At 72.6% G+C, this 56,971-nt stretch carries 50 protein-coding genes, 2 pseudogenes and 1 riboswitch (1 of these 53 cut by a window edge); of the genes and pseudogenes, 32 read left to right on the plus strand and 20 right to left on the minus strand.

Annotation, left to right across the window (positions count from 1 at the left end):
- Both DN069_RS40815 and DN069_RS01455 read left to right on the plus strand, forming a co-directional pair.
- Positions 1-713, plus strand: a pseudogene (locus DN069_RS40815) (hypothetical protein); the annotation flags it as partial.
- Between the two features lie 36 nt (positions 714-749).
- Positions 750-1,022, plus strand: coding sequence for a hypothetical protein (locus DN069_RS01455; protein WP_111498848.1), 273 nt, complete (start codon positions 750-752; stop codon positions 1,020-1,022).
- Positions 1,023-1,085: 63 nt separating this feature from the next.
- Here DN069_RS01455 and DN069_RS01460 read toward each other — a convergent pair whose 3' ends face one another.
- Complete coding sequence (locus DN069_RS01460; protein ID WP_111498849.1) at positions 1,086-2,564, minus strand: SDR family NAD(P)-dependent oxidoreductase; 1,479 nt, start codon at positions 2,562-2,564, stop codon at positions 1,086-1,088.
- 164 nt (positions 2,565-2,728) lie between these two features.
- On the opposite strand from DN069_RS01460, the gene DN069_RS01465 reads away from it, so the two are divergent.
- Positions 2,729-3,238 (plus strand): hypothetical protein, encoded by a 510-nt coding sequence (locus DN069_RS01465; RefSeq protein WP_111498850.1) that lies wholly within the window; start codon positions 2,729-2,731, stop codon positions 3,236-3,238.
- Between the two features lie 111 nt (positions 3,239-3,349).
- Here DN069_RS01465 and DN069_RS01470 read toward each other — a convergent pair whose 3' ends face one another.
- The 3 genes from DN069_RS01470 to DN069_RS01480 form a co-directional block, all read right to left on the minus strand.
- On the minus strand, positions 3,350-3,970 hold the full coding sequence (locus DN069_RS01470; RefSeq protein ID WP_111498851.1) for a class I SAM-dependent methyltransferase: 621 nt from the start codon (positions 3,968-3,970) through the stop codon (positions 3,350-3,352).
- A gap of 74 nt (positions 3,971-4,044) precedes the next feature.
- Positions 4,045-4,581 (minus strand): MarR family winged helix-turn-helix transcriptional regulator, encoded by a 537-nt coding sequence (locus DN069_RS01475; protein ID WP_111498852.1) that lies wholly within the window; start codon positions 4,579-4,581, stop codon positions 4,045-4,047.
- Positions 4,574-5,716: a beta-ketoacyl-[acyl-carrier-protein] synthase family protein gene (locus DN069_RS01480; protein ID WP_111498853.1), complete on the minus strand. Its 1,143-nt coding sequence runs from the start codon at positions 5,714-5,716 to the stop codon at positions 4,574-4,576. Before DN069_RS01480 ends, DN069_RS01475 begins: the two co-directional genes overlap by 8 nt.
- A 264-nt stretch (positions 5,717-5,980) precedes the next feature.
- Between DN069_RS01480 and DN069_RS01485 the strand changes: the two genes are divergently transcribed.
- The 3 genes from DN069_RS01485 to DN069_RS01495 all read left to right on the plus strand — a co-directional run bounded on the left by DN069_RS01485 (position 5,981) and on the right by DN069_RS01495 (position 10,234).
- Positions 5,981-6,619, plus strand: a complete 639-nt coding sequence (locus DN069_RS01485; RefSeq protein ID WP_111498854.1) for a GTP cyclohydrolase II — start codon at positions 5,981-5,983, stop codon at positions 6,617-6,619.
- Between the two features lie 328 nt (positions 6,620-6,947).
- Positions 6,948-8,357 carry a hypothetical protein gene (locus DN069_RS01490; protein WP_111498855.1) on the plus strand — a complete coding sequence of 470 codons (1,410 nt, stop codon included), beginning with the start codon at positions 6,948-6,950 and terminating at the stop codon, positions 8,355-8,357.
- Between the two features lie 206 nt (positions 8,358-8,563).
- The gene (locus tag DN069_RS01495) at positions 8,564-10,234 is read left to right on the plus strand and encodes a hypothetical protein (protein WP_207892014.1); all 1,671 of its coding nucleotides are present in this window, start codon (positions 8,564-8,566) and stop codon (positions 10,232-10,234) included.
- Between the two features lie 108 nt (positions 10,235-10,342).
- Here the strand turns inward: DN069_RS01495 and DN069_RS01500 are convergent, their stop codons facing one another.
- The 4 genes from DN069_RS01500 to DN069_RS01515 form a co-directional block, all read right to left on the minus strand.
- On the minus strand, positions 10,343-11,185 hold the full coding sequence (locus DN069_RS01500) for a class I SAM-dependent methyltransferase (protein ID WP_207892021.1): 843 nt from the start codon (positions 11,183-11,185) through the stop codon (positions 10,343-10,345).
- Positions 11,186-11,252: 67 nt separating this feature from the next.
- Positions 11,253-12,002 carry a dienelactone hydrolase family protein gene (locus tag DN069_RS01505; protein ID WP_111498856.1) on the minus strand — a complete coding sequence of 250 codons (750 nt, stop codon included), beginning with the start codon at positions 12,000-12,002 and terminating at the stop codon, positions 11,253-11,255.
- Positions 12,003-12,050: 48 nt separating this feature from the next.
- On the minus strand, positions 12,051-14,441 hold the full coding sequence (locus tag DN069_RS01510; protein ID WP_111498857.1) for a glycoside hydrolase family 65 protein: 2,391 nt from the start codon (positions 14,439-14,441) through the stop codon (positions 12,051-12,053).
- Positions 14,438-15,193, minus strand: coding sequence for an HAD family hydrolase (locus DN069_RS01515; protein ID WP_207892015.1), 756 nt, complete (start codon positions 15,191-15,193; stop codon positions 14,438-14,440). Before DN069_RS01515 ends, DN069_RS01510 begins: the two co-directional genes overlap by 4 nt.
- A 317-nt stretch (positions 15,194-15,510) precedes the next feature.
- On the opposite strand from DN069_RS01515, the gene DN069_RS42280 reads away from it, so the two are divergent.
- Both DN069_RS42280 and DN069_RS01525 read left to right on the plus strand, forming a co-directional pair.
- On the plus strand, positions 15,511-15,636 hold the full coding sequence (locus tag DN069_RS42280) for a hypothetical protein (protein ID WP_279387864.1): 126 nt from the start codon (positions 15,511-15,513) through the stop codon (positions 15,634-15,636).
- A gap of 18 nt (positions 15,637-15,654) precedes the next feature.
- Positions 15,655-16,461 (plus strand): DMT family transporter, encoded by an 807-nt coding sequence (locus tag DN069_RS01525; protein WP_279387866.1) that lies wholly within the window; start codon positions 15,655-15,657, stop codon positions 16,459-16,461.
- Here the strand turns inward: DN069_RS01525 and nicT are convergent.
- Entirely contained in the window at positions 16,395-17,534 is a 1,140-nt protein-coding gene (gene nicT / locus DN069_RS01530; RefSeq protein WP_111498858.1) for a Nickel transporter NicT, read from the minus strand. The two genes, DN069_RS01525 and nicT, sit on opposite strands and share 67 nt — an antisense overlap.
- Before the next feature lie 32 nt (positions 17,535-17,566).
- A riboswitch (cobalamin riboswitch) is annotated at positions 17,567-17,771 on the minus strand.
- Positions 17,772-17,853: 82 nt separating this feature from the next.
- Between nicT and DN069_RS01535 the strand changes: the two genes are divergently transcribed.
- The 4 genes from DN069_RS01535 (at position 17,854) to meaB (ending at position 23,429) form a co-directional block, all read left to right on the plus strand.
- The gene (locus tag DN069_RS01535) at positions 17,854-18,219 is read left to right on the plus strand and encodes an ArsR/SmtB family transcription factor (protein ID WP_111498859.1); all 366 of its coding nucleotides are present in this window, start codon (positions 17,854-17,856) and stop codon (positions 18,217-18,219) included.
- Between the two features lie 97 nt (positions 18,220-18,316).
- Positions 18,317-20,194, plus strand: coding sequence for a methylmalonyl-CoA mutase family protein (locus tag DN069_RS01540; protein WP_111498860.1), 1,878 nt, complete (start codon positions 18,317-18,319; stop codon positions 20,192-20,194).
- A complete protein-coding gene (gene scpA, locus DN069_RS01545) occupies positions 20,191-22,428 on the plus strand; it encodes a methylmalonyl-CoA mutase (protein WP_111498861.1) in 2,238 nt (745 codons plus the stop codon). The genes DN069_RS01540 and scpA overlap by 4 nt, the downstream gene beginning before the upstream one ends.
- A 5-nt stretch (positions 22,429-22,433) precedes the next feature.
- Positions 22,434-23,429, plus strand: coding sequence for a methylmalonyl Co-A mutase-associated GTPase MeaB (gene meaB / locus DN069_RS01550; RefSeq protein ID WP_111498862.1), 996 nt, complete (start codon positions 22,434-22,436; stop codon positions 23,427-23,429).
- Here the strand turns inward: meaB and DN069_RS01555 are convergent, their stop codons facing one another.
- Genes DN069_RS01555 through DN069_RS01565 form a run of 3 tightly spaced genes read right to left on the minus strand, consistent with a single transcriptional unit; the run spans position 23,430 to position 26,288 of the window.
- A complete protein-coding gene (locus DN069_RS01555; RefSeq protein ID WP_111498863.1) occupies positions 23,430-24,239 on the minus strand; it encodes an ABC transporter ATP-binding protein in 810 nt (269 codons plus the stop codon).
- Entirely contained in the window at positions 24,236-25,267 is a 1,032-nt protein-coding gene (locus tag DN069_RS01560) for a FecCD family ABC transporter permease (protein ID WP_207892016.1), read from the minus strand. The genes DN069_RS01555 and DN069_RS01560 overlap by 4 nt, the downstream gene beginning before the upstream one ends.
- A 19-nt stretch (positions 25,268-25,286) precedes the next feature.
- Positions 25,287-26,288, minus strand: a complete 1,002-nt coding sequence (locus DN069_RS01565) for an ABC transporter substrate-binding protein (protein ID WP_111498864.1) — start codon at positions 26,286-26,288, stop codon at positions 25,287-25,289.
- A 391-nt stretch (positions 26,289-26,679) separates the two neighbouring features.
- Between DN069_RS01565 and DN069_RS42285 the strand changes: the two genes are divergently transcribed.
- Entirely contained in the window at positions 26,680-26,811 is a 132-nt protein-coding gene (locus DN069_RS42285) for a hypothetical protein (protein ID WP_279387865.1), read from the plus strand.
- 49 nt (positions 26,812-26,860) lie between these two features.
- Here DN069_RS42285 and DN069_RS01570 read toward each other — a convergent pair whose 3' ends face one another.
- The gene (locus DN069_RS01570; RefSeq protein WP_243638830.1) at positions 26,861-29,218 is read right to left on the minus strand and encodes an FUSC family protein; all 2,358 of its coding nucleotides are present in this window, start codon (positions 29,216-29,218) and stop codon (positions 26,861-26,863) included.
- Between the two features lie 13 nt (positions 29,219-29,231).
- Positions 29,232-30,779, minus strand: a complete 1,548-nt coding sequence (locus tag DN069_RS01575) for a long-chain-fatty-acid--CoA ligase (RefSeq protein WP_111498865.1) — start codon at positions 30,777-30,779, stop codon at positions 29,232-29,234.
- A 305-nt stretch (positions 30,780-31,084) separates the two neighbouring features.
- Between DN069_RS01575 and DN069_RS01580 the strand changes: the two genes are divergently transcribed.
- The 11 genes from DN069_RS01580 to DN069_RS01630 all read left to right on the plus strand — a co-directional run bounded on the left by DN069_RS01580 (position 31,085) and on the right by DN069_RS01630 (position 42,627).
- Positions 31,085-31,900 (plus strand): GNAT family N-acetyltransferase, encoded by an 816-nt coding sequence (locus DN069_RS01580; protein WP_111498866.1) that lies wholly within the window; start codon positions 31,085-31,087, stop codon positions 31,898-31,900.
- Positions 31,893-32,117 (plus strand): translation initiation factor IF-1, encoded by a 225-nt coding sequence (gene infA / locus DN069_RS01585; protein WP_111498867.1) that lies wholly within the window; start codon positions 31,893-31,895, stop codon positions 32,115-32,117. Before DN069_RS01580 ends, infA begins: the two co-directional genes overlap by 8 nt.
- A 57-nt stretch (positions 32,118-32,174) precedes the next feature.
- Positions 32,175-32,372 (plus strand): hypothetical protein, encoded by a 198-nt coding sequence (locus DN069_RS01590; RefSeq protein ID WP_111498868.1) that lies wholly within the window; start codon positions 32,175-32,177, stop codon positions 32,370-32,372.
- 141 nt (positions 32,373-32,513) lie between these two features.
- Entirely contained in the window at positions 32,514-34,199 is a 1,686-nt protein-coding gene (locus DN069_RS01595) for a penicillin-binding transpeptidase domain-containing protein (protein WP_111498869.1), read from the plus strand.
- A 166-nt stretch (positions 34,200-34,365) separates the two neighbouring features.
- Positions 34,366-36,510 carry a ricin-type beta-trefoil lectin domain protein gene (locus tag DN069_RS01600; RefSeq protein WP_111498870.1) on the plus strand — a complete coding sequence of 715 codons (2,145 nt, stop codon included), beginning with the start codon at positions 34,366-34,368 and terminating at the stop codon, positions 36,508-36,510.
- Positions 36,511-36,732: 222 nt separating this feature from the next.
- Entirely contained in the window at positions 36,733-37,995 is a 1,263-nt protein-coding gene (locus DN069_RS01605) for a sensor histidine kinase (protein ID WP_133259800.1), read from the plus strand.
- Complete coding sequence (locus DN069_RS01610; RefSeq protein WP_111498872.1) at positions 37,992-38,402, plus strand: roadblock/LC7 domain-containing protein; 411 nt, start codon at positions 37,992-37,994, stop codon at positions 38,400-38,402. Before DN069_RS01605 ends, DN069_RS01610 begins: the two co-directional genes overlap by 4 nt.
- A complete protein-coding gene (locus DN069_RS01615) occupies positions 38,399-38,806 on the plus strand; it encodes a DUF742 domain-containing protein (RefSeq protein WP_243638831.1) in 408 nt (135 codons plus the stop codon). Before DN069_RS01610 ends, DN069_RS01615 begins: the two co-directional genes overlap by 4 nt.
- Positions 38,807-38,837: 31 nt before the next feature.
- On the plus strand, positions 38,838-39,431 hold the full coding sequence (locus DN069_RS01620) for a GTP-binding protein (RefSeq protein WP_243638846.1): 594 nt from the start codon (positions 38,838-38,840) through the stop codon (positions 39,429-39,431).
- A 29-nt stretch (positions 39,432-39,460) separates the two neighbouring features.
- A complete protein-coding gene (locus tag DN069_RS01625) occupies positions 39,461-40,696 on the plus strand; it encodes a styrene monooxygenase/indole monooxygenase family protein (protein WP_111498873.1) in 1,236 nt (411 codons plus the stop codon).
- Between the two features lie 263 nt (positions 40,697-40,959).
- On the plus strand, positions 40,960-42,627 hold the full coding sequence (locus DN069_RS01630; protein ID WP_165845333.1) for an alkaline phosphatase family protein: 1,668 nt from the start codon (positions 40,960-40,962) through the stop codon (positions 42,625-42,627).
- 94 nt (positions 42,628-42,721) lie between these two features.
- Here DN069_RS01630 and DN069_RS01635 read toward each other — a convergent pair whose 3' ends face one another.
- Genes DN069_RS01635 through DN069_RS01645 form a run of 3 tightly spaced genes read right to left on the minus strand, consistent with a single transcriptional unit; the run spans position 42,722 to position 46,167 of the window.
- A complete protein-coding gene (locus DN069_RS01635) occupies positions 42,722-43,753 on the minus strand; it encodes an alpha/beta hydrolase (protein ID WP_111498875.1) in 1,032 nt (343 codons plus the stop codon).
- Positions 43,754-43,783: 30 nt separating this feature from the next.
- Positions 43,784-44,617 (minus strand): SDR family NAD(P)-dependent oxidoreductase, encoded by an 834-nt coding sequence (locus tag DN069_RS01640; RefSeq protein WP_111498876.1) that lies wholly within the window; start codon positions 44,615-44,617, stop codon positions 43,784-43,786.
- On the minus strand, positions 44,617-46,167 hold the full coding sequence (locus DN069_RS01645; protein ID WP_111498877.1) for a flavin-containing monooxygenase: 1,551 nt from the start codon (positions 46,165-46,167) through the stop codon (positions 44,617-44,619). Before DN069_RS01645 ends, DN069_RS01640 begins: the two co-directional genes overlap by 1 nt.
- Positions 46,168-46,304: 137 nt before the next feature.
- Between DN069_RS01645 and DN069_RS01650 the strand changes: the two genes are divergently transcribed.
- The 4 genes and pseudogenes from DN069_RS01650 to rho all read left to right on the plus strand — a co-directional run.
- A complete protein-coding gene (locus DN069_RS01650; RefSeq protein WP_111498878.1) occupies positions 46,305-47,522 on the plus strand; it encodes a PucR family transcriptional regulator in 1,218 nt (405 codons plus the stop codon).
- Between the two features lie 127 nt (positions 47,523-47,649).
- A complete protein-coding gene (locus DN069_RS01655) occupies positions 47,650-49,080 on the plus strand; it encodes an MBL fold metallo-hydrolase RNA specificity domain-containing protein (protein ID WP_111498879.1) in 1,431 nt (476 codons plus the stop codon).
- 28 nt (positions 49,081-49,108) lie between these two features.
- A complete protein-coding gene (locus DN069_RS01660) occupies positions 49,109-49,762 on the plus strand; it encodes a CBS domain-containing protein (RefSeq protein WP_111498880.1) in 654 nt (217 codons plus the stop codon).
- A 193-nt stretch (positions 49,763-49,955) separates the two neighbouring features.
- Positions 49,956-51,215, plus strand: a pseudogene (gene rho, locus DN069_RS01665) (transcription termination factor Rho); the annotation flags it as partial.
- Here rho and DN069_RS01670 read toward each other — a convergent pair.
- Positions 51,190-51,408, minus strand: a complete 219-nt coding sequence (locus tag DN069_RS01670) for a hypothetical protein (protein ID WP_111498881.1) — start codon at positions 51,406-51,408, stop codon at positions 51,190-51,192. The pseudogene rho and the gene DN069_RS01670 sit on opposite strands and share 26 nt — an antisense overlap.
- A 66-nt stretch (positions 51,409-51,474) precedes the next feature.
- The gene (locus DN069_RS01675) at positions 51,475-51,732 is read right to left on the minus strand and encodes a hypothetical protein (RefSeq protein ID WP_111498882.1); all 258 of its coding nucleotides are present in this window, start codon (positions 51,730-51,732) and stop codon (positions 51,475-51,477) included.
- A gap of 190 nt (positions 51,733-51,922) precedes the next feature.
- On the opposite strand from DN069_RS01675, the gene DN069_RS01680 reads away from it, so the two are divergent.
- On the plus strand, positions 51,923-52,210 hold the full coding sequence (locus DN069_RS01680) for a DUF1905 domain-containing protein (protein ID WP_111498883.1): 288 nt from the start codon (positions 51,923-51,925) through the stop codon (positions 52,208-52,210).
- Positions 52,211-52,295: 85 nt separating this feature from the next.
- Positions 52,296-53,714 (plus strand): hypothetical protein, encoded by a 1,419-nt coding sequence (locus DN069_RS01685; RefSeq protein ID WP_111498884.1) that lies wholly within the window; start codon positions 52,296-52,298, stop codon positions 53,712-53,714.
- Here DN069_RS01685 and DN069_RS01690 read toward each other — a convergent pair.
- Positions 53,657-54,922, minus strand: a complete 1,266-nt coding sequence (locus tag DN069_RS01690; protein ID WP_111498885.1) for an arylsulfotransferase family protein — start codon at positions 54,920-54,922, stop codon at positions 53,657-53,659. The two genes, DN069_RS01685 and DN069_RS01690, sit on opposite strands and share 58 nt — an antisense overlap.
- Before the next feature lie 534 nt (positions 54,923-55,456).
- On the opposite strand from DN069_RS01690, the gene DN069_RS01700 reads away from it, so the two are divergent.
- Together DN069_RS01700 and DN069_RS01705 are read left to right on the plus strand one after the other, a co-directional pair.
- Complete coding sequence (locus DN069_RS01700; protein ID WP_111498887.1) at positions 55,457-56,239, plus strand: dioxygenase family protein; 783 nt, start codon at positions 55,457-55,459, stop codon at positions 56,237-56,239.
- 49 nt (positions 56,240-56,288) lie between these two features.
- On the plus strand, positions 56,289-56,971 hold the 5' portion of the coding sequence (locus DN069_RS01705; RefSeq protein ID WP_111498888.1) for an NAD-dependent epimerase/dehydratase family protein. The gene runs 364 nt beyond the window's last position; the window shows 683 of its 1,047 coding nt (coding positions 1-683); the start codon lies at positions 56,289-56,291; its stop codon lies off the right edge, out of view.

The following is a 56,971-nucleotide window of genomic DNA, read 5'->3' on the forward strand; positions in this document are numbered from 1 at the left end:
CCCCGGAGGACACGCCCCCCTCCGACGCCGTCCCGCCGTCAGCCGCCCCGGCCGAACTCCCGCCCGCGGAGACCGCTCCGCGCGCGACCGCAGACCTGGGGGACGCGGCACCTGAGGACGCCACTCCGCAGGACGCGGCCCCCGGGGACGCCGCCCCCGAGGCTGCGGCATCGGCCGACGCTGCGCGCGCGGCCGGGTCTCCCGAAGACGCCGGGCGCGAGGACTCGGCACCCCAGGACACCGAACCTGAGGACGTGTCTTCCGAGGGCGCCGGGCGCGAGGAATCGGCTCCTGAGGACTCGGCGCCGCAGGATGCCGGGGCTGAGGATGTGGCATCGGCGGACGCTGGGAGCGCGGCCGGGACTCCCGAGGACACCGCGCCCGAGGACGCCGCGCCGGAAGGCTCCAAGCCGGTGGATGCCGTGGCGGAGGAGACCGTCCCCGAGGATGCCGCAAGCGAAGGCCCGGTCCCTCAGGACACCGTCCCCGAGGACGCGGCAGGCGAGGGCGCGTCTGTCGATGACGACCCGCTGGAGGACGAGGACCCCGAGGACGCCCTCGCGCGCTCGCTCTCCGCCATGGACCGTCACCTCGCCCGCATACGCGGCGAGGTGTTCCCGGCGGAGGCCGCCGCAGGCGAGCACGACGCGCCTGCGGAGTCGATCAAGCCGGAGCCCGAGGACGGCAACGCCGCGTCCTCCCAACCCTCCTGACGTCCCGCCATATCAGGCGCCCCCAACATCACCGGCATGTGCGCGACAAGCCCGCACGCCGTCAAAGGATTCACACTCCTCGGCACGCTCGCCCTGCTGGTGGTGCAGACGCTCTGCTCGTTCTCGGTGATCGCCTACTTCCGCCGCAACCACCCCGAGTCGCGCCACTGGTTCCGCACGGCGGCCGGGGCCGCGGACAAGGTGCTCTTCTTCCGCTTCATCCCGCCGATCGTCGGCCTGGTCTTCCTGGCCGGGATCGGCCTGGCCCCCTGTACATGCGGGCCAGGCATCCGGAGCGCTACGAGCTGATGGGCCGTCTGGTCGTCGCCGACACGCAGGAGCGCGCCGACGAGACGGGACGATGACGGCACGTCACCACGGGTGCGGGCGGTAGTCCTTGAGGAAGATGCCGAACAGGTCCTCGCCCGCCTCGCCGCGAACGACCGGGTCGTAGACCCGCGCCGCGCCGTCGACCAGGTCCAGCGGGGCGTGGAAGCCGACGTCGTGGAGCCGCATCTTGTCCGGGTGCGGACGCTCGTCGGTGATCCAGCCGGTGTCCACGGCCGTCATCAGGATGCCGTCCTGCTCGAGCATCTCCTGCGCGCTGGTGCGCGTCAGCATGTTGAGGGCGGCCTTGGCCATGTTGGTGTGCGGGTGGCCGGGGCCCTTGTAGCCGCGGCCGAACTGGCCTTCCATCGCGGAGACGTTGACGACGTACTTGCGTCGGGCCGGGGCCGCGGCCATCGCCGCGCGCAAGCGGCTGACCAGGATGAACGGCGCGGTGACGTTGCAGAGCTGGACCTCGAGCAGCTCGATCGGGTCCACCTCCTGCACCTTCTGGCTCCAGCTGTTGGCATCGTCGAGGTCCGGCACCAGGCCGCCCGCGTCGATCGCGGTGCCCGCCTCGATCAGCGCGGGCGCGGCCGAGCCGGAGGTGAGCGCCAGCGCGGTCAGCGCCTCCGCGCTGAGCTTCTCGCGGCGCGGGCCGCCCTGCGCGGGCAGCATCGGCTGACGGCTGAGGTCGAAGCGGCCGAGCGTCGTCGCGGAGGGCAGCTCGCCGGCCGGCAGCGGCGCGTCCTCGGCGTCGATCAGCTCCTTGTAGGCGCCGGGGGAGCGGCGCACCGTCTGCGCGGCGTTGTTGATCAGGATGTCCAGCGGGCCGGCCGCGCTCACCTCCTCCGCGAGCGCGATGACCTGCGACGGGTCGCGCAGGTCGATGCCGACGATGTGCAGGCGGTGCAGCCACTCGTGGCTGTCCGGCATCGCCTTGAAGCGGCGGATCGCGTCGTTCGGGAAACGCGTGGTGATCGTGGTGTGCGCGCCGTCGCGCAGCAGGCGCAGCGCGATGTACATCCCGATCTTCGCGCGGCCGCCGGTGAGCAGTGCCCGGCGGCCGGTCAGGTCCGTGCGGGCGTCGCGGCGGGCGCGGTTCTCGGCGGCGCAGTTCGGGCACAGCTGGTGGTAGAACGCGTCGACCTCGACGTAGCGGCCCTTGCAGACGTAGCAGGCACGCGGGCGCTCGAGTATGCCGGCGAGCGCGCCGGTGGCGCCGCTGGTCAGCTGCAGCCCCTGCGTCTCGTCGTCGATCCGGGACGCCGCGCCGGTCGCGGTGCGTTCGGTGACCGCCTTGTCGTTCGCGGTCTTGGCCGCGCGGCGTTCCTGCCGTCGGCGCTGCTTGACCTCGCGGTAGACGCCGGAGGTGGCCTTGCGCAGCGCGATCGCCTGCGGGTGGTCCAGCGGCAGTTCGTTCAGCTCTGCGAGCGCCTCCAGCACGAGGCGCATGCGCTCGGGGTCGATCCCGGTCCCGGGGTGGGCCTCGGCGGAGTCGGTCACGTCGGGTCCTGCGTTCATCGCCTGCGGGTTCTCTTCTGGGCTCGGGACCGGGAGGTCGGGCGGCGCTGCCGGAGGGCAACCCGATCAACTCTACCGGTCCCGGGTGTGCGCCCACGGGGGTGAACCCATTGGACGGTCCACGCGTAACGTCCGGAGCAGGGTCCTCTCGTCAGGGAGCGGTCATGAATCGTCTCTGGGGCGCGGTGCCGGTGGTGGTGGGGGCGGTGCTCGCCGTGAGCGGATGCGCGGTGGGACTGGGCGCCTCCGCCTCGGTCCCGGCTCCCGCCCCGGCCGCTCGGCCGGCGGCTGCCGCCGCTGCGGCGGCCGCCTATCTGGCGATCGCGACTCCGGCCAACCACCGCCTGGACGCGGACTTCGACCGTTTCGACGGAGCCGACCGGGGTGACCTCGCGGCGGCCCGCGCGGACCTGCGCGACATCGCCGCCACCGAGCACGCCTTCGACCGCGACCTCGCCCGCCTCGCGCTGCCCCAGGCCGCCGCGGCGTGGGTGCGCCCGCTGATCAGCGCCAACGAGACCCGCGCGGACCTGACCGCCCGCGCCGCGACCAGCGGCTCACTGCCGTTGCTCAACGGCCTGCGTCCGAGGCTGACCGCGGCCAACGCCCCCGTCGAGCGCGCCGTGACCGGGATCCGGGCCGACCTCGGCCTGCCGCCGCCGGACACCCACTGAACCCCAGGCGCGACCTCAGACGGAGGAAGCCCAGGCGTTGTAGCCGCCGGCGAGGTCGAGCACGGCGGTGCGGTTGCCTCCGGCGCAGGGAGGCCTCAGCCGCGCTGCCCCTCAAGCCTGGGCGGCGACCGGGCTCACGGCCGTGACGTGCAGGACCGCCACGCCCCTCCCGGGGCGCCACTCCGCATGCGCGTCCGTGAAGCCGGCCGCGTCGAGCGCGGGCAGCAGCGAGGCGTCGTAGTGGGGCCCGGCGCTGCCGCCGTCGTGCAGCACCGCGTGTTCGAGCACCGACAGCGCCAGCCGACCCCCCGGACGCAGCACGCGCCGCACCTCGCTGAGGGAGGCGTCGAGCGGCTGCCAGAGCTGGACGCTGTTGGTCGCGCAGACCCCGTCGAAGGTGTCGTCGGGCCAGGGCAGTCGGTCGGCGGTGGCCCGGCGCAGCTCTATTCGGCCTTGCACGCCTGCTCCGACGCGGCGCGTGCGGCGGCGCGCCGACGCCAGCATGAGCTCGGACGGGTCGACGCCGGCGATCCGCAGCTCCGGTGCCGCGAGCGCGAGCGCGGCGATGCCCAGGCCCGGACCGAAGCCGATCTCGAGCACGTGCTCGCCCGCCGCCGGCGCGAGGTCGGCGACGCAGGCCCGGATCTGCGGCCCGTGCCGACGCGCCATCAGCGCGCCGACGAGCGCGCCGCCGAGGCCGCGGGGGAGGGCGAACTGCCGGTCCAGGTCCATGCGGCCAGCGTGCCCGAGCCGGACGCGCGCCGCAGGCGTTCGGCTCGAACTCGGGGTCGATTCAGGGGCGCCCCTTACGGGCGTCCCGCTCCGGCACCCGACGCAGCCTGCGTGGCCGTGCCGCCCTGCGTGGCGGTCTGCGCGCCGCAGCGCTGCTCGGTGCGCAGGCGGCGGGTGACCTCGCCGAGGCCCTCCGCGAGGTGGGTGAGCTGCTCGGGGGTGAGCACGTCGATCAGCGCGTTCCGGACCGCCTCGACATGGCCGGGCGCGGCGAAACGCAGCACCTCCCGGCCCCGCTCGGTGATCTCGGCGAAGACTCCGCGCACGTCGCTGGGACAGGAGCGGCGTGAGACCAGCCCGGCGCGTTCCAGCTGGGTGATCTGGTAGGTCAGGCCGCTCTTGGAGGTGACCAGGCGGTCGGCGAGCTCGGTCATCCGCAGCGCGCCGTCCGCGGCGGCGTTGAGCTGCACCAGTACCTCGTACTGGGTGTGCGAGAGCCCCGCGTCGTCCTTGAGCTGCTGCTCCAGCTTGCGGTTGACCAGGTTGGTGGCGGTGAGGAAGGCGATCCAGGCGGCCCTCTCGCCCTCGTCCAGCCAGCGGGGTTCAGTCATGCTTCGAGAATACTCCGTTGTTAAAATTTGAACCACCATCGACGGTCGCGGGCGCTTCCACGCACCGCAGCCGGGCGGCCTCGATCGTGACGCCGGGGCCGATCGAGAGCATCAGCCCCTCCTCGCCGGGCTGCGGCCCGGCCGGGTCGTCGAGCGTGCGGGCGAGTACGTCCAGGACGGAGACCGAGCTCATGTTGCCCCACTCGCGCAAGGAGTCCCAGGAGTGCCGCAGCGTCTCGCGGTCGCAGTCCAGCACGCTCGCGGTCCGCTCGAGGATGGCCGGACCGCCGTGGTGGGCGACGACGAAGGCCGGCGGCGTCGGGCGCCGTCCGAGCCAGGGAGAGAGGTGCGGGGCGGCCTTGAGGATCGCGTAGGGGGCCTCGGCGGTGGAGGTGAACCCGATGTGACCGGTCGGCTCGTCGACCGTCAGCCGGTAGTCCTCCGCGGTGTCGGGCACGAGCAGCTCCAGGGGATCGGACAGCTCCACGGCCGGGCCGGGCCGGACGTCGTCCGTGTCCGTGACGACCGCGGCGGCGACGCCGTCCCCGCCCAGGGCCTTGTAGATCATCGCGGGCATGCTGATGTTGCCCGGCTGGAAACTGATGCTGAACGCCTCGGCGGCCACGACCAGGATCCGGGCCCCGGGTTCGACCGCGATCTGCTCGCGCGCCCGGACCAGCCCGAAGAGGCCGCCGGCGCAGCCGATGGTCGCCACCGGCAGGCGCCGCACGGTCGGCCGCAGGCCCAGGCTGTGGATCAGCCGCGCGTCGACGCCCGGCATCACCCAGCCGGTGACGCTGGTGACGACCAGCGCGTCGACGTCCTCCGGTGCCAATTGGGCGGCGGCCAGTGCGGACACCGCCGCGTCGTGCGCCAGGGCCGCCATCAGCTCGACGGTCTCCCGCCACAGGGCCGGGCCGGAGCCGACGGTGAACAGCTCCTTCGCGGGGCGCACGAAGGCGCGGGTCTCGACCCCGGTCGAGCGCATGACGCGCGCCGCGGCCTTCGGCACCAGGCCGGACTCGAACGCGGTGCCCGCGAGTTCGATCACCTCGTCGATGGTCGCGGTGTGCTGGGGCGCGCGGAAGACGGGCCGGTGCACCCGTACGGCGAAGTCTTCGGCTTCACGACGCATGCTGTGTCCTTTCTCCCGCCGCAACCCTCTCCATGGTGACGGATGCTCGCGTTCCGGGTGCCCCGAACGCGGAATCGAGTGATCCGTTTCATCCCAAGTCCGGCTTCGCGGAATACCCCTGCCGCGGCGCGGGTTCCTGTCACCGTCTCGATCCGGGCGGGGACGACGGGGCGGAAAAGCCGTTGTTCAAATTTGAAGCACGGTGTAGTGTCGGGACGTCGCTTGGTTCAAATTGGAACGAAGCCAGAACGAGCGGAGCCCCTCATGACTGTGATCCCCGAGGCGACGGTCCGTACCCGCGTCCGCGTCCCGCTGCGGTTCGGCGACGGATACAGCGTCGACTCCGAGCTGGTCACCTTCCACGGCCTGGTCGACGGCCAGGAGCACCTCGCCGTCGTCCTCGGCGAGCCGCACGCCGCCGAGACCCCGCTGGTCCGGCTGCACTCCGAGTGCCTCACCGGCGACGTCTTCGGCTCCGCCCGCTGCGACTGCGGCCCCCAGCTGCGCGAGGCCGTCGAGCGCATCGCCCACCGCGGCGGCTACCTGCTCTACCTGCGCCAGGAGGGCCGCGGCATCGGCCTGTACAACAAGCTCGACGCCTACGCGCTGCAGGACCAGGGCTACGACACCTACGAGGCGAACGCCGCCCTCGGCCTCCCGGAGGACGGCCGCGACTACACGGCCGCCGCCCAGATGCTCGCCGCCCTCGGCGTCGGCAGCGTCGACCTGCTCTCCAACAACCCGGACAAGGCCGAGCAGCTCCGCGAGCTGGGTGTCCCGATCCGCGACCGCGTCCCGACCGGCGTGCACGCCACCCGGCACAACCTCCGCTACCTCCGTGCCAAGGTCGAGCACACCCAGCACACCATCACCCTGGACTCCCTGACCGGGCTGGCCGGCTGACGCGCAACCGGGTCGGTATCGCGGCCTCGGCGTGGGAGCGCGGCGGTTGTCGACCGTGAGGTCGTGAACGCCCAGGCAGACCGCATGTGTGGCGCCGCCCGGAGCCGGGCATGCTCATCCGCACCTTGCGTCTCTCGCGCCCCGGAAGGCATTACGCATCTCTTACGGCGGCTTGCGCACCGCAGACCGCAACCCCCCTGCGGCAGCAGTCTGTTCCCCACCCGAGCGGAAGGGAGCAGACATGCCTGGCAAACGACTCACAGCCGTCAGGGCTCGATCGGAGCGGCGCAAGCACCGTCTCCTGTTCGGATTACCGCTGGCCCTGGCGGTGGTCGTCGCCGGAGGCCTGGCCTTCGCCGACGTCACCCCGAAGACCCCTCCCGTCACCGGCGTGGCGGCCACGCCCACGAACTGGGGCGCGGTCACCAGCCAGACGGGCACGAACGCGTCGTCGATGATGAACGCCAACGTCATCGCGGCGAACATCTCGGTGTCCACCATCAAACTGAGCAGCGCGTTCAGCTATCTCTCCCCGGACGGCACCGGGATGCCGCAGTGGACGCGCACGGTCACCGCCGTCGCCCCCGGCGGCATGCTGGACGTGGCCTGGCAGGCGGCGAACGGAATCCACGTCACCCACGTCGACCGTCGACTTCGGCGCGTCGGCCCGGACACCGTCCTCACCGGCGTCCGGGAGATCGGTGGCCTGGTGGCCTTCGACAACGGCTTCGCGCTGCTGACCCGTGTGGCGGACCACAACCGCTGGGGGGAGACAGCCGCCGCGCTGATCCGGGTACGCGACGGCCGTGTCGCGTTCGTCGTCAGACTGACCGGCGCCGCCAGCCACGACACCGCCCCCATGCTCGACGGCCAACTCGGCTGGAACGACGGCCGCTACGCCGCCGTCTTCACCGTGCACGGGGCCGGCGGCGCCCAGAACGGCCGCTGGGGCGACAAGATGGTCTACGTCAGCGACACCGGGCGGATCCTCCCCGGCGGGCGCGCGTGGGGGTGTCGGGGCGACACCGGTCGCACCCTCGGCTGGTCGGGCCCGTCGGCGGCGTACAACTGCTACGACGACGGAACCGCCGCCGGTTCGGCGCTGACCAGCGGCGACGACATGGTCCGGACCGGCAACGGGAGTTGGGTGACCGCGCTGTCCTCCCGCGGTCCGGTCTCCCGTCGGAAGAACATCCTTACCTGGGACATCACGCCGCGCTGGCGCACTCACCAGACGGTGCTGTTCTTCGTCGACACCGGCTCGCGCACGGCGCGCTCCGTCGTCCTGACCAGCACGGCGGGAACCGAGAACGTCAACGTCCACCTGGCTCCGTACGGCAGGACGGGGTTGCTGGTCAGTTGGGAGTCCCTCCGGGACGGGGTCTTCACCGGCACCCACTTCCGGCTGGTCGACCTCGGCGGCCGGTTCCTCACCCCGGATCTCGTGCTCACGGTCCACCTCTCCAGCCCCATCGCCGTGCTGGCCAACGGTGACCTGGTCTGGGCGTTCGTGCGGGAGACCCCTGTCCACGGGCGCCGGATGAACCGGTGGCCGACGGTCACCTCGCTGTTCCTGGCACACCTGCACGTGAGTCTCCTCGTGAGCGGCTCGGCCTCCCCCAGCCGGCCCCCCGTCCCCACGCCCACTCCGACGACGACGCCCATGCCCACCACGATGCCGACGTCGGTGCCAAGCCTCCCCGCGGCACCGAGCACGGCGGTGGGCACGCACTTCTGACCGTCCCCCACCCTGGCCCCCGCACCACGGGGGCCAGGCTCTCCTGGAGCGGGGGAACGACCCGCGGTCGATCCCCCGGATCCGCCGCCCGGGCAGTCGCACGTACACGGCACACACGGCACACACGGCCCTGAGCACCTCACCGGCTCAGGAGCCGGGTGGATCGCGGCCCGCCGTCGGTGGGCCGGATTGGAGTTGACTCGCACATGCGCCATTCGGACACGTCCCGACGCTCGCGCCTCACACCCGACCGGCGCCGCCGACGCCGCGGAAGGAAGCTCACCTGGATCGCCCTGCTCGTCGGACTGCCGCTCCTCGGCGGCGGGCTGGCCACCGCCCTGGCCGCGAACAACCAGCAGGCCGCCCCGGCCGCCAACCCCAACTGCACCCTGGTCGTGCCGCCGAACCCGCTCGGCGCGACGGGCCTGGCGACCCCGTACCAACTGGTGGCCACCGACCCGGCCGCGGGCCCGTGCAACGAGGCCAACGCCAACCAGTCCGCTTTCGTGGAGGCCGCGATCCTCGCGCCCGGCGGGCAGCTGACGCTGTACGACCCCCTGGTAATCGACCAGGGCACCCAGCCCGCCGCCCCCACCGCGCCGGCGACGGTGCCGGCCGGATCCACCGTAGGGATCTGGTTCGGCTTCAACGGCACCAACCTGACCCTGCGGAGCACCAACGGCACCAACTCCCTCGGCCAGGGCCGATGCGTGAACGGACTGCAGGGCTCGATCTTCGGTCAGTTCGCCGACTGCAACGCCCCGGCGTTCTTCCGTGGCGCGAACCGGCAGGTGGCGGCCAACCAACTGCAGATCCCCAATGTCGGCACCGCCAAGGACGGCCTGCCCTGCCCGACGACCCGCGACTTCTCCCTGGTGGACCAGGACCAGAGCGACAACGTGGTCACCCACTACCTGGCCACCGCGAACGGCCGGACCGCGCAGAACAACGCCGCGAACAAGGCCGCGTTGCAGAACCAGCAGCTGGTGGACCTGGCCAACGGCAGCGACAACCTCCTGCTGACCCAGTTCATCGACCCGGCCCTGGGCTGCACCCCCTGGACCCGTCCCGACCAGTCCAGCGACGGCGCGGCCGGCGCGGCGCTGCCCCTGGACGAGCTCTCCGCGGCCGCGAACCAGCAGGCACCGATCGCACTGGTCCCGCTGACCGATCCGATGACGCTGAACAACAAGAACGCCAACCGCACCAAGACCAACCTCTACCGCGCCGGCGTCGACATGACCGCGATCGGCGCGGCGGACAACGGCAATGGCACTGCCTACTGCCAGAACCTGTTCGGCAACGCGACGGGCATCCAGCGGATCTTCAAGGACCAGGGCCTCTTCGTCAACAGCCCCTCGGTCGACGCGGCCATGGCGAACAACCTCTTCACCTTCCTGGCGATGCGCGCCAACCAGAGCTTCACCAATCTCAACTGCGGGGGGCTGCTCAATGCCGCCAATCCGATCACGCTGACCACGGACGGCAACGGCGTCGTGATCAACGCGACGTTCACTCCACTGGGCCAGACCCCGCCCGCTCCTACGGCCGGATCGGCGACTCCCAGCGCGACGTGCACCAGCGCCTCCCCGACCCCTACGGCCGGCGCCACCGCCTCCGCCGCGATGAACGGCCCGACCGCGTCGGTCGGGGCCTCGGCCCCCGGAGCCACACCCAGTGGCCAGATCGGGACCGTGACGCCCACGCCCACCGACGCCGCCACGCCGACTACGGCGGGCAGCCCCGCGGCATCCACCTCGGCACCTGGCTGCCCCACCCCGCCGCCCGTCGCGACCGACACGGCCGCCAACGGCTCCGCCATCCCCACGGCGTCCGCCACGACGACCGGCAAGCACCGTCACCACATGAGGTGGTGAGCAGGTGAGGCGGACGTTGGGCGTCCCCCGGCACTCGACGCCTGAAACGACGACCTGGCCGGCCGGCTGAGGTCGTCCGCTTCGCTCAATCGCGTCCGTCCGGCGCGCTCAGGCGGGGCGGGTGGCGCGCAGGGCGAACATCAGGGGGAGTCGTGGCTGGTCGTCAGGAAGCCGCCACCAGCCGCTCCTCGGGTCGCGCTCCATCGCCGCGAAGCGCGGCCAAGGGAGGAGGTCGGTCTCGCGCAGGGTCTCCACCGTGAGGCCGGCTCCCACCAGGGCGGTGACGACCGCGCCGAGACCGTGCCGCCACTCGTAGCTGACGGTGTCGCGGTCCAGCGGGGGGCCGTCGGTGTAGGTGCGGCCCGACTCGTGACGGTCCGGGCCGCGGCCGCCCAAGTAGTCGTTGCGCAGCCGGAGTTCGCCCTCCGTCTCGTCCGGGGCGGGCACCGGTCCGAGCGAGTTGAGCAGCGGGTGGAACTCCACGATGTACAGCAGGCCGCCGGGGGCCAGCAGGTCACGCACCACCGTGGCCCAGCAGGCGAGGTCGGGGAGGTAGCAAAGGGCGCCCTTGCCGGTGTAGACGACGTCGAAGCGCCGTCCACCCAGCGCCGCGACCGCGTCGTACACATCGGCCTGGACGAACTCGGCGTCCAGGCCCGCCCCCGCGGCCAGCTTCCTGGCCTCGGCGACCGAGGCCCCCGACAGGTCCAGCCCGACCACGGGCGCGGCGCCGCGCCCCGCGAACGCCTGTGTCTCGGTGCCCAGATGGCACTGCAGGTGCACCACCGACCGCCCGCGCAGCTCGCCGAGATCCTCCCACTCGAACGGGGCGAACCAGTCGTCGGGCGCGCGACTGCCGTCCAGCCCGTAGAAGGCGCTGGCCGTGTGCACGGGGGTGCGGGCGTCCCAGTTCCGCTGGTTGGCGTCGATCATTTCGGGGATGGTCGGCATCGCGGAGACGGAGAGGTCACTGTCGTCATGGTCCATACCGGCGTTCCTACCCTGTGAGGTGGCGGCTTCAGGGACGTTCGTCCCGCCCCGCGGCCAGCTTCTCCTCGAAGAACGCAAGCACCCGGTCCACGCCCTCCTGCTGCCGGTGCTCGGTCAGCGTCGAGTGCTGCCGGCCGGGGAACTCGACGGCGATGAAGCCGTCGCCCAGTTCGCGGCGCAGGGTGTCGAAGCGGGTGCCGACCGCAGGGTCGCGGTCGTAGCGGAGGCCGAGCACCTGGCAGCCCGCGGCGACCTTGGCCTTCACCGACGTGAGGTCGGCCGGACTGAGCCCGAGGTCGGCGCGGCGCGCGCGGCCCAGGGGAGCGGGCGACGCGGGCTGGGCCAGCACGGGGGCCGCGACGGGCGCGTCGGCGAGCATCGCCAGCGCGAAGCCACCCGTGAAGCACATGCCGACGGCCCCCACGCCCGGCCCGCCGAGCTCGGCGTGCAGCTCCCGGGCCAGGGACCGCAGCCACGGCGCGGCGCCGGTCGTCCGCCCGAGCGCGAACATGCTGAACTCCTTGCTGACGCAGATGCGCGCGATGCTGCGCAGCGACTCGCCGACGCTCGCCGGGCCCTCGGGGCGCCCGAAGAGCGACGGCAGCACCACGGTGAACCCGCGCGCCACGACCTCCTCGGCGAAGCCGATGACCCCGGGCGTGACGCCGGGGATCTCGTGGATGACGATCACCCCGGGCCCGCTGCCCTTGCGGTACGTCGGATGGACAACGCCGTCGGCCGTGTGACGGCCCTCGGTCCAAGAGTCAAGCAAGCCCATGGCCCTGAAGATACGCCGGGTGAGGCGCCGACTCCATGGCGGGTCGCGTCACTCCGCCGGGAGGGGGTCGACGGCGGCCGGGGGGTGGCCGCCCTGGGTGTGGCGGCGGGTGGGTTCACGGCCCGGGGGTTGGACGCAGCGTTCGACCGGTTCGAGACGACGCGTCCTGCGGGTGGCCGGGCGGCCGGCCTCCACCAGAAGGCGCTCGCCGTCGTGCACCACCGGCACGGGATCGCCCTTGCGGACCTCGTAGGTGGTGGTGTCGTGGGTGATCTCCACCGTGAGCAGGCTGTCGCGGACCCGGAGGGCGAAGGCGAGGCGGCTCAGGCCGGAGGGCAGGCGGGGGCGGAAGCTGAGGGCGTCGTCGTGGTCGCGCAGGCCGCCGAACCCGGCCACCAGGGCGATCGAGGCGCCCGCGAGGGAGGCCACGTGGAGGCCCTCGCGACTGTTGCCGCCCAGATCGTGCAGGTCCATCAGGGCGGCCTCGGCCGTGTAGTCGTAGGCGAGGTCCAACTGGCCGACCTCGGCGGCCATCACGGCCTGGGTGCAGGCGGAGAGCGAGGAGTCGCGGACGGTGATCCGCTCGTAGTAGGCGAAGTTGCGGGCCTTCTGCTCGTCGGTGAAGGCGTCCCCGCGGACCTGCATGGCCAGCACCAGATCGGCCTGTTTGACGACCTGTTTGCGGTACAGGTCGAAGTACGGGTAGTGCAGCAGCAGCGGGTAGTTCTCGGGCGGGGTGGCGGCGAAGTCCCAGAACTGGTGGTCGGTGAAGCCGTCGGCCTGCGGGTGGACGCCGAGGCGTTCGTCGTAGGGGATGAACATCGCGGCCGCGGCGTCGCGCCAGGCCGCGGCCTCCTCCGGGTCGACGCCCAGTGCCGTGGCCTCCTGCATGTACCGCGTCGCGGCCTCTGCCGCGTGCCGCAGGTTGGACTGCGCCATCAGGTTGGTGAAGACGTTGTTGTCCACGATGGCGCTGTACTCGTCGGGGCCGGTCACCCCCTCGATCCGGAAGCGACCTGCCGGGTCGTGGTGGCCCAGCGAGCGCCACATCCGGGCGGTCTCCACCAGCAGCTCCAGCCCGATCGTGCGGTCGAACTCGCGGTCCCCGGTGGCGCGGACGTAGCGGACGACGGCGGCGGCGATGCCCGCGCCGATGTGGAAGGCCGCGGTGCCGGCCGGCCAGTAGCTGGAGCACTCCTCGCCGTGGATGGTCCTCCAGGGGAACACCGCTCCGGCCAGGCCGAGTTGGGCGGCCCGCTCGCGGGCGCTCGGCAGGGTGGCGTGCCGCCAGCGCAGCGCCTGGTTGACGGCCCCGGGCAGCGCGTAGGTGAGCACCGGCAGCACGTAGGCCTCGGTGTCCCAGAAGCTGTGCCCGTCGTAGCCGGTGCCGGTGAGCCCCTTGGCGGGGATGGCGCGCTCCTCGCTGCGCGCGCTCGCCTGCAGGACGTGGAAGAGCGCGAAGCGGACGGCCTGTTGCAGCTCCACGTCCCCGTCGACCTGGATGTCGCTGTGCTCCCAGAACTCCGCGAGGTACTCCCGCTGTTCGCGCACCAGGCCGTCCCAGCCGGTGAACCGCGCGGCGGTGAGGGCGGCGAGCACCTGGTCACGGACGGCCGGCAGCGAGCGGACCTCCGACCAGCCGTAGGCGATGAACTTGACCAACCGCAGCCGCTCGCCCGGCTTCAGGGTCAGCGTGACGCTGATCCGCGCGTTGTCCTCGCTGCTCTCCGCGGTGACGTCGTACGGCTCGGGCGCCTCGATGACGTGGTCCATTCCCGCGCCCACCCGCAGCCGGCTGTGGCGGGTGGAGTGCACCAGCGCGGCCTTGGTGCCCACGGCGATGTCGGCCTCCGCCACCAGCGGCGCCTCCAGCATCGCGGCCGCGCGGGGGTCGGCCTCGGCGGTGGGGAGCTGCTCGTTGGCGACGAGCGTGGACTGCAGCACGAGGCGGGCCGGGCCGTCCACCGCCTCCACGACGTACTCGATCGCCGCGATGGCCCGCTGCGTCAGCGAGACCAGCCGGGTCGAGGTGACCTTGACGGTCCGTCCGGCCGGGGAGGTCCACACGGCCTCGCGGCGTAGCAGACCGTCACGGAAGTCCAGGCGGCGCCGGTGGCTGCGGAGTTGGCCGTAGCGCACGTCGAACGGCTCGTCGTCGACGAGCATGCGGATGATCTTGCCGTTGGTGACGTTGATGACGCTCTGGCCGGACTCGGGATAGCCGTAGCCGCTCTCCGCGTAGGGCAGCGGCCGGAGTTCGAAGACGCCGTTGAGGTAGGTGCCGGGCATGCCGTGCGGTTCCCCCTCGTCCAGGTTGCCGCGCATGCCGATGTGGCCGTTGGACAGGGTGAGGACGGACTCGGCCGCGGCCTGTCCGGGCAGGTCCAGCGTGTGCTCGACCACGCCCCACGGGTCGATCGAGAAGGCCTCCGAGGTCACTGCGGCTCCCCTTCGGTTCCGACCAGTTCGGACAGATCGCGGACCACCACGTCGGCGCCGTTCGCCCGTAGCTCGTCCGCCTGGCCCACCCGGTCCACGCCGACGACGGTGCCGAAGCCGCCGGCCCGCCCGGAGGCGACACCCGCCAGCGCGTCCTCGAAGACGGCGGCGTGCTCCGGCGCGGTGCCGAGGGCCCGGGCCGCGGCCAGGTAGGTGTCGGGCGCGGGCTTGCCGGCCAGGTGCTGCTCGGCGGCGACCACGCCGTCCACGACCACGTCGAACAGCTCCGCGATGTCCGCCGCGCGCAGCACGTCGTGCGCGTTGGCGCTCGAGGAGACCACCGCGCGGGGCAGCCCGAGCGCGCGCAGCCGGTGCAGGTAGTCGACCGAGCCGGGGTAGGCGGCGACGCCGCGCTCCTTGATCATGTGCAGCACGATGTCGTTCTTGGCCGCGCTCAGGCCCTCGACGGTTCGCGTCCCCGGCGCGTCCTGCGGACCGCCCTCGGGGAGCTCGATGCCGCGCGAGGCCAGGAACGCCCGGGTGCCGTCGAGCCGGGGGCGGCCGTCGACGTAGCGGTCGTACTCCTCGACCTGGTCGAACGGCACGAACGCCGTTCCGGTCCGGGCGGCCTCCGCCCGCAGGAAGCCGTCGAACATCTCCTTCCAGGCGGCCGCGTGCACCTCGGCGGTCCGGGTCAGCACGCCGTCGAGGTCGAACAGGAAGGCATGGATGTGGTCCGGGAGCCCCAGCATGTCTGCCAGTCTCGCCCGCGAGCCGGCCCGGAACGGACATTGCCTCCCGGTGGGCGCGTCGCCGACCGGGATCAGAGGTCACGCAGGGCGGCGGCGAGCAGGGAGACGCCCTCGTCGATCGCGTGGGCCGGGTCCGCGGCGTAGCCGAGGACGAGGCCGGGCGGACCGCAGGCGCTCCGATAGCCAGGCCGTGCGGCCGCCGCGTGGGGCCTTGCCGATGTCCAGCTGCAGGAAGTCGGAGCCGGATGTTTTGGACCCCTCGAACGATGGCTCTGTGGACCCGCCCATGGGATCCATTGTGCGCGCAGAGTGGACCCATGGACCGACCCTCGTTCACGCAGCTCGTCCCCGGCATGGTCGGCATGATGCTGGTCGGCAGCAGCGTGACCGTCTCGCACTCACTCGTCGACGCCCCCCTCTTCACCACGCAGGCCCTGCGCTAGGCGGCCGCGACCGCGATCCTGCTCCTCTTCGCGCGGCTCGCCGGCGCGCGCGTCGTGCGGCCGCGCGGGCGGGAGTGGCTGTGGCTGGCCGGGCTCGCGGTCAGCGGGCTGGTGCTGTTCAACGTGGCGGTGGTCCGCGGCGTCGCGCACGCCGAGCCCGCGGTGATCGCCGTGGCCGTGGCGTGCGTGCCGCTCGTGCTGGGCCTGGTGGGCCCGCTGCTGGAGCGGCGCCGCCCGAGCCGCCAGGTGCTGCTGGCCGCGCCCGTCGTCATGCTGGGCGCGGTCCTGGTCGAGGGGACGGGCCGCACCGATGCCGTCGGCCTGGCGTGGGCGGCCCTGGCCCTGGGCTGCGAGGCCGCGTTCACCCTCCTCGCGGTCCCGGTGCTGCCCCGGCACACCCCGTGGGGCGTCTCGGTGCACGCGACCTGGATGGGCGGGACGCTGTTCGCCGTCCTCGGCCTGACCCGCGAAGGCCCCACGGCCGCAGGGAGGTTGTCCGGCACCGAGTGGGCGGCCGCGGGCTACCTCGCGCTGATGGTGACGGCGGTCGCCTTCGTCCTCTGGTACTCCACCGTCCGCTCCGCGGGCTCCGGCCGCGCCGGCCTGCTTACCGGCATCGCCCCGCTGACCGCGGCCCTGGTCGCCACCGCCACCGGCACCGGCACGCCGGGCCTCTCCGTCTGGTCGGGTATCGCGGTCGTCGTCCTCGGCCTCGTCGCCGGCCTGCGCAGGCGCCCGGAGCCGGACACAACGGTCCGTCAGGCGGCTTTGGCCTCCTCGGACTTGGACCGTAGCCGGTGCTCGACGCCGGCCAGGCGCCAGTAGCCGATGGCGCAGGCCCAGACGACGACGAAGAGGCCGACGATGACGAAGCCGACGTTGTTGAGGTCGATGCCCGAGATCCAGGCCGTCACCGGGTCGGTGAGGTTCAGCTGGTCGTGCAGGATGCCGACGAGCTCGATGGTGCCGATCAGGAAGGCGACGGCGATCGACAGACCGGTGATGGTGAGGTTGTAGTAGACCTTGCGCACCGGGTTCGAGAAGGCCCAGTGGTAGGCGAAGTTCATGAATGTGCCGTCGAGCGTGTCGAACAGGCTCATGCCGGAGGCGAAGAGCAGCGGCAGGCAGACGATCGCGTACCAGGGCAGGCCTGAGGCCGCGCCGGAGCCCGCCATCACCATCAGGGTGACCTCGGTCGCGGTGTCGAAGCCGATGCCGAAGAGAAGGCCGATCGGGAACATCTGGCCGGGTCGGGTGATGGATTTGGTGAGCCGGCCCAGGATGCGGTTCATGAAACCGCGGCTGTCGAGGTGCTTCTCCAACTCGTGCTCGTCGAACTGGCCGGCGCGCATGGCCGTGAAGACCTTCCAGATTCCCACCAGGGCCACCAGGTTGAGCGCGGCGATGAGGTAGAGGAAGCTGCCGGACGCCAACGTGCTGACGGTGCCGAGGTTGTGACGGGCACTGGAGTTGTCGTTGGTCAGCGTCGTCGCGAGCCGCACGCCGCCGGCGATGCCGGCCGCGAGCAGGATCACGATCGAGGAGTGGCCGAGAGCGAACCAGAAACCGACCGAGATCGGGCGCTTGCCGTCGGCCATCAGCTTGCGGGTGGTGTTGTCGATCGCCGCGATGTGGTCGGCGTCGAAGGCATGGCGCATGCCGAGCGTGTAGGCCGTCACGCCGAGGCCGAGGCCGAACACCTGGGTGCCGACCTTGTAGTGGTGCGGCGCCACCATCACCGCGAGGATCCCGAAGCCGATCACGTGCATCGCCGCGATCACGGCCAGCAGTCCGCCGGTGCGCCACCAGTCCTTGCGTTCCCAGCGGACGGGCGGTGTCGTCGGTATCGCGCCGGGCAGGACGGCGGTCGACGAGGAAGAGTTTTCGGGCAGGGTCATGGAAGGGCAGCCTCTCCAGCACCTCGTGGATAGTCTCGTGCGGTGCCGTGGCCGGTCTCCTGGCTGACGGGGACTGACATCCCGGCCGCTGGCCTTCCCAGGCGCTGACGCGCCCAGTGGCCTCCCCGACCCGAGACGTGGGTCGTGGGAACGCGGCAAGGACTTCCCGATCACAGTGGCGAGGGCCGCTCCGGACTTGAACCGGTCTTCCCGAACACCACGGCAGCAGCCACCCTAGGGGTTCCGAGGAAACACCCACAAGCCTGCATGGATGCGCAGGTGTTGCGAATCACTTGCCGGGACGGGTGAGAATGTCGTCATGCATCTGGTCCCCGCCGAACTCGCCCACCGCAAGGTCATCGACGACCACACCGTGTGCGCCGCCATCGAAGGCATCGGCGACGCCGACCAGCTGCACGAATGGGCCGACTGTTTCGCGCTGCTCGGCGAGCACCACCGGCTGGCCGTCCTGCTGGCCGTCCACCACGCCGGGCCGATCGCCGTCACCGACCTGGCGACCGCCACCGGGATCGCGGACAGCGCGGTCTCACAGATCCTGCGGCTGCTGCGCGCCTCCGGAACGGTAGCCGCCGACAAGGACGGCCGGATCGTCCGTTACCGGCTCGCCGACGGCCGCGTGGCCGCGCTGCTCGACCGGATGCGGGAGCCCGCGGACCAGCGGTGACCGTCGCCGCGTCAGTTCTTCGAGCACCGCTCGAAGAGGGATTCGTCACAGGCGAATGCGCTGCTGAAGGCCTGCCGGGCTGCAATAGCATCCCCTCATGACGGTCCTGCCCGACGACGGGCTATCCCTTGCTGCCGATTTCCCGGAAGCCGACCACGCCCAGTGGCAGCGGCTCGTCGAGGGCGTCCTGCGCAAGTCCGGAAAGGACGTGTCGGGCGCCGAGGCCGAGCGGGCACTGGCGACCGCTCTCGACGACGGGCTGGTCGTCTCGCCCCTCTACACGGCGCCGGAGACCGCCCAGGAGCTCGGCTACCCCGGCCTGGCGCCCTACGTGCGCGGCGCCCGCCCGGCGGCGGGCGGCTGGGACGTGCGCCAGCGCCACGCGTTGCCCGACCCGGAGCGGGCCAACGAGGCGGTGCTCGGCGACCTGGAGAACGGCGTCACCTCCCTGTGGCTGGCCGTCGGCGACTCCGGCATCCCGGTCTCCGGTCTGGCCCGGGCCCTCGACGGCGTCTACCTCGACCTGGCGCCCGTCGCGCTGGACGCCGGCGCGCAGACCGGCGAGGCCGCGCGCGAGCTGCTGCGGATCTACGAGGCCCGTGGCGTCGCCAAGGACGCGGCGCGCGGCGGTCTCGGTGCGGACCCGCTCGGACACGAGGCCCGCACGGGCGCACAGCTCGCGAACGACGACGCCGTGGAGCTGGCCCGCACCTGCGCCGAGCAGTACCCGGGCCTCCGGGCGCTGACCGTCGACGCGCTGCCGTATCACGAGGCCGGTGCCTCGGCGGCGCAGGAGCTCGGCTGCTCGCTCGCCACCGGCGTCGCCTACCTGCGGCTGCTGACCGACGCGGGCCTGCCGGCGGACACGGCCGTGCGGCAGCTGGAGTTCCGCTACGCCGCCACCGCCGACCAGTTCCTGACGGTGGCGAAGCTGCGCGCCGCGCGGCGGCTGTGGTCGCGCGTCGCCGAGGCCTGCGGCGCCACGGCGACCGGCGCGGGAGCGCAGGTGCAGCACGCCGTCACCTCGCCGGTGATGATGACCCGCCGCGACCCCTACGTGAACATGCTCCGCACCACCATCGCGACCCTCGCCGCGGGCGTGGGCGGGGCGGACGCCGTCACCGTGCTGCCGTTCGACCACGAGCTCGGGCAGCCGGACGCGTTCGCGCGCCGGATCGCCCGCAACACCTCCTCGATCCTGCTGGAGGAGTCGCACCTGGGCCGGGTCGCCGACCCGGCGGGCGGCTCCTGGTACGTCGAGCAGCTGACCGACGAACTCGCCCACGCCGCTTGGGCGTTCTTCCAGGAGCTGGAGCGCGCGGGCGGTCAGGCGGAGGCGCTGCGCTCCGGGCTGGTGGGCGAGCGGATCGCCACCACCTGGGCGGCGCGGAGCAAGAAGCTCGCCAAGCGCAGCGAGCCGATCACCGGCGTCAGCGAGTTCCCGAACCTGGCGGAGAAGCCGGTCGTCCGCGAGGACGCGCCCGCTGTCCGCCCGCTGGGCCGCGCCTCCGGCGACTCCGGCGCGGGCCTGCCGCGCGTGCGCCGCGACGAGGCGTACGAGGCGCTGCGCGCCCGCTCGGACGCGCACCTGGACGCCACCGGCGCCCGCCCGCGGATCTTCCTCGCCGCGCTCGGCCCGGCCGCCGCGCACACCGCACGGGCCACCTTCGCCGTCAACCTGTTCCAGGCAGGCGGCGTGGAGGCGGTGCACCAGCCCGCCTCCGTCGCCGCAGACACCGTCGCCGCGGCCTTCGCCGCCAGCGGCGCCACGATCGCCTGCCTCTGCTCCAGCGACGCGCTCTACGAGGAGCAGGCCGAGGCCGTCGCCGCCGCGCTCAAGGCGGCGGGCGCCGCCCAGGTCTACCTCGCGGGCCGCCCCGGCGAGCACCGCGACGTCGACGCGTACGTCTTCGCCGGCTGCGACGCGCCGGCCGTCCTCTCCTCCGTCCTCGACCTCATCGGAGCCCCGGCGTGACGCAGATTCCCGACTTCTCGCAGGTCGACCTCGGGGCAGCCACCTCGGGCGAGGCGACGGCGGAGCAGTGGCGCGCGGCGGTCAAGGAGACCACCGGCGGTGGCGTGGACGAGCTGCTCTGGGAGACCCCGGAGGGCATCGGCGTCAAGCCGCTCTACACCGGGGACGACCTGGAGGGCCTGGACTTCCTCGGCACCTACCCGGGCGTCGCGCCGTACCTGCGCGGGCCCTACCCGACGATGTACGTCAACCAGCCGTGGACGATCCGGCAGTACGCCGGTTTCTCCACCGCCGAGGAGTCCAACGCGTTCTACCGCCGCAACCTGGCGGCCGGTCAGAAGGGCCTCTCGGTCGCCTTCGATCTGCCGACCCACCGCGGCTACGACAGCGACCACCCGCGCGTCACCGGCGACGTCGGCATGGCGGGCGTCGCGATCGACTCGATCTACGACATGCGGCAGCTGTTCGACGGCATCCCGTTGGACAAGATGACCGTCTCGATGACGATGAACGGCGCCGTGCTGCCGGTGCTCGCGCTCTACATCGTGGCGGCGGAGGAGCAGGGCGTTCCGCCCGAGAAGCTCGCGGGGACCATCCAGAACGACATCCTCAAGGAGTTCATGGTCCGCAACACCTACATCTATCCGCCGAAGCCCTCGATGCGGATCATCTCCGACATCTTCGCGTACACCTCGCAGAAGATGCCGCGCTACAACTCCATCTCCATCTCCGGCTACCACATCCAGGAGGCCGGGGCGACGGCCGACCTGGAGCTGGCCTACACCCTCGCCGACGGCGTGGAGTACCTGCGCGCCGGTCAGGCCGTGGGCCTGGACGTGGACACCTTCGCGCCCCGCCTGTCGTTCTTCTGGGCCATCGGCATGAACTTCTTCATGGAGATCGCCAAGATGCGCGCGGGCCGTCTGCTGTGGGCCAAGCTGGTCTCGCAGTTCGACCCGAAGAACACCAAGTCGCTGTCACTGCGCACCCATTCGCAGACCTCCGGCTGGTCGCTGACCGCCCAGGACGTGTTCAACAACGTCACCCGCACCTGCGTCGAGGCGATGGCCGCGACCCAGGGCCACACCCAGTCGCTGCACACCAACGCGCTGGACGAGGCCCTCGCGCTGCCGACCGACTTCTCCGCCCGCATCGCCCGCAACACCCAGCTGCTGCTGCAGCAGGAGTCCGGCACCTGCCGGGTCATCGACCCGTGGGGCGGCAGCGCCTACGTCGAGAAGCTCACCTACGACCTGGCCCGGCGCGCCTGGCAGCACATCCAGGAGGTCGAGGCCGCCGGCGGCATGGCGAAGGCCATCGACGCCGGCATCCCCAAGCTCCGCATCGAGGAGGCCGCGGCCCGCACCCAGGCCCGCATCGACTCCGGCCGCCAGCCGGTGATCGGCGTCAACAAGTACCGGGTGGAGAACGACGAGCAGATCGACGTGCTCCAGGTCGACAACTCCTCGGTGCGCGCCCAGCAGATCGCCAAGCTGAAGCGGCTGCGCGAGGAGCGCGACGAGCAGGCCACCCAGGGCGCGCTGCGCGCGCTGACCGCCGCGGCCGAGCGCGAGCCGGGCACCGGCCTGGAGGGCAACCTGCTCGCGCTGGCCGTGAACGCGGCCCGCGCCAAGGCCACCGTCGGCGAGATCTCCGACGCGCTGGAGAAGGTCTACGGCCGGCACAGCAGCCAGATCCGTACGATCTCCGGCGTGTACCGCAACGAGGCAGGGGAGTCCGGCTCCGTGACCCGCACCCGCGCGCTGGTCGACGCGTTCGAGGAGGCCGAGGGCCGCCGTCCGCGCATCCTGGTCGCCAAGATGGGCCAGGACGGGCACGACCGCGGCCAGAAGGTCATCGCCACGGCCTTCGCCGACCTGGGCTTCACCGTCGACGTCGGCCCGCTGTTCCAGACCCCGGCCGAGGTGGCGCGGCAGGCGGTGGAGGCCGACGTGCACATCGTCGGTGTCTCCTCGCTGGCCGCCGGTCACCTCACCCTGGTGCCCGCGCTCCGCGAGGAGCTGGCCGCCGAGGGCCGCGAGGACATCATGATCGTCGTCGGCGGCGTCATCCCGCCGCAGGACGTGCCGACGCTGCTGGAGATGGGCGCGGCGGCGGTCTTCCCGCCCGGCACGGTCATCCCGGACGCCGCCTACGACCTGGTGCAGCGGCTGGCCGCCGACCTCGGCCACGCGGAGCTGAACCAGGCGGGGCCGAGCCAGGCGGAGCTGTAACCGCGGTGGGCATCGACCTCGACGCCTACGTCAAGGGTGTGCTCGACGGGAAGCGGGCGTTCGTCGCCCGCGCCGTGACCCTCGTCGAGTCCACCCGGCCCGACCACCGGGCGCTCGCCCAGCAGCTGCTGACCGAGCTGCTGCCGCACACCGGACAGGCCCGCAGGATCGGCATCACCGGCGTGCCGGGGGTGGGCAAGTCCACCTTCATCGACGCCTTCGGCAGCATGCTGACGGGGCTCGGCCACCGGGTCGCGGTGCTCGCCGTCGACCCGTCGTCCACCCGGACCGGCGGGTCGATCCTCGGCGACAAGACCCGCATGGAGCGCCTCGCCGTCGATCCGGCCGCGTTCGTGCGCCCCTCGCCGAGCGCCGGCACGCTCGGCGGGGTCGCCAAGGCCACGCGCGAGTCGATGGTCGTGATGGAGGCCGCGGGCTACGACGTGGTGCTGGTGGAGACCGTCGGCGTCGGCCAGTCGGAGACGACGGTCGCCGGCATGGTCGACTCCTTTCTGCTGCTCAGCCTGGCCCGCACCGGCGACCAGCTGCAGGGCATCAAGAAGGGCGTGCTGGAGCTCGCCGACGTCATCGCCGTCAACAAGGCCGACGGCCCGCACGAGCGCGAGGCGCGCGGCGCCGCGCGTGAACTGGCGGGCGCGCTGCGGCTGATGCACCCCGCCGACCCCGCCTGGACCGTCCCCGTCCTCAGCTGCAGCGCCAGGGAGTCCACGGGCCTGGAGCAGGTCTGGGAGCGGCTCGAACAGCACCGCGCCCTGCTCGACGGCACCGGCCGCCTGACGGCCAAGCGCCGCGCCCAGCAGGTGGAGTGGGCCTGGTCCATGGTCACCGACGAGCTGCTCGGCCGGCTGCACGGCGACCCGACGGTCCGCGCGCTCGCCCCCGAGCTCGAAGCCCAGGTCCGTGAGGGCGAGTTGACGGCGACGCTGGCCGCCCAGCGGATTCTGGCGGCGTTCGACCGGACCCGCTCCGCAACGTCCTGATCAGCGTCCTGAGGCGGGCGGTCCGCCGCGCAGCGGGGTGACGACGGGGCGGCCGTCGGGGTCCGACGTCACCGTGACGCGCGCGTCGTAGACGCGGGCGATGACGTCCTGCGTCACCACCTCCGCGGGCGTGCCGCCCGCCTCGACGCGGCCCCGGTGGAGCAGGACCAGCCGGTCCGCGTACTGGGCGGCGGTGGTCAGGTCGTGCAGGGTGGTGACCACGGTCAGCCGCTCGGTGCGGCGCAGCCCGTCCACGAGGTCGAGGACGTGCTGCTGGTGGCCGAGGTCCAGCGCGGAGGTGGGCTCGTCGAGCAGCAGCAGTCGCGGCTCCTGGGCCAGCGCCCGGGCCAGTGCGGCGCGTTGGCGCTCGCCGCCGGAGAGCTGGGAGAGGCGGCGCTCGGCGAGGCGGCCGAGGTCGAGGGCGTCCAGGGTGCGGCGGGTGGCCGCGCGGTCGCGCTCGCCGGGGTTGGCCAGGTAGCCGAGGTGCGGAGTGCGGCCCAGCAGCACGTAGTCCTGGACCGTCATGTCCGGCGGCAGCAGCGGGGCCTGCGGCACGTAGCCGATCAGCCGGGCCCGCTCCCGGGCCCTGAGCCTGCCCACGTCGGTGCCGTCCACGACGACGGAGCCGCGGTGCGGGAGCAGACCGGCGAGGGCGCGCAGCAGCGTCGACTTGCCGGCCCCGTTGGGCCCGATCAGTGCCAGCCAGCCGCCCTGCGCGACGGTGCAGGAGACCTCGCGCACGACGGGCCTCCGTTCCAGGTCCACGTCCACGCCGGAGACCTGCAGACCCGGCGCGGCCACGGCGGTCATGTGCGCACCGACCGGGTGGAGCGCAGGATCCAGACGAAGGCGGGCGAGCCGATCAGTGCGGTGACCACCCCGATGGGCAGCTCGGCGGGCGCGGCGACGGTGCGGGCCACGGTGTCGGCCAGCACCAGGAACCCGGCGCCGAAGAGCAGCGAGAGCGGCAGGACCCGCCGGTAGGACGTCCCGGCCAGCCGGCGCACCGCGTGCGGCACGACGATCCCGACGAACCCGATCAGTCCGCTGACCGCCACGGCGCTCGCCGCGGCCAACGCGCAGCCGGCCACGACCACCAGCCGGATCCGGTGCGGGTGCAGGCCCAGCGAGCGCGCCTCCTCGTCGCCGACCGAGAGCACGTCCAGGTGCCGCCCGTGCAGCAGCACGGCGGTCACGGCGACCGCCAGATACGGCAGGATCTGCGTGGTCTGGTGCCAGGTCGCGGCCGAGAGCGAGCCCAGCAGCCACGAGTAGACCTGCTGGATGTCCTGGGTGGACCGCTGCAGCACGTAGGTCTGAACGGCCGTCAGGAACATCGACACCGCCAGCCCCGCCAGCAGCAGCGTCGAGGTGCCCGGCCCGCCCGCCGCGCCCGCCAGGTAGGCGACGGCCACACCGACCAGCGAGCCCACGAACGCGGCCACCGGCACGGCCGCGGGGGCGGAGGGGCCGAGATAGACGATGGCCAGCGTCGCGCCGAGCCCCGCGCCGGCGGAGGAGCCCAGCAGCGAGGAGTCGACCAGGGGGTTGCGGAACACGCCCTGGTACCCGGCGCCCGCCAGCGACAGCGCCCCGCCGACCAGCGCGCCGAGGACGACCCGCGGCAGCCGGATCTGGAACAGCACCGCCTGGTCCAACGGGCTCAGCCCGGAGGAGAGGTGGACCAGCGGCAGGCGGTTCAGCAGGGCGGTCGCCGTCGCCGACGGATTGAGGTCCGCCGCACCGGCCATGGCGCCCACCAGGACCGCGACGGCCAGGAAGACCGCCGCGATCACGTAGGCCCGTGCCGCCCTGACCCGCGTTCCGGAGCGGCTCACGGCCGCGGCCCCCGGGGGCTCACTTGCCGGAGGCCTTCTCGACCGCCTGCGCGATCTGGGCGACCAGCTCCGGCAGGCGCGGGCCCCAGCGGGAGGCCTCGTCGTCGTTGAGGCCGACGATCTGCCGGGTCTTCACCGCCAGGATCCCGGACCAGCCCGGGCGCGCCGCGACGACCGCCGGGGACTGGCCGCCGTCGGAGGCCTCGTTGTCGGACAGGAAGACCAGCTGCGGCTGCGCCGCGACGATGTACTCCTGCGACAGCTGCGGGTAGCCGCCGTCCGCCGCCTTGTCCGCCTTGTCGGCGATGTTCTTCAGACCGAACAGCGAGGCGATCTGGCCCACGAAGGTGGCCGAGGTCGCCGAGTAGTACGGGTTGGCGCTGATCTCCCAGTAGTAGCTGAGGTCCGCGTGGCTGTTCCCGGCCTGCTTCACGGCGGCCGCGATCTTCGTCTTCATGCCGGAGACGGTCTGCGCAGCCTGGTCGGCGTGGCCGGTGGCCCGGCCGATCTGCTCGATCTGCGCGTAGGCGGCGTCCAGCGTGGCGGCGGCGGGCTCGATCAGCACCGGCACGCCCAGCTTTGTCAGGCCCGCCACCAGGCCGCCGGAGTCCTGGGAGGCGACGACCAGGTCGGGCTGGTACTTGACGATCGCCTCGAGGTTGGGCGTGAGCCCGCTCAGGCTGGTGACGGGCACACCGGACGGGTAGTTCGAGGTCTGGTCGACCGCGACGACCTGCTTGCCCGCGCCGACGGCGTAGAGGTCCTCGGTCGCGGTCGGCGAGAGCGAGACGATGTGCTGCGGCGCGCTCTTGACGGTGACCTTGCCGTTCGAGGCGTTCACCGTGACCGGGAACGACGCGGCGGCGGCCGTCGTGGACGCGGCCACTGAGCTCGACGAAGACGGGCCGGAGGCGGAGGGCGAGGAGCTGCAGCCCGCGACGACCGTCACGGCGGCGAGCACGGCGGTCGCCGCCGAGACGGCACGGACGATCGGCCGGAGCCGGACAGGTGGGTGCGCCATGGGGTTGCTTCCTCCCGAGGGGCGGGAAGAAGCCAATCCGTCGACGGGCGGCGCAGGCGGATCGCGCGCCGACAGAAACGGACCGCCCCTTCCCACGAGGGTCGATGTCGTCAACGCGGCAGGAGGCGACCTGGCTCGGGCCACGCTCGGGTGGGCCCTCACAGTTGCGGGACAGCGCCGGAATGGTCCGCCGGGCGGACGTCACCGGCTTCGCTGCCTGGCGCGCTGCCGGAAACCTGCATGGCTGTGCGGGTTTTCCGGCCCAGGCAGACTAGCACCCCCGGCCCGGCCGCCCCTGGCCGGGTCGGGCATGAGGCCTGGTCAGCGGAGGTCGGGGCGGTCCGGGGCAGACCGAACCAGGAGGCCCCACGCGGGCTGGCCGTTGGCGCGGGTGGGCAGCATCCGGGCCAACGGGCAGGCCGGGTGCGACCCCTGCTCCGCGATCTTCGCCCCGTCCTGGCCCCATGGCGCGGCGAAGCAACTGGAGTGCGGCAACGCCGCGCTGCTGGAGGCGGCGCGCTGAGTGCTCGCCTGGGCCCGGCGGGTTCGACTCGGGCTTCAACTGACCCGCACTACGCCGATGTCGGGACCGGTGCCGGGGCGGCCTGGGACGCGCCGTCGTGGGCGGCGTCGGCGAGGGAGGGTTGGAGGCGGCGGGCGACGTCCACGTGGTCGGCGGTCCAGATGACGCGGACCGCCGTCGCGGTGGCCAGGCCGGTGCGGTCGACCAGGTCGGTACGTACGGAGGCGACCAGGCGGGCCGCGGCCTCCGGACGCAGTGGCACGGGCGGGGGGACGGGCGTGTGTTCGTCCAGGCTCGCGGCCAGGCCGCGGTACCAGTCGGTGACGCGGGCCGCCGCGCCCAGGACCGCGCGGTGCGCCTCGGTCTGGTCGGCCGAGACGCGCGTCCGGGCGCAGTCGCGCCACAGCGACAGCACCGCGTCGGCGGCGAGGCGCAGGCCCACGACGCCGGTGACCAGGGTGGTCATGTCGGCCAGCGAGACCGGTTTGGCGCCGCGCTCGGCCAGGTAGCTGCGGAACGCGTCGTCGAGGCGGCGTGCGGAGGCCGCCGCCTCGCGGCTCTCCCGCTCCGGTTCCTGCTGCGCCGGTCCGGGCGCGGTCCCGGCGGTCTCGCAGTGGCCGAGCGCGTAGGAGACGGCCCCGGAGAGGTAGCGGGCGCTGTCGGTGTAGGCCTGGGCGAGCGCCCGGTCCACGGCGGCCGCGGCGCCGCGCGGCCAGAAGAACAGGGCGACCACGACGCTCACCGCGCAGCCCAGGCCGATGTCCTGGAGCCGCAGCAGCACGATGTGCCAGTCCGGGTTCTGGCCGACGTTGAACAGCACCACCAGCGTGACGGTGAACGCGGCCTGCCCGGCGGTGAAGGAGATCGCCGCCGGGGCGATCCCCGCGAACAGGACGGCGACCGGCAGCAGCAGCCACAGCACGTTGCCGTGATGGCCGATCAGCTGCAGCAGCCCGGCGCCCAGGATCGAGCCGACCACCGTGCCCAGCACCGCGCGCATCGCGTTCTGCCCGGTGTTGAGCGCGTTGGAGCGCAGCACCGAGATGGTGCCGAGCAGCACCCAGAACGAGTGCTGAACGCTGGTCAGGTTCGCGAGCAGCACCGCCAGGCCCAGACCGACCCCGCCGCGCAGGCTGTTGTGCAGCCACACCGAGCCGCTGCCGAGGTGCGCGGCGGCCCGCTCGCGGGCGGAGGCCAGCGGCGCCGTCAGGGTGCCGGGCTCGTGGCCCAGCAGCCGCTCGTGCCAGCCGCGCTGCCAGGCGGTGGCCGCCAGGTCGACGTTGCCCGCGATCTGCAGCACGGCGAAGCCGAGCTCGTGGGCGCGGAAGGAGAAGTCGAGCGTGGAGATGAAGCCGTAGACCTCCGCCGCGCCCTCCCCGAGGGGGCGCTCGACGGGCAGCCGGACGGTGGAGCTGTCCTCCATCGCGGACATGGCCACCCGCAGGCCCTTCATGCCGTCCCGCAGCCCGCCGACGTCGCCGCGCAGGTCGGTCAGCAGATCGGCGGCGCCGTCCAGGACCTCGGCGGCGGCCAGCCGTACGTCCCGGGCCGCCGGATCGCAGGACGGGGGCCGGCGGTCGGCGTAGGCGGGGCGGTCGGCGAGGATCGCGCTCAGCCAGGTGAGTTCGTCGACCAGGCGCACCAGCAGCCGCGAGCTCGTCGACAGGCCGGTGGGGCGGTACGGGGTGGCGTCGAACGCCCGGCGCAGCTCCGCGCCCGCGGCCGCCGCCCGCTCGGCCACGGCGTGGCAGTGGTCGGCGTCCGCCCGTCCGTCGCCCCGCGAGTGGGCGACGTCCGTGCGCAGTCGCTCGGCCGCCGCCCGGCAGACCCGGGCCGCGGGTCCGCTCAGCGGATCGGCGACGGGACGCGGCCACAGCAGCGCGACGGCCGGCAGCGCCACCGCCGCCGCCAGGCCCGCGCCCGCGAGCCGGTCCGGCAGCTGGGACAGCGGCACGGGCGTCGCGACCGGCAGCACGAAAGCGAGCAGCAGCGCCGTCGCACTGCCGGCCAGCACCGAGCTGACGACGCCGGAGAAGAGCACGACGAAGGCCACGACGACGGTGGCCAGCACCGAGAGCCAGAGCTGGCGCGCGGCCAGCGTCCCGACGCAGATCAGCACGGCCCACGCGAGCGCCAGCCCCGCCTGGGCGCGCAGCCGCTCCACCATCGGGCCGCCGTAGTCGACCAGCAGCAGCATCGAGAAGGATCCGAACGCGGCGAAGCTCGCCATCGTGGGGGAGTGCAGCACCTGGGTGCAGAGCGCGAACAGCGCCGGCATCACCAGCGCCGTCCGCGCGGCCCGCCGGGTGGCCGCGAGCCCCGGGTCGTGCGCCCGCAGCCACCCGACCAGCCGCCGCCCGGTCCGCTCCGCCGTCACGTCGGTACGCTCCACTTCCGCTTCGGTCACGTGAGCACTCCGGTCAGGTGAGCTCGCGCTTGAGGATCTTGCCGGTGGCCGTCATCGGCAGCGAGTCGACGATCTCCACGATCCGCGGGTACTTGTGCCCGGCCATCTGCTCCCGGCCCCAGGCGACGAGCTCCTCCGACGGGGCCTCGGCGCCGGGCCGCAGGATGACGAAGGCCTTGACCTCCTCGCCGTGGGTCGGGTGCGGCACCCCGACGACGGCGGCCAGGCTGATCTGGGGATGCGTCATCAGCACCTCCTCGATCTCGCGCGGGTACACGTTGAAGCCGCCACGGATGATCATGTCCTTGGAGCGGTCCACGACGTAGTAGAAGCCGTCCTCGTCCCGGCGGGCCAGGTCGCCGGTGCGGAACCAGCCGTCCCGGAACACCTCGGCCGTGGCCTCGGGGCGGTTGTAGTAGCCCTTCATCACGTTGTGGCCCTTGACGGCGATCTCGCCGACCGCGCCCGGCTCGGTCACCTCGGACCAGTCGTCGTTGATCAGCTTCAGTGCGACACCCCACACCGGGACGCCGATGGAGCCGGGTCGCGGCTCCCGGTCCGGGTCGCTGAAGGTGGCGACCGGGCTGGTCTCGGAGAGCCCGTAGCCCTCGAGGATCTGCACCCCCAGCCGGTCCCGCACCTGGTGGATGATCTCCACCGGCAGACTCGCGCCGCCGGAGACGCCGATCCGCAGGTTCCGCGCTATCCGGTCCACGTCGACCTCGTCGGTGAGTGCGGAGAGCAGCGCCCACCACATGGTGGGGACGCCCGCGAAGAAGGTGATCTCCTCCGTCGCCATCAGCCGCACCGCCTCCTTCGGGTCGAACCGCGGCATCAGGTGGAGCGTGGCCGCCATCGAGAAGCCCGCGTGCATCTGGATGGTCGCGCCGTAGGTGTGGAACAGCGGCAGGCAGAGCAGGTGGCTGTCGGTCGCCGGGAGGCTGCGGAACATCCGGTGGCAGGCGACCACGTTCAGCATGGTGTTCGCGTGGGACAGCTCGGCGCCCTTGGCCTGGCCGGTGGTGCCCGAGGTGTAGAGGATGATCGCGGTGTCGTCGGGCGCGGTCGCCACGGGGTCGAACACGGTGCTGCGGCCCGCGACCGCGGCCCCCAGCGTCTCCGCGCCCTCGATCGGGCTCGGCGCCGCCGGGTCGGCGGTGATCAGGAAGAACTGCTCGACCGCCGCGACCTCCTGGAACGCCGCCCAGCCGGCGGCACCCATCGGCAGCTCGGGCGTGCCCTCGAAGCAGAAGTAGGCGGAGACGTCCGCGTCCCGCAGGTGGTAGGCGATCTCGCGGGTCTTGAGCAGCACGTTCAGCGGCACGACGACCGCGCCCGCCTTGAGCACGCCGAAGTAGACGATCGGGAACCACGGCAGGTTCGGGCAGCTCAGCGCGATCCGGTCGCCGGGCCGGACGCCGCGCTCCACCAGGAGGTCGGCGACCTGGTTCGCGGCCGCCTCGACCTCGGCGTAGGTGAGCCGCGTCGAGCCGAGGACCAGCGCCTCACGGTCGGGATGGGAGCGAGCGGAGTCCTCGAGCAGGACCGACAGGTTCAGCATGACGCCTTCCGGAGGGCGGTGTGGAGGGGCTGGCCTCAGCGCTCTTCCCGCGGACGGCCCCGATCACACTCTGCCCCCAACCCTTGACCACCGCACTCGAGCCGTTCCCGACCGCCGTGGCAGCGAAAACCGTTTGGCCGTCGGGCCGGAGCTTGCTAACGTGCTGGACACCGTGACCACACGCGAGGAGGTGAGACCCGTGAACAACGTTTCCACGAGGGTGCTCCCCCTTGCTTTCACGGTGCACGAGTGACGTAGGCGTCCTCGGGAGTGCCCTCTCTCAGGCACCCCGAAAGGACAGACCTATGAGCGCTTCGGATGACCCGAATTCCCCGGATTCCCGGGACGCGGTGGCCCGTGTCGGAGAGACGCGGTGGCTCGCCCTCGACGGCGGCCGCGAGGCCGGGCGCGGTGACGCGTGCCGACGGCCCGACGGGCGGATGTTCGTCAGCGTCGACGCGTGGGAGAGCCCGGTCTTCGACCGGCTCGCCGCCGCGATCGTGGCCGACCTGCCCGCGCCCCTGCACGCCGTCGTCGACGCGGACGACCCGGACACCGTCGCCGCCTGGCAGCGGGCGGGCCTCGTGATCGGCCGCCGGGAACGGGAGTACGTCGTGCCCACCGACCCGCGGGTCACCGGGCTCGACGCGGTCCGCGCGCCCGAGGGCGTGACGATCGTGCCCCTCGGCCAGGCCCGGGAGGCGCCGCTGCGGGCGCTGGACCGCGCGATCCGCGCGGAGGTCGAGGCAGGAGTCGGCTGGCGGACCATGCCCGCCGAGGTGCTGCCCCGACCGGAGGGGGTCACCGTCGTCGACCCCGCCAAGTACGCCGTCGCCGACGCGGACGGGCGCTACGTCGGCCTGGTCCGGGTGGCGCCCGTCACCCGCCGGCCCCGGATCGGACTGATCGCCGTCCTGGCCGAGCAGCAGCGCCGGGGCATCGCCCGGGCGCTGCTCGCCGAGGTGCTGGGCTCGCTGCACGACGCCGGGACCGAGACGGTCTGGGCCGAGGCGGACGAGTCCAACATCGCCGCCCGGACCCTGATGGAACGTGTGAACGCCCGCTGCTCGGGCGGAATTCTCGAAATGGTTTCAGCTACGGAAAAGAGTCAGTGTGACTAAGTCGGCCAACGGTCTCCTCGTGGAGGGAACCGTCCTGGAATGCCTGCGCAACGCCACCTTCACGGTGGAGTTGGAGAACGGGCACAAGGTGCTCGCGCACATCAGCGGGAAGATCCGGAAGAACTACATCAAGATCCTGCCGTTCGACCGGGTGTCGGTGGAGCTCAGCCCCTACGACCTGACCCGGGGTCGGATCATGTACCGCTACCGGACGTGAGAGCAATCACCCCACCCCGGTGAAGATCGGGTCAAACCGGGCGTCTAGTCTGGGTTGATGCGCTTGACAACCATCTTCCGTCGACCCGAGAAGCTCCCCGTCACGCCCGAGATGGCCCGGCTCAAGGCCCGGGCCGCGCATCTGCGCGGGGAGATCTTCTACCTCCGCCCGGCCCACACCCAGCACCTGCGCTGGGAGTTGGCCGGGCTGGAGCGTCGGATGCAGGAGCTCGAGGCGACAGGTGCTCGCTGCTAGGACGCGTGTCCGCACCCGCGCCGCACCCACGTGGTGAGCCTTGTAACAGTCCATCTACAAGCCCGCCCCAGGAGCGGAACGCTCCCCGAGGTCACATACGATCTCCATTGCTTCCGATTCGTCCACCTCTCTGGGGAGATCATGCAGCGTGACCTCGACATGCCCACGTGGTCGGGGAACGGGAACGACCCCACGCCCGAGCCGCGGTGGAACCGGAAGTGGCTGATCGCGGCGGTGGCCGGGGTGACCGTCGTGGGGGCGGGCGGCGTCGCCGTCTACGCCTCCACGGGCTCCGGCAAGTCGGGCGGTAACAAGCCCGCGACCGCGACGGCCCACGTGCCCGTGATCACCACGCCGACCGCGGCCCAGGCGACCGCCGCGACGCAGGGCTTCCTCGCCTCCTGGGCGGGATCGAACCTGAGCGCCGCCGCGCAGGCCACCGACCAGCCGGCGGCCGCGCAGTCCTCGCTGCAGTCCTACGCGACCGGCCTGCACGCCTCCAAGGTCGCGTTCACCGGCGTCGCCGCGGGCGCCGCCGACCCGGCCGTGGCGCACGCGGTGCGGACCACCTTCCACACCACGGCCACCCTCGGCAGCGCCGCGTTCGCCTACGCGGGCACCGCCGACGTCGTGGTGATAGACGGCAAGCCGGTGGTCCACTGGGAGCCGTCCGTGCTCTACCCGGGGCTGCAGAACGGGCAGACGCTGGACTACGGCAAGATCCCGGCCACCACCGCGAAGATCGTGGACCGGCACGGCGCCGTGCTCACCGCCAAGGCGTACCCGTCGCTCGCCGGCGTCATCAGCGCGCTGCAGAGCCGCTACGCGGGCAAGCAGACCCACGCCCAGGGCGAGGGCGTCGAGATCGCCGACCAGAGCGGCAAGACCGTCAAGGTGCTGCACGTCGTCCACCCGGCCGTGTCCGGCACGATCGGGACCACGATCGACGCCGGCCTGCAGGGCGCGGCCGAGAAGGCGGTCAAGGACTCGCACATCGGCACGATGCCCTCCGACGTGGTGGCGATCGACTACACCAGCGGCGAGATCCGCGCGATGGCATTCCGCGGCGGCGACGCCGCGTTCAACGGCGCTGCGGCGCCCGGCTCGACCATGAAGATGATCACCTCGGCGGCGCTCTTCGACAAGGCCGGGATGCGGCCGTCCGACAAGTCCGCGTGCGTGAAGCAGACCGTGATCAACGGTCAGACCTTCCACAACTTCCAGAACGAACAGGACCCGAACGCGGACATCGCCAAGGACTTCGCGATCTCCTGCAACACCGGGTTCATCGACGCGGCCACGGCCAAGCTGCACTCGGGCGACCTGCGCGAGGAGGCCAAGGACGTCTTCGGCATCGGCGACTGGAACATCGGCGTGCCCACCACCGACGGCAACGTGCCGGACGAGAACGGCAGCACCAACCAGGTCGCCGCGCAGTCGATCGGCCAGGGTCAGGTGACGATGAACACCCTCGCCATGGCCTCGGTGGCGGCCACCATCGCCGACACCGCGTTCCACCAGCCGATCCTCGTCCCCGGCCTGCCGCAGCAGGCGGCCGCCCGCCCGATCTCGGCGACCACGGCCGCCGAGCTCCGCCAGATGATGGTCACCACGGCCACCGCCTCCTACGGCACCGCCGAGCCCCGGATGACCGGCATCAACGGCGGCGCCAAGACCGGCACGGCCGAGACCGCGACCAGCACCAACGGCTGGTTCGCGGCCTACGACACCAGCAACCACCTCGCCGTCGACGCCCTCGTCATCGGCGGCAAGGAGGGCGTCCTCTCCGCGGGTTACGTCGCCCGCGACGTCCTCACCGCGGGCTGACGCGGACCGTCAAGAGGTTCGGCCGGCAAGGCCGACCGATGGGATCAGCGTTCGAGTCCTGATGGCAGAGAGCGTTCTCTGATATCCGGTCAGGGCTCTTGACGTTGACATGACTTCAAGAGTTCAATCGGCCGCACCCCCACCGGTACGGCCGAAAGGTCTCGTCATGTTGTCTTCCCGCGGGCGGCCCTGGCTCCTCGTCTCCGCCGCAGCAGTGCTGATACAACTCCCGCTCGGTCTGGGCGCGACGGCCCACGCCGCCACCGCTGCCGGCGCCGTCGGTCAGGTGACGGGGTACGGGGGTCTGTGTCTGGACGACCGGTCGGCGTCGACGGCCAACTTCAATCCGGTGCAGGTGTACACGTGCAACGGGTCGGCCGCGCAGCAGTGGACCGTCGGCGGTGACGGCACGCTGCGGGTGCTGGGCAAGTGTCTGGACATCAACGGCGGTGGGACCGCGAACGGCACGGCCGTGGACCTGTACGACTGCAACGGGACCGGCGCCCAGGTGTGGCAGCCGCAGTCCAACGGCTCGCTGCTGAACCCGCAGTCGGGCAAGTGCCTGGACGACACCAACTGGTCCACCACGCCCGGCACCCAGGCCCAGATCTGGGCCTGCTCCGGCAACGCCAACCAGCAGTGGACTCTGCCCAGCACGACGCCGACGACCAACCCGTTCGGGCCGAACGTGCTGGTCTTCGACCCGTCCATGTCGGCCGCCTCGATCCAGAGTCAGATCAACTCCGTCTACAGTCAGCAGCAGTCCAACCAGTTCGGCACCAGCCGCTACGCGGTGCTGTTCAAGCCCGGCAGCTACAACGTCGACGTCCCGGTCGGCTTCTACACCCAGGTCCTCGGCCTCGGACAGTCGCCCGACGACACCACCATCACGGGCGGCGGCGTGCACGCCGACGCGCAGTGGAACGGCGGCAACGCCACCGAGAACTTCTGGCGCGGCGTGGAGAACCTGAACATCGCGCCCAGCTCCGGCAGCACCAAGTGGGCCGTCTCCCAGGCCTCGCCGATGCGGCGCGTGCACATCCAGGGCAACGTGGTGCTCGACGACAACGGCGGCTGGTCCAGCGGCGGGTTCCTCGGCGATGCCAAGGTGGACGGCCAGGTCAACTCCGGCAGCCAGCAGCAGTGGCTCTCCCGGAACGACGAGTTCGGCAGCTGGACCGGCTCCAACTGGAACATGGTCTTCGTCGGCGACACCGGCGCGCCCGCGCAGAGCTTCCCCAACCCGCCCTACACGACCGTCGGCCAGACCCCGACCAGCGTGGAGAAGCCCAGCCTCTACGTCGACGGTTCGGGCAACTACAACGTCTTCGTGCCGTCGGCGCGCAGCAACTCCACCGGTGCGGACTGGACCAACGGCCAGACCCCGCCCGGCAGCTCGCTGCCGCTGAGCGCCTTCTACATCGCCACCCCGTCCGACACCTCGGCGACGCTGAACGCGGCGCTGGCCGCCGGCAAGAACCTCGTCTTCACCCCCGGCGTCTACCAGCTGAGCGACACCCTGCACGTCACCCGCGCCGACACGGTCATCCTGGGTCTGGGTCTGGCCACCCTGGTCGCGAACAACGGCTCGACCGCGATCGCCACCGACGACGTCGGCGGCGTCCGCATCGCCGGGCTCATCGTCGACGCCGGCACCACGGACTCGGCCTCGCTGATGCAGATCGGCCCGTCCGGCGCCTCGGCCGACCACGCGGCCGACCCGAACGTGCTCTCCGACGTGTACTTCCGGGTCGGCGGCGCCACCTTGGGCAAGGCCGACCACACGCTCGACGTCAACGCGAACAACACCATCGGCGACGACCTGTGGCTCTGGCGCGCCGACCACGGCAACGGCGTCGGCTGGACCAGCAACACGGCGAACAACGGCCTGGTCGTCAACGGCAACGACGTGACCATGTACGGGCTCGCCGTCGAGCACTACCAGCAGTACCAGACGCAGTGGAACGGCAACGGCGGACGGACCTACTTCTACCAGTCCGAGATGCCCTACGACCCGCCGAACCAGGCGGCGTGGATGAACGGCAACAGCAACGGCTGGGCCTCCTACGAGGTGGCGCCCGGGGTCACCGACCACCAGGCCTACGGCCTGGGCGTCTACTGCTACTTCAGCTCCAATCCGGGCGAGGTGGCCGACCACGCCGTCGAGGTGCCGAACACCTCGGGGGTGTCACTGCACGACGTCATGGACGTCTCGCTCGGCGGCACCGGCACGATCGACCACATCGTCAACAGCACCGGCGCGACGGTGTCGAGCGGGTCGACGGTGGCGGACCTCACCTCGTATCCCTGAGCTGCGCTCGAACTGCTGAACGCCACCCCACTGGGCACACCACCCAGTGGGGTGGCGTTTCGTCACATTATCCTCACAGGCGAACTGCCTAGTAGCAGGCAGGATATGACGGAGCCCCCGCAGCCGGGGTGGAATACGGAATCGTCCGTGTGATGTGATGGACGTGTCATATGTTGTGTTTGTTTCGAATGCGCATGCTGCTGCGCCGAACTGTGGGGATACGTGTCCACACCGAACGCCCCTGAGGCCATAGCCGGCGGAGCCGCGCTGCTGGTGCTGGTCCTGCTGATCTGGGCGCTACGTTCGCGCGGCACCAACCGGCGCGAGCGGGCGGCCCGCGACCAGGCGATGGACGGGCTGCGACGGGCTTATGACGACCTGGAGCGCGCCTTCGGACAGGCGCAGGAGCACAACGCGCGGATGACCCAGGAGCTGGACGACGCGGCCGACGAGCTGCGCCGCAGCCGCAGCGAGGGCGGCGAGGTGCTCGCCAACCTCGCGCTGCGTTCGCTCGCCCTGGTGGAGCGCCAGCTCGGCAGCCTGGAGGGCCTGGAGGAGATGGAATCCGACTCGGTGCGGCTGGAGCAGCTCTACCAGCTGGACCACCTGGCCACCCGGATGCGCCGCAACAGCGAGAACATGATGCTGCTCGCCGGTGCGGAGCAGCACCGCGCCGGACGCCCTGGTACGCCCGCCTCCCTGCTCGACGTGCTGCGCGCGGCGCTCTCGGAGATCGAGCGGTACGAGCGCGTGCACCTGACGGCGCTTCCGCCGGTCCACCTGCGCCCCGAGGTGGCCGACGACCTCAGCCACGTCTTCGCCGAGCTGCTCGACAACGGCACCGCCTTCTCCCCGCCCACCGAGGCCGTCACCGTCACCGCCTGGCACCTCGACAGCGGCGAGGTCATGGTCTCCATCGCGGACCGCGGCATCGGCATGACCGACGCGATGCTGCGTCAGGCCAACTTCGCCCTCGCCGAGCAGGCCGAGACCCACGAGGTCGGCCACGGCAGCGGTCGCTCGCTCGGCCTGCGCGTGGTGACCCTGCTCTCGCGCCGTCTCCACCTGCGCGTCCAGCTGCGCGCGAGTGCCGGCGGCGACGGGACCACCGCGCTGGTGGCGCTTCCCGCGATGCTGCTCACCGAGGCCCCTGCCCCGGCCCTGCAGGCCCCCGCCGGCCTCCCGGTGCCGGCGTCCGCCGAACCGCCCCCGGCCTCGACCCGGCTGCGCGGCCCCGGCCTCTCCGCCGTCCCGCAGCCCGTCGGCGCGGCCTCCCGCACCGCCGAGCGCGCCCCCGCCAACGGGCTGCCCAAGCGGGTCCCCGGCGAGAGCGGCCAGTTGGCGCAGCTCACCGACCCGAGCCCCGAGAGCGCGCGGACGGAGGACGCCGGTTCCTCCGCCGACGACCTCCGCCGCCGCCTCGGCGGCTTCCAGAACGGACTGCGCGCGGCCGCAGCCCCGCGCGAGGAGGACGACAAGGCATGACCCAGGCGAACCCGCAGCTCCGGCTGCGCTGGCTGCTCGGCGATGTGCTGATGGGCACACCGGGCCTGCGAGCGCTCGCGCTGGTCTCGACCGACGGGCTGCCGCTGGTCGCGGTCGACGAGCACTGCCCGGCCGAGGAACTGGCGACCTTCGTGGCCGGCATCAACGGCCTTGCCGCCGGCCTGACCACGCTGCTCGACTACGGCACGCTCAAGCGCACCGTGGTGACCCTGGCCGAGGGCACGCTGATTCTGATGTGCGTCGACCGGACCGCCTGCCTCGCCGCCTACACCACCCGCGACTGCGACCTGAGCGTCGCGGCGTTCCAGATGGCCCGGCTCGTCGAGCAGGCCGGTCACGTGCTCACCGCGCACGTCCGCACAGACGTCCAGGAGGCGTTCCGGTGACTGTCCCCGCGCGCTCGCTCCGCGTGCGCCCCTACGCGCTCACCGGCGGCCGCACCCGCTTCGGTCAGGTGCTGCTCGTCGAGACCCTGATCTCGGCGGTCGAGCAGCACTCGGGGCTCGGGTCCTGGCCGGGCCGGCCGCCCGCGTCCGCGATGCCGGAGCTGGAGCGGATCTGCGCGCTGTGCGAGGGTCAGATGCGGTCCATCGCCGAGGTCTCCGCCCTGCTGACGCTGCCGCTGGGCGTCGTCCGCGTCTGGGTCAGTGACCTCGTCGACGCGGGCCGGATCCGCGTGCACGGCAGCACCGTCAGCGTCGGCGCCTCCGGCTCGCCGATCGGCGTCCCGGGCCGTCCGGGCCGTGTGGTGCTCGAAAGAATCCTCGGAGGCCTTCGTGACCTGGCCTGACACCCGCACCGACCGGGCCGCCGGCCGTGCGGTGCCCGGCGGCGGGGCGGTGACGCCCGGCATCCCGCTCACCGAACTGCCGGTGACCTCCGCGAAGATCGTGATCGCGGGTGGCTTCGGCGTCGGCAAGACCACCATGGTCGCGTCCGTCTCCGAGATCACCCCGCTGCGCACCGAGGCGATCATGACGGACGCCGGAAGCGGCACCGACGAGCTGACTCCCGGCTCCGGCAAGACCACCACCACCGTGGCGATGGACTTCGGCCGGCTGCACATCGCGGACGACCTGATCCTCTACCTCTTCGGCGCACCGGGCCAGCGGCGCTTCTGGTTCATGTGGGACGACCTGGCCCGCGGCGCGGTGGGCGCGGTGGTGCTGCTCGACACCCGGCGCCTGGAGGACGCGTTCCCCGCGGTCGACTACTTCGAGAGCAGCGGGCTGCCCTTCGTCGTGGCCGTCAACGAGTTCGAGGGCTCGCCCTTCTACGAGGAGGCGGACATCCGCGACGCGCTCAGCCTGCACGCGGGCGTGCCGTTGCTGCACTGCGACGCCCGCTCCCGCGCCTCCTCGGCACGGACGCTGGCGGCGCTGGTGCAGCACACCCTTGCCGTCACGGCCGTCTGACCAGTCACCACCAACACCTGGAGCACAACTTGGCGAGAATACTCGTCGTCGGCGCCGGCCAGTCCGGTATGCAGACCGCCCTCGGCCTGCAGAACGACGGCCACGACGTCACGGTGATGACCGACCGCACCCCGGACGAGGTCCGCGCGGGCCGCGTGATGTCGACCCAGTGCATGTTCCGCACCTCGCTCGGGCACGAGCGTGACCTCGGCATCAACCTGTGGGAGGCGGAGGCCCCCAAGGCCCTCGGCCTCGGCGTCTCGGTGAGCGGCCCCGAGGCCGCCCGCGTCATCGACTGGGTCGGCCACCTCGACGACTTCGCCCAGTCCGTCGACCAGCGCGTCAAGATGCCCGGCTGGCTGGAGCTGTTCGCGCAGCGCGGCGGCAAGGTCGTCGTCAACGGCGTCACCGTCTCCGACCTCGACTACCTCGTGCGCGGCTACGACCTGACCCTGGTCGCCGCCGGCAAGGGCGAGCTGGTCTCGATGTTCGCCCGCGACCCGGAGCGTTCGCCCTACAGCACGCCGCAGCGCGCGCTCGCCGTCTCCTACGTGCACGGCCTCGCCCCGCGCCCGGAGCACGACTTCCCCGCGGTGCGCTGCAATCTGGTGCCGGGCGTCGGCGAGCTCTTCGTCATCCCCGCCTACACGCTCTCCGGCCCGTGCGACATCCTCTTCTGGGAGGGCATCCCGGGCGGCCCGCTCGACGTGTTCGAGCCGGCGCTGGACCCCGAGGAGCACCTGCACCGCACGCTGGACCTGATGCGCACCTACACCCCGTGGGAGTACGAGCGCACCCGCGGCGTCGAGCTGACCGACGCCCGCGCCACGCTGGCCGGCCGCTACGCGCCGACCGTGCGCAAGCCCGTGGGCGAGCTGCCGGGCGGCGGCGTGGTGATGGGCGTCGCGGACGTCGTCGTCGCCAACGACCCGATCACCGGCCAGGGCTCCAACACCGCGTCCAAGTGCGCCGCGCACTACATCGAGGCGATCCGCGCCCAGGGTGACGGTCCGTTCGACCGCGCCTTCATGGAGCGCACCTTCGAGTCCTTCTGGGCGAGCGCCGCGGGCGACGTCACGGCGTGGACGAACGCGATGCTGGCCCCGCCGCCGGAGCACGTGCTCAACCTGATCGGGGCCGCGGGCCAGATCCAGCCGGTCGCCGACCGTTTCGCCAACGGCTTCGACAACCCCTCGGACTTCCCGAACTGGTTCTTCACGCCGGACGCGGCCGACGCCTACCTGGGCTCCTTCAGCCAGGGCTGAGCGGGCCTCCCCGCCGCTGACGCCGGATCAGCCCGGTCCGACCCCGCCCTCGGGCGGCGTCGGGCCGGGCTGTCGGCGTTGTGCGGCGAGGACCTCGGCCGGGAGAGTCGTCGCCATGCGGGGATAGTGCATCCTGTGTAGTACACGCCGCGTAGTAATCGAGCTGAATCGTCGTCATGCGTTCACCGGGACGTGGCCCTACGGCCCACTCGATCGACTGTTCTGTGACGGCACGTTCCGCACTACCCACCCACGGAGTTGTCGTGACCAAGAAGACCATCAGGCTGACCACCGCGATCGGCGCGGCCGGCGTCCTGGTCGGCGTGATCGCCTCCCAGGCGACCGCGCAGGCGTCCACCGCCGCAGCGCAGCGCCCGGCAGCCGCCGCGAAGCACGTGCTGCTGCTCTCCGTGGACGGTCTCCACCAGACGGACCTCGCCTGGTACGTCGCGCAGCACCCGAAGTCCGCGCTGGCGCGCCTGGTGCACGGCGGTACGGAGTTCACCCACGCCCAGACCACCATCCCGTCGGACTCGTTCCCCGGCATGGTGGCCCAGGTGACGGGTGGCACGCCCGGCACCACCGGCGTCTACTACGACGACACCTACAGCTCCGCGCTGTTCCCGGTCGGCACCACGAACTGCAAGACCGCCAAGCTGGGCGCCGAGGTCGACCTCACCGAGGACATCGACAAGAACAAGAACTCGATCGACGCCGGCCAGGGCCTGAAGAACCTGCCGCAGAACATCCTGGCGATGTCCGGCAACCCGCTGACCAACATCGACCGGTCCAAGCTGCCGGTCGACCCGAAGACCTGCAAGCCGATCCTGCCCAGCTCCTACCTGCGCGCCAACACGGTCTTCAGCGTCGCCCAGAAGGCGGGCCTGCGCACGGCCTGGTCCGACAAGCACATCGCGTACCAGATCCTGGACGGCGCCTCCGGCTCCGGCATCGACGACATGTTCTCCCCGGAGATCAACAGCCAGGCCATCGGCTACCCGGCCGGCACCGACTGGACGCAGACCAACTCGGCGACCGAGAAGTACGACACGTACAAGGTGGACGCGGTCCTCAACGAGATCGACGGCAAGGACCACTCCGGCGCCAAGCACGTCGGGACCCCCGCCATCTTCGGCATGAACTTCCAGTCGGTCTCCACCGCCCAGAAGCTGCCCACCTCCGACAGCCTCACCGGCGGCTACAGCAAGGCCGGTACCCCGGGCCCGCTGGTGGCGAAGAACCTGGCGTTCGTCGACGCCCAGGTCGGCCGGCTGCTCGCCGAGCTGAAGAAGGACGGCCTGGCCAGGACCACCACCGTCATCCTCTCCGCCAAGCACGGCCAGTCGCCGACCAAGCCGGCCGCGCTGACCCGGATCGACGACGGCAAGCTGATCGACGGCCTCAACGCCGCCTGGAAGAAGGCTCACCCGAAGGCCACCGCGGACCTGGTCGCCCACGCCGTGGACGACGACGGCGTGCTGATGTGGCTGAGCGACCGCTCGCAGGCCGCGGCCGACTTCGCCAAGCACTACCTGCTCGCGCAGTCCGGCTTCGGCACCGACATCAACAAGGCGCCCAAGGCCTTCACCCGCGGCGGCCTGCAGACGGTCTACGCGGGCGCGGCGGCCGCCACGTACTTCGGCACCACCGTCAACGACGACCGGGTCCCGCAGATCTTCGGCATCTCGCAGTACGGCGTCGTCTACACCGGCGGCACCGGCAAGATCGCCGAGCACGGCGGCGCCCACGCCGACGACCTCGACGTCCCGCTGGTCGTCTCCGGCGCCGGCGCCACCCAGGGCGCGGTCTTCGGCGGCGGCGTGCACACGACCTCGATCGCCCCGACGATCCTTCAGCTGCTGGGCCTCGACCCCCAGTCGCTGACGGCCGTCCGCGCGGACCGCACCCCGGTCCTCCCGCTCAAGCGCTGACACGCTGACGCGCTGAGCCCCGTCGGGTCCGGACCCTCAAGGTCCGGACCCGACGGGGCTCGCTGTCGTCAAGGAGTCCGCTTCGGACGGACGGTCAGGACGCGGCGACGGCGTCCGTCTCGGGGGAGTCGTCCGTCTCGGCTGCCGTCAGCGGCTGCCGGTCCAGCCAGGCGCCCATCTCCGCGTAGGCGCGCTCGCGCGCGTCACGCTCGGAGAGCACCACGTCGTGGCGGGCGCCCGGGATCGGGACGACGGTGGTCTCGCCGCCCAGGCAGCCCGACCAGCGGGCGATCTGCTCGACGTCCAGGACGGTGTCGGCCCGGTCGGCCTGCTTGGACCAGGTGCGGGCCCAGTGGCTCCGGTCCGAGCGCAGCACCAGCGAGGGAACGCCGACGTCCAGGCCCTTGTGCAGACGGGCGTGGCCGCGCCGGACGGCGTTGAGCCAGCCGTGCGTGACCGGGAAGCCGCTCAGCGGCTTGAGCTCGGTGTCGAAGTCCCACTCGCCCTGCGCGCCGACGTGGACCGAGTCGCCGTAGACCGTGCTCGGCGGCAGGGAGAGCGGACGCAGCGGCGCGACGCGGGCGAGCACCCGCAGCGCCTGGGTGAGCGGCCCGCGCTGGAACGGCTTGCCCTGCAGGTCGAACCACGGGCTGTTCAGCACCAGGCCCGCGACCGGCGCGACGCGCCCGGCGGCCCGGCGGCGGTCCAGCCACAGTGGCAGCACCAGGCCGCCGGTGGAGTGCGCCATCAGCACCACCGGCAGCCCGGGGTGCTCCTCGGCGACGACCGCCAGCGACCGCTCCAGCTCGGCGTCGTAGAGCGCGAGGTCGGAGACGTAGTGCGCGGTCTGCCCCGCGCGCCGGGCCCGGCCGCACTTGCGCAGGTCGAGCGCGTAGAAGGCGAGGCCGCGCGCGGCGGCGAAGTCCGCCAGCTCCGTCTGGAAGAAGTAGTCCGAGAACCCGTGCACGTAGAGCAGCGCGCCGCGCACGGACTCGTCCGGCCGAGGCTCACGCCGTACCAGCACGGCGGCGACGGACCCCTCGCCGTCCGGGTCGGTGCCCAGGTCGATGGTGTGCTGGACGTAGCCGTCGCCGAGGATGTCCGGCTGCCAGTCGGGCTCGTGCATGGAGGTCCTTCCGGGGAGTTGAATCTGGGTTCACTTTGACCGACGGGCCGCCCTCATCACAAGGCCCAGCAGCGTCGTGTAGTGCGCCGGTGCGATCCGCGCGAGCAGGTCGGGCACTTTCGCGCTCAGCGCGATCAGCAGCCGCGGCCGACGCCGTTCGACGGCGTCGACGATCTCCGCGGCGGCCTTCTCGGGCGGGTAGCTCAGCAGCCGGTCGAACGCGGCCTTCTCCGAGGCCTCCTCGCCGGCCGACACGCTCGCGGCCACCCGGCTGCTCTGCGCGATCCGGGTCCGGATGCCGCCCGGGTGCACCACCGTCACCCCGACCTGCCCGGCCAGCTCCGCGCGCAGCGCCTCGGTGAAGCCGCGCACGGCGAACTTGCTGGTGGCGTAGGCGACCTGACCAGGCGGGGCGATCAGCCCGAACAGGCTGGAGAGATTGACCAGGTGCGAGCCGGGGTTGGCCCGCAGCACCGGCAGCAGCGCCCGCGTCAGCGTGACGACGGCCCGGTAGTTGATCGCCATCAGCCAGTCGAACTCCTCCTCGCTGACCTGCTCGAAGGTGCCGCCCAGTGCCACGCCCGCGTTGTTGACCAGCAGCGTCGTGTCCGGGTGCGCGGCCGCCAGGGTCGCGCCGAGCGCATGGGCGGCCGCGTCGTCGCCCAGGTCGGCGACGTAGGTCGTGACCGGCCGTGTGCCGTCGGCGCGGACCGCCTCGGCCACCCGTTCCAGTCCCTCGGCGTCCCGGTCCACCAGGGCCAGCGCGCTGCCGCGCCGGGCCAGGACGTGCGCGAGCTGCTCGCCGATGCCGCTCGCCGCGCCGGTGACGACGGCGGTGCCGCGGGTGAAGTCGAAACGGTCCATCAGGCGGAGACCTCCGCGGCGGCGGGGGAGTGGGCGGTCGAGGTCCCCGGACTGACGCTCAGACGCAGCTCAGGGTCGGTCACCGGCAGGTGCCGCAGCAGCTTCACGTCGTCGGGGTAGCTCATCGAGGTCAGCCACGGTGCCCGCTCGCCCTGCTGGGGGAGCTTGTCGATCGCGCGCTGGATGTAGCCCGCCCCGAAGTCGAGCAGCGGCCGCGTGGGCATGGCCGGATCGGCCGGGACGGGGACGGCGGTGTCGAGGCCAAGGCCGTCCATGTGGGCCAGCAGCCGGCAGAAGTGCTCGCAGAGCAGGCCGACCTTGAGCGTCCAGGAGGAGTTGGTGTAGCCGATGGAGTAGGCGAAGTTCGGCACGCCGGAGAGCATCATGCCCTTGTAGGCGACGGTGTCGGCGAGCCGCACCGCCCGCCCGTCCACGCTCAGCCCGATGCCGCCCATCGCCTGCACGTTGAGCCCCGTCGCGGTCACGATCACGTCTGCTTCGAGCTCCCGGCCGGACTCCAGCCGCACGCCCTGCTCGGTGAAGGTCGCGATCCGGTCGGTGACCACCGACGCCCGGCCGGCCCGGATCTCCCGGAACAGGTCGCCGTTCGGGACGGCGCACAGACGCTGGTCCCACGGGTCGTATGGCGGGTTGAAGTGCTCGTCGACGGGATAACCCTCGGGCAACTGCTTGATGTTGACCCGTCGGATCAGCTTCCGCGCGGTCTTGGGGTACTTCTGGAAGAGCCGCCAGATCGCCTGCGAGCGGGCGATGTTCTTGCGCCGCGCCAGCGCGTAGCCGCGGTCCTCGCCGAGCAGGCGCTGCAGCAGGTTGGCCACCTTGTCCTGGGCCGGCACCGGCATGATGTACGTCGGGGTGCGCTGCAGCATCGTCACGTGGGCGGCGTCCCCGGCCAGCGCCGGAACGAGGGTGACGGCGGTCGCGCCGCTGCCGACGACGAGCACCCGCCGGCCGCTGACGTCCAGGTCCTCCGGCCAGTGCTGCGGGTGGACGATCGTGCCCCCGAACCGTTCGCGGCCGGTGAATCCCGGCGTGTAGCCCTCGTCGTAGCGGTAGTAGCCGGCGGCGGCGAAGACCCAGTTGCAGGTCCAGCGGGCCCGCTCACCGGTGTCGGTGCGCTCCGTCTCCACCGTCCAGCGGGCGTCGGCGGAGCTCCACGAGGCGGCGAGCACCCGGGTGCGGTAGTGGATCCTGCGGTCGATGTCGTGCTCGGCCGCGGTCTCGCGCAGGTAGGCAAGGATCTTGTCGGCGCTCGCGATCGCGTCCTTGTCCCGCCACGGCTTGAACTCGTAGCCGAAGGTGTGCAGGTCGGAGTCGGAGCGGATGCCGGGGTAGCGGAACAGGTCCCAGGTGCCGCCGGAGGCCTCGCGGGCCTCCAGGATCGCGTAGCTGCGTCCCGGGTGCTCGCGCTGCAGGTAGTAGGCCGCGCCGATGCCGGAGATCCCGGCGCCGACGATGAGCACGTCGACGGACCTCGCCGCACCCGTCGCCGTGTCGTCCCCGGTCGGGGTACCGTCTGTCGCGGCCATCGTGAGCTCCCGTCGCGCGTGTGGACCTGGTTGCCGATCATCGTCGCCGCGCGCGGCCGCCCCGGCCTATGGGCAGGTTGCACCGATCTCGGGCTGCTGTGCAGCAGAGTGCACCATACCTGCCCTACGCTGGACGCATGCTGTGGGAACCACCGTCGCCCCGGGTGCGGGAGCTGATCCGGCAGGGCGCCGAGCTGGCCGTCCGCGCACCGGAGGAGTGGCTGCGGGAGATCGACGTGGCCACGCTCTCCGGCCCGCACAACAAGGAGCTCGCCGACGATCCCGCGCTCGCCGCCGCCACCCGCCGGGCCAACCGCTCCAACCTGCTCTTCTGGGCCGCCGCCAACGTGCAGGCCCCTGGGCTGCGGGTCCCGCCCAACGTCGGCCCGCCGCAGGTCGACATCGCCCGCGACCTGGTCCGGCGCGGCCTGAACGAGACCGCGCTCGACGCCTACCGCGCCGGGCAGGCGGTGGCGCTGCGGCTGTGGACCGAGATCTGCTTCGGCCTCACCTCCGACCTGGCGGAGCTGCGCGAACTGCTGCTCGTCACCACCCACTCGATCGCCGCCTTCGTCGACGACACCATCGCCGGCGTCGCCGAGCAGATCGCCAGGGAACGCGAGGAGCTCACCTCCGGCAGCCACGCGGAACGCCTGGAGACCGTCAGCCTGCTGCTCGACGGCGCCCCGATCCCCGCTGCCCGCGCCGAACAGCGCCTGGGCTACCGGCTCGCGGGCGAGCACACCGCGGCCGTGGTCTGGAGCGACGGCGCGGAGACCGACCTCGCCGCGCTGGACCGCTCGGCCGAGCTGGTCGCCGCGGCGGCTGCGGACTCGCGCCCGCTCGTCGTCCTCGCAGGCGCCGCGACGCGCTGGGTCTGGGTGCACGGCCGCCCCGATCCCGAGGAGCTGCGCGCGCGGGCCGGGGCCGCCGCGGGTGTGCGGATCGCCGTCGGCTCGACCGGCGCGGGCGTGGGCGGCTTCCGGCGCGGCCACCTCGACGCGCTCGCGGTGCAGCGCATGCTCGCACGCCTCGCCTCCCCGCAGCGCGTCGCCACCCACGACGAGGTCGAGCTCGTCGCCCTGCTGACGGCGGAGCCGAAGGACGCCGAGCACTTCGTCCGACGCGTCCTCGGGGCGCTGGAGGGCGCCGAACCGGAGGTCGCCGAGGCGGTCCGGGTCTTCATCGCCGCCCAGTGCAACGCCTCCCACGCGGCGGCGCGGCTCTACGTCCACCGCAACACCCTGCTGCGCCGCCTCGCCCGCGCCGACCGGCTGCTGCCGCGCCCGCTCGCCGAGAACGTCGTGGAGGTCGCCGCCGCCCTGGAGGTCCTTCGCTGGCGACCCCACGGCTGAGGCCGCGCGCCGGCGCCGCCCCGGTGGCGACCCGGCAGCGCATCGGTGACCCTGGAGGCGCGGCCGGCCGCAGGACACGGGCGCCGACGGCGGCCGGTTAGAGGGCTCCGACGAGGCGAGGACTCCCATGAGCGACGCAGGGGCAGGAAGTCCCGTCGAACCGGCCCTGCGTCCCGGGCTACTGACCTTCCTCGGCGGCGTCGGCACCGTCACCGGCAGCAAGTACCTCGTCGAGACCGACCACGCGCGGGTGATGGTCGACTGCGGCATGTTCCAGGGCCAGGCCGAGCTGCGCCGCCGCAACTGGCGTCCGCTGCCGCTGGACCCGCGCGACGTCCGCGCCGTCGTGGTCACGCACGCCCACCTCGACCACACCGGCTACCTGCCGCGGATCGTGCGCGAGGGCTTCCGCGGCCCGATCTTCTGCACGCCCGACACCGCCCGCCTGGCGGAGCTGGTCCTGCGCGACAGCGCCCACCTGCAGGAGGAGCAGGCCGAGCACGCCAACCGCGAGGGCTGGTCCAAGCACCGCCCGGCCGAGCCCTTCTACACGCAGGCGGACGTCGAGGAGGTGCTGGCGCTGCTGCGGCCCACCGAACTCGGCCTGTTCACCGAGATCGCGCCCGGCACCATGCTGCGCCTGCACCACGCCGGCCACATCCTCGGCTCCAGCTGGGCCCACCTGACCCTGGAGGACGGCGGCACCGTCGCCTTCAGCGGCGACCTCGGCCGTCCCGTCCACCCGCTGCTGCGCCCGCCCGACCCGTTCACCGGCGCGGACGTGCTGCTCGTCGAGTCCACCTATGGCAACCGCGGCCACGACGACGCGCAGAGCCGCGAGCACTTCGCCCAGGCGATCACCCGCACGCTCGCGCGCGGCGGCACTGTGCTGATCCCCTCCTTCGCCGTGGACCGGACCGAGGTGGTGCTGCACGAGCTCGCCGAGCTGCGCCGCAGCGGGCGTCTCTCCGCCGCCGTTCCCGTCTACGTCGACAGCCCCATGGCGCTGGCCGCCCTGAAGATCTACCAGGACGCCGCCGACCGCGGCTCGGACCAGTTCCGGCCGCGGGCCGAGGCGGACCTGGACTCTTCGCTGGACCCCGCGCCGTTCAAGGCCGCCCGCAGCGTCCAGGAGTCGATGGCGATCCAGAACAGCCCGCTGCCCGCCGTCATCGTCTCCGCCTCCGGCATGGCCACCGGTGGCCGCGTCGTGCACCACCTGCGCCGGCTGCTGCCCGACCCGCGCAACACCGTGCTCGTCGTGGGCTTCGCGGCCAAGGGCACCCGCGCCCGCGACCTGCTCGAAGGCGCGCGCTCGCTGAAGATGTACGGCACCTACGTGCCCGTCCGCGCCGAGGTCGTCGACATCGGCGGCTTCTCCGCCCACGCCGACGCGGAGGAGGTGATCGCCTGGCTGCGCGACGCCCCCGCGCCGAAGACCGTCTACGTCGTCCACGGCGAGCCGGAGTCCTCCGCCGCGCTGCGCGACAGGATCGAGCGCGAGCTCGGCTGGTGCGCGGTCGTGCCGCGCTCCGGCGAACACGTCCTGATCCGGTGAGAGCCTGATCCGCTGAGAGGGAGCCGAGTTGACCAGTCACGCGCCCCCGGCCGGCCGCACCGTCCACGAGATCATGAGCACCCAGGTGGTGACCGCGACCAGCCGCACCCCGTTCAAGGAGCTGGCCCTGCTGATGGACGAGCACCGGATCAGCGCGCTCCCGGTGCTGGACGCCCGCGGCCGCGTGATCGGCGTCGTCTCCGAGGCCGACCTGCTGCTCAAGGAGGCGGGCCGGCAGCAGAAGCTCGGCATGCGCGCCGCTCTCCTCGACCCCGACCAGGCCGCCCGCCTCGCGGCCCTGGTCGCCGACGACCTGATGACCGCCCCCGCCGTCACCGTCCCACCGGAGGAGACCGTCGCCGGCGCGGCCCGCATCATGCTGGAACGCCGGGTCAAGCGGCTCCCGGTGGTGGACGAGGAGGGCGAACTCATCGGCATCGTCAGCCGCGCGGACGTCCTCAAGGTCTTCCTCGCGGAGGACGCGGCCCTCGCGGACGAGGTCCGCGCGGCCCTCGCTCGCACCCTCGGCGCGGAGGTCGCCGCCGGTCTGACGGTCACGCTGGCCCAAGGCGTCGTCACCGTCGGCGGGGCGCTGGGCGACTCGTCCCGCATTCCCGCGGTGGCCCTCGCGGTGGGCGCCGTCGACGGCGTGGTGGATGTGAACTTCGCGCTGGGCAGTTGACAAACCACCGATCCGTACCTGTTACTATGGGGTGCAGCGGAAGGCTGAGCCTCCGCCGCTCCCGCGATTTCTTCGCGGTCGAGCCGTCGGCTTGACGTTCATCGTCGCCGGATCCCAGCACCACCTCGGTACACCGCACGTGCAACGCACCACCGCAGTCCTTCCACCGATCCATCGCGTGACGACCATGCCGCGATGGCGACGTCCTCGGCGTGCCCGCCGGGACCTCACCCCACCACCTCCTGAAGAGGACCCGAATTTCATGACCACCACACTCGAACCTCCCATCACCCGCACCACCAGCACCACACCCGACGTCGACCTCGACCTGGTCCAGGTCTCCGGCGTCCTCGAGCTCCGCGACGGCCACGCCGTCCTGCACACCTCCGGCTACCAGCCCGGCCCCGGCGACCTGTCGGTGCCGGCGGGTCAGGTCCGCAGCCTCGGGCTGCGCAACGGTGACCACCTCACCGGAGTCACCCGTCCCACCGCGAAGGGCAAGGGCGGCGAACGCCGCCCGGCCCTGGCCCGGGTCGACGCCGTGAACGGCCTCGCGCCCGAACGGGCGTGCAAGCGCCCCGAGTTCGGCGACCTGACGCCGCTGCACCCGCAGCAGCAGCTGCGGCTGGAGACCGGACCCGGCGTGCTCAGCACCCGCGTGATCGACCTGGTCGCGCCGATCGGCAAGGGCCAGCGCGGCCTGATCGTCGCGCCCCCGAAGACCGGCAAGACGGTGATCATGCAGCAGCTCGCGGCCGCGCTCGCCCAGAACCACCCCGAGGCGCACCTGATGGTCGTCCTCGTCGACGAGCGCCCCGAGGAGGTCACCGACATGCGGCGCTCCGTGCGCGGCGAGGTGCTCGCCTCCACCTTCGACCGGCCCGCCCGCGAGCACATCGCGCTCGCCGAGCTCGCCATCGAGCGCGCCAAGCGGCTGGTCGAGCTCGGGCAGGACGTGGTCGTGCTGCTCGACTCGATCACCCGGCTCGCCCGCGCCTACAACACGGCCGCGCCCGCCTCGGGGCGCGTCCTGACCGGCGGTATCGACGCCGCTGCGCTGCACAAGCCGAAGCGCTTCTTCGGCGCCGCCCGCAACATCGAGGACGGCGGCTCGCTGACCATCGTCGCGACCGCGCTGGTCGACACCGGCTCCCGGATGGACGACCTGATCTTCGAGGAGTTCAAGAGCACCGGCAACATGGAGCTGCGGCTGGACCGCAGGCTCGCCGACAAGCGGATCTTCCCCGCCGTCGACCCCAAGGCCTCCGGCACCCGCCGCGAGGAACTGCTGCTCGGCCCCGAGCGCACCGCCGCCACTTGGACGCTGCGCCGCGTGCTGAACGCGCTGGACACGCAGGCCGCCACCGAACTGCTGTTGGACCGGCTGAAGCAGTCTCCGAGCAACACCGACTTCCTCCGCAAGGTCGTCACGAGCCGGCCCGACGCCTCGTAGCCTCCGGGCCCCGACGCTCGCCGGCGGAGCCGTGTCCGGCCCGGCGGGTGGTGCCCGCGAGAGCGGCGATGACCAGGGCGGCGACGGGGAGAACGCCCAGCGCGGCCGCGAGCCCGACGGCCGTGGCCAGCCCCCCGACGATCGGGGAGACCAGCAACCAGCCCGCGTTCCCGGCGAAGCTCACCTGGGCCATCGCGGTCGCGGAGTTCGGCAGGTTCGTCGTCGGCGGAGCGCCCCGCGCTCCAGCCGTAGGAGGGTCTCAGTCGGCGAGGCGGCGCTCCTGCAGCACGATCCACCGTGCGGGCACGAACGCCGCCCACAGGGCCATCGGCCAGATCGGCTGCGGGTGGCAGACGAAGCCGACCAGGGTGTCCCGCTCGGTGACCGAGAAACCGCACTCGGGGCTCTTGCGCCGGCCCTTGCCGCGCAGCACCAGGGTGTGCCGTCCCGCCTCGACCTGCAGCTCCAGGCGCCCGTTGACCTGGATCGTCGCGACCTCCTCGGCGTCGAGGAACACCCTCCAGGGTCCGCGGTCCCACACGGCCGACGGAAACGTGCGCTGCACCCTCAACGTAGCGGTCATGTGTCCTGCGGTGCCTCTCGTGGTCGGCGTGAGGGCACCAGTCTGCGCGCTCCCCAGCGCCGACCCGCCGCGCCGCGCCGGTACGCTGGGCCGGTCCTCGCCCTCGTCGGGAACGGAACGCCCCATGGACCTCGTCTTCTCCGGCACCGTGATCGAGTGGCGCGGCCCGGCGCCCTACTACTTCGTGCCCGTCCCCGAGCAGCAGTGTGCCGACATCCACGAGGTGGCCACGCAGGCCAGCTACGGGTGGGGCGTCATCCCCGTCGAGGCCCGCGTCGGGGGCGACGCCTTCACCACGTCCCTCTTCCCCAAGGACGGCGGATATCTGCTGCCCCTGAAGGCGGCGGTCCGCCTGCCCCAGCGCCTCACCACCGGCGACCCGGTCCGCGTGGAGCTGACGGTCCGTCTCTAGCCGCCGACCCGCCCGCTGCCCCGCCTGGGTGAGCGCGACGGCGTCCCGGCAGGTGAGGCCTCGTCAATGCTGGTTGGATCGGCACATGATCGGACGAACGGCTGCGCACGCCCTCGCCGCCGCGCTGCTCGCGGGCACGGCGGGCCTCGGCGCGGCCGGCTGCCCGAGTGGCGCCCCCGTCGCGAACGTCGCGGACGTTGCGATCGGACGCGCCGTCCTCGCGCCGCTGCCCGCCGGGCTGGTGGGCCTCTCCTTCGAGAGCGACTCCGCCACGGGCGGACTCGACAGCGGGCGCTTCGACGCCGGCGGCAACCTCCCCGCGCTGCTGCGCACGCTCGGGCCCGGCACGATGCGGTTCGGCGGCAACTCCGTCGACCTGGGCTTCCACGGCGCGAGCCGGGCCGCGCTCGCCGGAGTGCGCCGGCTCGCCGACGAGAGCGGCTGGCAGGTGCGCTACAGCGAGAACCTCGGCCACTACGACGCGGCCGCGACGGCTGCCGACGCCGCGGCGGCCGCTGCCGCCCTGGGGCCCCGGTTGCGGGCGCTGGCCTGCGGGAACGAGCCCAACCTCTACCCGGGCGTGTTGCGCCGGGAAGACTTCGACATCGTCGCGTACCTCGCCGAGGCCATGCCCTGTTGGCGCGTGCTGCACCGGGCCGCCCCCGGCGTGCCCGTCGCCGGGCCCGACGCCGCCCCGCCGGTCTGGCAGGCTGCGGCCGCCTTCGCGCCGTCCCGGCCGCTGGCGCAGCTCACGGCGCACTACTACCCGCTCACCCACTGCGGTCGGCACCCCGGCAACGGCGGCACGCTGCTCAGCGCCGCCACCCGGGACCGGCAGGGGCAGTACTTCGCGAGTGTGGGGGCCACCGCCCGCGCCGCACGGCTGCCCTGGGCGCTGACCGAGACCAACTCGGCGTCCTGCTCCGGCATCCCCGGCACCAGCAACACCTTCGCCGCCGCGCTCTGGTCGGTGGACTACGCGCTCCAGGCGGCCGAGCACGGGGCACAGGAGGTCGACTTCCACACCTCCGTCAGCCCGCGTTGCGTCCCCTACACGGCGCTGTGTCCGACGGCGCCGCGGCACTTCGCGCCCCGACCCCTCTACTACGGACTGCTGCTGCTCCGTCTCCTCGGGCCCGGCGAGTTGCTGCCTGCCACCCTGACCGACTTCCGGGGGCCGGTCACCGTCCACGCGCTGCGCTCCGCGGACGGAGCGCAGCGCCTGGTGCTGGAGAACCTCGGACCGGACCCGGTCGGGATACGGACGCCCGCCCCGGCGGCGGGCCGGACCGCTCTCGGCTGGCGCCTCGCTGCACCCGGTGGACCGACGGCGACCACGGGCGTCACCGTCAACGGCCGCACGGTCGCGGCGGACGGGACTTTCGCGGCGCCGCCGCCGCTGCGGGTGGCGTGCGCGGCCGACGCATGCCGGCTGCCCCTGCCGGGCTACTCCGCGACGGTGTTGGTCCTCCCCGCGGGTGCGGCCGGCCAGTCGAAGCGGTAGGCGCGGTAGCTGTTGACCCCGGACGGGAACGACGCGTTGAAGACGAGCTTGCCCGAGCGGTCGAACTCGGAGACGTACGGCAGCGCGCCCCAGCCGACGAGCAGACCGCCGTCGCGCAGCGGCTGCGCGTCGCCCTGGGAGGTGGCGCTGAGGCCGGAGGGCTGGTCGTCCGCGTGCTCGAGGGTCGCGGTGCGGGTGCGGAAGTCGAGCCGGACGGTGACGGCCCGGCTGTAGGGCAGTTCGGCGACCGCGCCGGAACCGGTGTTGGCCTGGCCCGCGGCCTCGTTGTCGAAGAAGGTGTAGCGGCCGTCGCCGAGCGGCTCCGGGTCGTGCTGCCAGGCGAAGATCCGTCCGGCGCTGTTCAGGGCCTCCCCGTGAGCGGCCGTCAGCTTGAACGTGCTGGCCTTGCCGCCCAGCTGCCACAGGATCCGGCCGGTGCGGTGCGAGATCTCGTAGGCGGTCCAGGTGTTGCGTGCGTCGACCAGCAGCCTGCCCTGACCGTCCACCTTGACGGCGTTGATGTGGAACCAGTCCCACGGCGTGTCGGGGGAGGCGGGCAGCGGCTGCTCGCTCTGGGCGTAGGGCACGTGGTCCGCGCTGTTCCACTCGAACAGCACCTTGCCGGTGCGGATGTCGACCTCCTGGACGATGCCGTCGAGCACCTTCTGGTGCGCCGAGCCGCCGAGGGAGCGCAGGTCCGCGGTGCGCACGGTGTAGGCCGGGATCAGCGCGGTGTTCCACGGGGTGATCAGGAACTCGTGGCCGTCGGCCGCATAGCCGTGACCGGCGCGGACGGTCGCGATGCGGCGGTAGTGGTCGTCGTAGACGTAGTCGACGCCCTTCGCGGCGCCGCCGAGGCCCGTGCCCTGCCACCAGGTCAGCACCGGCCGCCCGTGGTAGGTCTGCTGGCGGAAGTCGGCCGCCTCCTGCCGGGCGGGCGCGGCGTGCGACCAGACGACCTTGCGGCCGTCCGGGCTGAGGATCTCCACACCGCTGCCGTAGCGGGAGTTGGCGGAGCTGGGGGCGACGAAGAGGTCGCCGTGTTCGGCGCCGGGCTTCTCGGTCAGCACGGACAGGGTCGGCAACGGTGGGGTGGCGGTGGCCGGCGCGGTCGGCGTGGCCGAGGCGGTGGTGGGCAGCAGTGTCACGAGCGCGGCGCTCGCGGCGAGGGCCGCGGCGTGGGTGCGTGCAGGGGTGAAGGTGCGCATGATGCTCCTTTGTGAGGCGTCGGAGCGCGCGTCGGCGACCGCCCCCGGGCACGCCGGAGACGCCGTCTCGGTGGGGATGACGGCAGGGCGGAGCGGGGGGCGGTTCAGGTCCGGGCCGACGCGGGGCTCAGAGAGGGAGTGGTCGCGTCCTCAGCACGGACGACAGGCAGCGGAACAGACGCGCAGCAGGTCGATGTGACCGCGCTTCGTCAGAGAGATGAGGTTCCGCCGCATGGCACGGAGGCTAGCCAGGCCGCCGGACGGCCGTCAACGGACGTCCGGATGGTGATCACCGCGGCGCCTCTCCGGACCGTCAGCGGCTGTGCGCCGCCGACGGGTTGGGGCTACTTGGGGGCGAGGCCCTGCTCACGCAGCCAGGCGAGCCGGCGCGGGGCGGTCGAGCCGCAGCCGCCGCCCTGGCTGGTGCCGGTGACGATCACCCGCTCCGGATCGACCTGCGGCAGCGCGCGGGCGGGGGTTCGGTGGAGTAGTCTGGAAGTAGTTCAGATTTGAACCAATGGGAGTGAGGAAGCCATGACGACCGCCACGCCGGGGAGGATGCCGGCCCTCTACCTGGGCCACGGCGCTCCGCCGCTCGCCGACGACGCCCTGTGGACGGGCCAGCTCGCCGACTGGTCGGCGGGCCTGCCCAAGCCCAAGGCGGTCCTGATGATCTCCGCCCACTGGGAGGAGGCGCCGCTCGCCCTCGGCGCCACCACGACCGTCCCGCTGGTCTACGACTTCTGGGGCTTCCCGCAGCACTACTACGAGGTCACCTACGCCGCCCCCGGCGCATCCGAGCTCGCCGAGTCCGTCCGCAAGCTGCTGCGCGGCGCCGGCACGCCCGTCCAGGACATCCCGGACCGCGGCCTCGACCACGGCGCCTACGTCCCGCTCGTCGAGATGTACCCCGACGCCGACGTTCCGGTGCTCCAGGTCTCCATGCCGACGCTCGACCCGACCGAGCTGATGCGGATCGGCCGCAAGCTCGCACCGCTGCGCGACGAGGGCGTGCTGATCGTCGGCAGCGGGTTCTTCACGCACAACCTGCGCGCCCTCACCCAGGACGGCAGCGTCCACTCGATCATGGCCGAGTTCGACGACTGGGGCCGCCGCGCCCTCGAGGCCCAGGACATCGACGCGCTGCTCGACTTCGAGCAAAAGGCGCCGGCCGGTCACCTCGCCCACCCGCGCACGGAGCACTTCGCCCCGCTCTTCGTCACCCTCGGCGCCTCCGAGAACGAGCTCGGCAGCGGCCGCAGCGTCATCGACGGCTTCTGGATGGGCCTGTCCAAGCGCTCCCTCCAGTTCGGCTGACGGCAGATTCGGGTGACGCCGGGCCCGTCGGACGCACAGACTCCTCGACATGAGACTTCTCGTGATCGGTGGATCGGTGTTCGTCGGGCGGGCCTTCGCCGAGGAGGGCGTGCGCCGCGGCTGGGAGGTGACGGTCTTCAACCGCGGCCGCAGCCAGCAGGACCCGGCGGGCGCCCGCGTGCTGCGCGGCGACCGCACCGACGAGGGGGACCTGGCGGCGCTCGCCGCCGCCGGGCCCTACGACGCGGTGGTGGACACCTGCGGCTACGTGCCGACCGAGGTCACCAAGTCCGTGAAGGCGCTCGCGGGCAGTGCGGACGCCTACCTGTTCGTGTCGACCATCAACGTCTACCCCGGCTATCCGGGCGAGCCCACGGACGAATCCTCCCCACGCCACGGCGGCCGCGCCGACGGGGGAGCGGACGACGGCGAGTACGGCTGGCTCAAGGACGGCTGCGAGAAGGCCGTCCGCGCCGCCTTCCCCGGACGCGTCGTCGTGCTGCAGCCGGGCATCATCGTCGGCCCGCACGACCGGGCCCGCCGCACCACCGCCTGGCTGCGCCGCGCCGCGCAGGGCGGCCGCATGGCTGTGCCCGGTATGCCCGACCGCGCGCTGCGGCTGATCGACGTCCGCGACCTGGCCGCCTTCGGCCTGGACCTGCTCGCCGGCCCGCGGCGCGACGAGGTGGAGGACTACCTGCTCCCCGGCGCGCCCGACAACGGCAGCTGGGG

Origin of the sequence: Streptacidiphilus pinicola (genome assembly GCF_003258295.1) — a bacterium.
GTDB lineage: Bacteria > Actinomycetota > Actinomycetes > Streptomycetales > Streptomycetaceae > Streptacidiphilus > Streptacidiphilus pinicola.

Coding starts and splice junctions, on each gene's coding strand:
- DN069_RS01455 (WP_111498848.1), top strand. CDS start 750: ATGTGCGCGACAAGCCCGCACGCCGTCAAAGGATTCACACTCCTCGGC.
- DN069_RS01460 (WP_111498849.1), bottom strand. CDS start 2,564: ATGAACGCAGGACCCGACGTGACCGACTCCGCCGAGGCCCACCCCGGG.
- DN069_RS01465 (WP_111498850.1), top strand. CDS start 2,729: ATGAATCGTCTCTGGGGCGCGGTGCCGGTGGTGGTGGGGGCGGTGCTC.
- DN069_RS01470 (WP_111498851.1), bottom strand. CDS start 3,970: ATGGACCTGGACCGGCAGTTCGCCCTCCCCCGCGGCCTCGGCGGCGCG.
- DN069_RS01475 (WP_111498852.1), bottom strand. CDS start 4,581: ATGACTGAACCCCGCTGGCTGGACGAGGGCGAGAGGGCCGCCTGGATC.
- DN069_RS01480 (WP_111498853.1), bottom strand. CDS start 5,716: ATGCGTCGTGAAGCCGAAGACTTCGCCGTACGGGTGCACCGGCCCGTC.
- DN069_RS01485 (WP_111498854.1), top strand. CDS start 5,981: ATGACTGTGATCCCCGAGGCGACGGTCCGTACCCGCGTCCGCGTCCCG.
- DN069_RS01495 (WP_207892014.1), top strand. CDS start 8,564: ATGCGCCATTCGGACACGTCCCGACGCTCGCGCCTCACACCCGACCGG.
- DN069_RS01500 (WP_207892021.1), bottom strand. CDS start 11,185: ATGCCGACCATCCCCGAAATGATCGACGCCAACCAGCGGAACTGGGAC.
- DN069_RS01505 (WP_111498856.1), bottom strand. CDS start 12,002: ATGGGCTTGCTTGACTCTTGGACCGAGGGCCGTCACACGGCCGACGGC.
- DN069_RS01515 (WP_207892015.1), bottom strand. CDS start 15,193: ATGCTGGGGCTCCCGGACCACATCCATGCCTTCCTGTTCGACCTCGAC.
- DN069_RS42280 (WP_279387864.1), top strand. CDS start 15,511: ATGGACCGACCCTCGTTCACGCAGCTCGTCCCCGGCATGGTCGGCATG.
- nicT (WP_111498858.1), bottom strand. CDS start 17,534: ATGACCCTGCCCGAAAACTCTTCCTCGTCGACCGCCGTCCTGCCCGGC.
- DN069_RS01535 (WP_111498859.1), top strand. CDS start 17,854: ATGCATCTGGTCCCCGCCGAACTCGCCCACCGCAAGGTCATCGACGAC.
- DN069_RS01540 (WP_111498860.1), top strand. CDS start 18,317: ATGACGGTCCTGCCCGACGACGGGCTATCCCTTGCTGCCGATTTCCCG.
- DN069_RS01555 (WP_111498863.1), bottom strand. CDS start 24,239: ATGACCGCCGTGGCCGCGCCGGGTCTGCAGGTCTCCGGCGTGGACGTG.
- DN069_RS01565 (WP_111498864.1), bottom strand. CDS start 26,288: ATGGCGCACCCACCTGTCCGGCTCCGGCCGATCGTCCGTGCCGTCTCG.
- DN069_RS01575 (WP_111498865.1), bottom strand. CDS start 30,779: ATGCTGAACCTGTCGGTCCTGCTCGAGGACTCCGCTCGCTCCCATCCC.
- DN069_RS01580 (WP_111498866.1), top strand. CDS start 31,085: ATGAGCGCTTCGGATGACCCGAATTCCCCGGATTCCCGGGACGCGGTG.
- DN069_RS01590 (WP_111498868.1), top strand. CDS start 32,175: ATGCGCTTGACAACCATCTTCCGTCGACCCGAGAAGCTCCCCGTCACG.
- DN069_RS01595 (WP_111498869.1), top strand. CDS start 32,514: ATGCAGCGTGACCTCGACATGCCCACGTGGTCGGGGAACGGGAACGAC.
- DN069_RS01600 (WP_111498870.1), top strand. CDS start 34,366: ATGTTGTCTTCCCGCGGGCGGCCCTGGCTCCTCGTCTCCGCCGCAGCA.
- DN069_RS01610 (WP_111498872.1), top strand. CDS start 37,992: ATGACCCAGGCGAACCCGCAGCTCCGGCTGCGCTGGCTGCTCGGCGAT.
- DN069_RS01635 (WP_111498875.1), bottom strand. CDS start 43,753: ATGCACGAGCCCGACTGGCAGCCGGACATCCTCGGCGACGGCTACGTC.
- DN069_RS01640 (WP_111498876.1), bottom strand. CDS start 44,617: ATGGACCGTTTCGACTTCACCCGCGGCACCGCCGTCGTCACCGGCGCG.
- DN069_RS01645 (WP_111498877.1), bottom strand. CDS start 46,167: ATGGCCGCGACAGACGGTACCCCGACCGGGGACGACACGGCGACGGGT.
- DN069_RS01650 (WP_111498878.1), top strand. CDS start 46,305: ATGCTGTGGGAACCACCGTCGCCCCGGGTGCGGGAGCTGATCCGGCAG.
- DN069_RS01655 (WP_111498879.1), top strand. CDS start 47,650: ATGAGCGACGCAGGGGCAGGAAGTCCCGTCGAACCGGCCCTGCGTCCC.
- DN069_RS01670 (WP_111498881.1), bottom strand. CDS start 51,408: ATGGCCCAGGTGAGCTTCGCCGGGAACGCGGGCTGGTTGCTGGTCTCC.
- DN069_RS01680 (WP_111498883.1), top strand. CDS start 51,923: ATGGACCTCGTCTTCTCCGGCACCGTGATCGAGTGGCGCGGCCCGGCG.
- DN069_RS01685 (WP_111498884.1), top strand. CDS start 52,296: ATGATCGGACGAACGGCTGCGCACGCCCTCGCCGCCGCGCTGCTCGCG.
- DN069_RS01690 (WP_111498885.1), bottom strand. CDS start 54,922: ATGCGCACCTTCACCCCTGCACGCACCCACGCCGCGGCCCTCGCCGCG.
- DN069_RS01700 (WP_111498887.1), top strand. CDS start 55,457: ATGACGACCGCCACGCCGGGGAGGATGCCGGCCCTCTACCTGGGCCAC.